Annotated in this window: 48 protein-coding genes and 1 tRNA gene (1 of these 49 running past the window's edge); 31 read left to right on the top strand and 18 right to left on the bottom strand. The window is 41.7% G+C overall.

Annotated elements, in window-relative coordinates; translation table 11 throughout:
• Window positions 1-250 carry the 3' end of a cysteine synthase CysM gene (gene cysM, locus AS141_RS19720; protein WP_057939558.1) on the top strand. Its footprint begins 626 nt before the window's first position, so the window shows 250 of its 876 coding nt (coding positions 627-876); its start codon lies off the left edge, out of view; it ends in the stop codon at window positions 248-250.
• A gap of 250 nt (window positions 251-500) precedes the next feature.
• Window positions 501-1,037, top strand: coding sequence for a pyridoxamine 5'-phosphate oxidase family protein (locus AS141_RS19715; RefSeq protein WP_057939426.1), 537 nt, complete (start codon window positions 501-503; stop codon window positions 1,035-1,037).
• 65 nt (window positions 1,038-1,102) lie between these two features.
• Here the strand turns inward: AS141_RS19715 and AS141_RS19710 are convergent, their stop codons facing one another.
• From AS141_RS19710 to AS141_RS19655, 12 genes are all read right to left on the bottom strand, one after another.
• A complete protein-coding gene (locus AS141_RS19710) occupies window positions 1,103-2,206 on the bottom strand; it encodes an acyltransferase family protein (RefSeq protein ID WP_057939425.1) in 1,104 nt (367 codons plus the stop codon).
• Entirely contained in the window at window positions 2,203-2,910 is a 708-nt protein-coding gene (locus AS141_RS19705; RefSeq protein ID WP_057939424.1) for a class I SAM-dependent methyltransferase, read from the bottom strand. Before AS141_RS19705 ends, AS141_RS19710 begins: the two co-directional genes overlap by 4 nt.
• Window positions 2,911-2,945: 35 nt before the next feature.
• Window positions 2,946-3,437, bottom strand: a complete 492-nt coding sequence (locus AS141_RS19700; RefSeq protein WP_317043057.1) for a VOC family protein — start codon at window positions 3,435-3,437, stop codon at window positions 2,946-2,948.
• Between the two features lie 10 nt (window positions 3,438-3,447).
• Entirely contained in the window at window positions 3,448-3,906 is a 459-nt protein-coding gene (locus AS141_RS19695; RefSeq protein ID WP_057939423.1) for a DinB family protein, read from the bottom strand.
• A 28-nt stretch (window positions 3,907-3,934) separates the two neighbouring features.
• Window positions 3,935-4,237, bottom strand: coding sequence for a chaperone modulator CbpM (locus AS141_RS19690; RefSeq protein WP_057939422.1), 303 nt, complete (start codon window positions 4,235-4,237; stop codon window positions 3,935-3,937).
• Between the two features lies 1 nt (window position 4,238).
• A complete protein-coding gene (locus AS141_RS19685) occupies window positions 4,239-5,150 on the bottom strand; it encodes a DnaJ C-terminal domain-containing protein (protein WP_057939421.1) in 912 nt (303 codons plus the stop codon).
• A gap of 109 nt (window positions 5,151-5,259) precedes the next feature.
• Window positions 5,260-7,143 carry a DUF4153 domain-containing protein gene (locus AS141_RS19680; protein WP_057939420.1) on the bottom strand — a complete coding sequence of 628 codons (1,884 nt, stop codon included), beginning with the start codon at window positions 7,141-7,143 and terminating at the stop codon, window positions 5,260-5,262.
• A 64-nt stretch (window positions 7,144-7,207) separates the two neighbouring features.
• On the bottom strand, window positions 7,208-9,502 hold the full coding sequence (gene tamL / locus AS141_RS19675; protein ID WP_057939419.1) for a translocation and assembly module lipoprotein TamL: 2,295 nt from the start codon (window positions 9,500-9,502) through the stop codon (window positions 7,208-7,210).
• Window positions 9,492-14,444 (bottom strand): translocation/assembly module TamB domain-containing protein, encoded by a 4,953-nt coding sequence (locus AS141_RS19670; RefSeq protein WP_232424970.1) that lies wholly within the window; start codon window positions 14,442-14,444, stop codon window positions 9,492-9,494. The genes tamL and AS141_RS19670 overlap by 11 nt, the downstream gene beginning before the upstream one ends.
• Window positions 14,445-14,699: 255 nt before the next feature.
• Window positions 14,700-16,013, bottom strand: coding sequence for a purple acid phosphatase family protein (locus tag AS141_RS19665; protein WP_232424969.1), 1,314 nt, complete (start codon window positions 16,011-16,013; stop codon window positions 14,700-14,702).
• 159 nt (window positions 16,014-16,172) lie between these two features.
• Window positions 16,173-16,607 carry a VOC family protein gene (locus tag AS141_RS19660; protein ID WP_057939416.1) on the bottom strand — a complete coding sequence of 145 codons (435 nt, stop codon included), beginning with the start codon at window positions 16,605-16,607 and terminating at the stop codon, window positions 16,173-16,175.
• Between the two features lie 113 nt (window positions 16,608-16,720).
• Entirely contained in the window at window positions 16,721-17,236 is a 516-nt protein-coding gene (locus tag AS141_RS19655) for a hypothetical protein (RefSeq protein ID WP_057939415.1), read from the bottom strand.
• Between the two features lie 221 nt (window positions 17,237-17,457).
• Between AS141_RS19655 and AS141_RS19650 the strand changes: the two genes are divergently transcribed.
• The 9 genes from AS141_RS19650 (at window position 17,458) to AS141_RS19610 (ending at window position 28,749) form a co-directional block, all read left to right on the top strand.
• Entirely contained in the window at window positions 17,458-19,836 is a 2,379-nt protein-coding gene (locus tag AS141_RS19650) for a TonB-dependent receptor (RefSeq protein ID WP_057939414.1), read from the top strand.
• Complete coding sequence (locus AS141_RS19645; protein ID WP_057939413.1) at window positions 19,836-21,002, top strand: PepSY-associated TM helix domain-containing protein; 1,167 nt, start codon at window positions 19,836-19,838, stop codon at window positions 21,000-21,002. The genes AS141_RS19650 and AS141_RS19645 overlap by 1 nt, the downstream gene beginning before the upstream one ends.
• 377 nt (window positions 21,003-21,379) lie before the next feature.
• Window positions 21,380-23,752 carry a TonB-dependent receptor gene (locus tag AS141_RS19640; RefSeq protein WP_057939412.1) on the top strand — a complete coding sequence of 791 codons (2,373 nt, stop codon included), beginning with the start codon at window positions 21,380-21,382 and terminating at the stop codon, window positions 23,750-23,752.
• Between the two features lie 16 nt (window positions 23,753-23,768).
• A complete protein-coding gene (locus tag AS141_RS19635; RefSeq protein ID WP_057939411.1) occupies window positions 23,769-25,004 on the top strand; it encodes a DUF4374 domain-containing protein in 1,236 nt (411 codons plus the stop codon).
• 106 nt (window positions 25,005-25,110) lie between these two features.
• Window positions 25,111-25,440, top strand: a complete 330-nt coding sequence (locus AS141_RS19630; RefSeq protein WP_057939410.1) for a DUF6686 family protein — start codon at window positions 25,111-25,113, stop codon at window positions 25,438-25,440.
• A 143-nt stretch (window positions 25,441-25,583) separates the two neighbouring features.
• A complete protein-coding gene (locus AS141_RS19625; RefSeq protein ID WP_057939409.1) occupies window positions 25,584-26,276 on the top strand; it encodes a hypothetical protein in 693 nt (230 codons plus the stop codon).
• A 194-nt stretch (window positions 26,277-26,470) separates the two neighbouring features.
• A complete protein-coding gene (locus AS141_RS19620) occupies window positions 26,471-26,797 on the top strand; it encodes a hypothetical protein (protein ID WP_057939408.1) in 327 nt (108 codons plus the stop codon).
• A 2-nt stretch (window positions 26,798-26,799) separates the two neighbouring features.
• Window positions 26,800-27,096: a hypothetical protein gene (locus AS141_RS19615; protein WP_057939407.1), complete on the top strand. Its 297-nt coding sequence runs from the start codon at window positions 26,800-26,802 to the stop codon at window positions 27,094-27,096.
• A gap of 9 nt (window positions 27,097-27,105) precedes the next feature.
• Window positions 27,106-28,749, top strand: coding sequence for a PepSY-associated TM helix domain-containing protein (locus AS141_RS19610; RefSeq protein ID WP_082632370.1), 1,644 nt, complete (start codon window positions 27,106-27,108; stop codon window positions 28,747-28,749).
• 44 nt (window positions 28,750-28,793) lie between these two features.
• Here the strand turns inward: AS141_RS19610 and AS141_RS19605 are convergent, their stop codons facing one another.
• Window positions 28,794-30,296 carry a potassium/proton antiporter gene (locus tag AS141_RS19605; RefSeq protein ID WP_317043056.1) on the bottom strand — a complete coding sequence of 501 codons (1,503 nt, stop codon included), beginning with the start codon at window positions 30,294-30,296 and terminating at the stop codon, window positions 28,794-28,796.
• 51 nt (window positions 30,297-30,347) lie between these two features.
• On the opposite strand from AS141_RS19605, the gene AS141_RS19600 reads away from it, so the two are divergent.
• The 3 genes from AS141_RS19600 (at window position 30,348) to AS141_RS19590 (ending at window position 31,955) form a co-directional block, all read left to right on the top strand.
• On the top strand, window positions 30,348-30,725 hold the full coding sequence (locus AS141_RS19600) for a hypothetical protein (protein ID WP_057939405.1): 378 nt from the start codon (window positions 30,348-30,350) through the stop codon (window positions 30,723-30,725).
• Window positions 30,726-30,816: 91 nt separating this feature from the next.
• A complete protein-coding gene (locus AS141_RS19595) occupies window positions 30,817-31,305 on the top strand; it encodes a hypothetical protein (RefSeq protein WP_057939404.1) in 489 nt (162 codons plus the stop codon).
• A 110-nt stretch (window positions 31,306-31,415) separates the two neighbouring features.
• Window positions 31,416-31,955, top strand: coding sequence for a hypothetical protein (locus tag AS141_RS19590; RefSeq protein WP_057939403.1), 540 nt, complete (start codon window positions 31,416-31,418; stop codon window positions 31,953-31,955).
• A gap of 41 nt (window positions 31,956-31,996) precedes the next feature.
• Here AS141_RS19590 and AS141_RS19585 read toward each other — a convergent pair whose 3' ends face one another.
• Window positions 31,997-32,560 (bottom strand): Crp/Fnr family transcriptional regulator, encoded by a 564-nt coding sequence (locus tag AS141_RS19585; RefSeq protein WP_057939402.1) that lies wholly within the window; start codon window positions 32,558-32,560, stop codon window positions 31,997-31,999.
• 178 nt (window positions 32,561-32,738) lie between these two features.
• Between AS141_RS19585 and AS141_RS19580 the strand changes: the two genes are divergently transcribed.
• Complete coding sequence (locus AS141_RS19580; protein ID WP_057939401.1) at window positions 32,739-33,290, top strand: porin family protein; 552 nt, start codon at window positions 32,739-32,741, stop codon at window positions 33,288-33,290.
• A gap of 49 nt (window positions 33,291-33,339) precedes the next feature.
• On the opposite strand, the gene ruvC is transcribed toward AS141_RS19580, so the two are convergent.
• Window positions 33,340-33,915 carry a crossover junction endodeoxyribonuclease RuvC gene (ruvC, locus tag AS141_RS19575; RefSeq protein ID WP_057939400.1) on the bottom strand — a complete coding sequence of 192 codons (576 nt, stop codon included), beginning with the start codon at window positions 33,913-33,915 and terminating at the stop codon, window positions 33,340-33,342.
• A 21-nt stretch (window positions 33,916-33,936) separates the two neighbouring features.
• On the opposite strand from ruvC, the gene AS141_RS19570 reads away from it, so the two are divergent.
• From AS141_RS19570 to AS141_RS19535, 8 genes are all read left to right on the top strand, one after another.
• A complete protein-coding gene (locus AS141_RS19570) occupies window positions 33,937-35,067 on the top strand; it encodes a glycosyltransferase (RefSeq protein WP_057939399.1) in 1,131 nt (376 codons plus the stop codon).
• 3 nt (window positions 35,068-35,070) lie between these two features.
• Window positions 35,071-35,322, top strand: coding sequence for a hypothetical protein (locus tag AS141_RS19565; RefSeq protein WP_057939398.1), 252 nt, complete (start codon window positions 35,071-35,073; stop codon window positions 35,320-35,322).
• A gap of 2 nt (window positions 35,323-35,324) precedes the next feature.
• Window positions 35,325-36,536 (top strand): PP2C family protein-serine/threonine phosphatase, encoded by a 1,212-nt coding sequence (locus tag AS141_RS19560; RefSeq protein ID WP_057939397.1) that lies wholly within the window; start codon window positions 35,325-35,327, stop codon window positions 36,534-36,536.
• A gap of 1 nt (window position 36,537) precedes the next feature.
• Window positions 36,538-37,164, top strand: coding sequence for a polysaccharide deacetylase family protein (locus tag AS141_RS19555; RefSeq protein ID WP_057939396.1), 627 nt, complete (start codon window positions 36,538-36,540; stop codon window positions 37,162-37,164).
• Entirely contained in the window at window positions 37,143-38,270 is a 1,128-nt protein-coding gene (locus AS141_RS19550; RefSeq protein WP_057939395.1) for a glycosyltransferase, read from the top strand. Before AS141_RS19555 ends, AS141_RS19550 begins: the two co-directional genes overlap by 22 nt.
• Entirely contained in the window at window positions 38,267-39,043 is a 777-nt protein-coding gene (locus AS141_RS19545) for a TatD family hydrolase (RefSeq protein WP_057939556.1), read from the top strand. The genes AS141_RS19550 and AS141_RS19545 overlap by 4 nt, the downstream gene beginning before the upstream one ends.
• Complete coding sequence (locus AS141_RS19540; RefSeq protein ID WP_057939394.1) at window positions 39,040-40,107, top strand: asparaginase; 1,068 nt, start codon at window positions 39,040-39,042, stop codon at window positions 40,105-40,107. Before AS141_RS19545 ends, AS141_RS19540 begins: the two co-directional genes overlap by 4 nt.
• Before the next feature lie 99 nt (window positions 40,108-40,206).
• Window positions 40,207-40,293: transfer RNA gene (locus AS141_RS19535), tRNA-Ser, on the top strand.
• A 469-nt stretch (window positions 40,294-40,762) separates the two neighbouring features.
• Here the strand turns inward: AS141_RS19535 and lpxA are convergent.
• From lpxA to AS141_RS19520, 3 genes are all read right to left on the bottom strand, one after another.
• The gene (gene lpxA / locus AS141_RS19530) at window positions 40,763-41,542 is read right to left on the bottom strand and encodes an acyl-ACP--UDP-N-acetylglucosamine O-acyltransferase (RefSeq protein ID WP_057939393.1); all 780 of its coding nucleotides are present in this window, start codon (window positions 41,540-41,542) and stop codon (window positions 40,763-40,765) included.
• A 69-nt stretch (window positions 41,543-41,611) separates the two neighbouring features.
• Entirely contained in the window at window positions 41,612-42,175 is a 564-nt protein-coding gene (locus AS141_RS19525) for a Crp/Fnr family transcriptional regulator (RefSeq protein ID WP_057939392.1), read from the bottom strand.
• A gap of 184 nt (window positions 42,176-42,359) precedes the next feature.
• Complete coding sequence (locus AS141_RS19520) at window positions 42,360-46,442, bottom strand: hybrid sensor histidine kinase/response regulator transcription factor (RefSeq protein WP_057939391.1); 4,083 nt, start codon at window positions 46,440-46,442, stop codon at window positions 42,360-42,362.
• A gap of 200 nt (window positions 46,443-46,642) precedes the next feature.
• Here AS141_RS19520 and AS141_RS19515 point away from each other — a divergent pair, with 200 nt between their 5' ends.
• The 8 genes from AS141_RS19515 to AS141_RS19480 all read left to right on the top strand — a co-directional run bounded on the left by AS141_RS19515 (window position 46,643) and on the right by AS141_RS19480 (window position 57,382).
• Window positions 46,643-49,741 carry a SusC/RagA family TonB-linked outer membrane protein gene (locus AS141_RS19515; protein ID WP_082632369.1) on the top strand — a complete coding sequence of 1,033 codons (3,099 nt, stop codon included), beginning with the start codon at window positions 46,643-46,645 and terminating at the stop codon, window positions 49,739-49,741.
• 11 nt (window positions 49,742-49,752) lie between these two features.
• Complete coding sequence (locus tag AS141_RS19510) at window positions 49,753-51,450, top strand: RagB/SusD family nutrient uptake outer membrane protein (RefSeq protein ID WP_057939389.1); 1,698 nt, start codon at window positions 49,753-49,755, stop codon at window positions 51,448-51,450.
• Between the two features lie 51 nt (window positions 51,451-51,501).
• Complete coding sequence (locus AS141_RS19505; RefSeq protein ID WP_232424968.1) at window positions 51,502-53,085, top strand: glycoside hydrolase; 1,584 nt, start codon at window positions 51,502-51,504, stop codon at window positions 53,083-53,085.
• Window positions 53,086-53,722: 637 nt separating this feature from the next.
• Window positions 53,723-54,529: a MotA/TolQ/ExbB proton channel family protein gene (locus tag AS141_RS19500; protein ID WP_057939388.1), complete on the top strand. Its 807-nt coding sequence runs from the start codon at window positions 53,723-53,725 to the stop codon at window positions 54,527-54,529.
• A 54-nt stretch (window positions 54,530-54,583) separates the two neighbouring features.
• On the top strand, window positions 54,584-54,913 hold the full coding sequence (locus AS141_RS19495; RefSeq protein ID WP_057939387.1) for a hypothetical protein: 330 nt from the start codon (window positions 54,584-54,586) through the stop codon (window positions 54,911-54,913).
• A 1-nt stretch (window position 54,914) separates the two neighbouring features.
• Window positions 54,915-55,547: an ExbD/TolR family protein gene (locus AS141_RS19490; protein ID WP_057939386.1), complete on the top strand. Its 633-nt coding sequence runs from the start codon at window positions 54,915-54,917 to the stop codon at window positions 55,545-55,547.
• A 1-nt stretch (window position 55,548) separates the two neighbouring features.
• Complete coding sequence (locus tag AS141_RS19485) at window positions 55,549-56,013, top strand: ExbD/TolR family protein (protein ID WP_057939385.1); 465 nt, start codon at window positions 55,549-55,551, stop codon at window positions 56,011-56,013.
• A 61-nt stretch (window positions 56,014-56,074) separates the two neighbouring features.
• Window positions 56,075-57,382 (top strand): MFS transporter, encoded by a 1,308-nt coding sequence (locus tag AS141_RS19480; protein ID WP_057939384.1) that lies wholly within the window; start codon window positions 56,075-56,077, stop codon window positions 57,380-57,382.
• The last annotated feature ends 289 nt before the right edge of the window (window positions 57,383-57,671 follow it).

The raw sequence follows: 57,671 nt of genomic DNA, 5'->3' as shown, positions 1-57,671 counted from the left end.
ATGGTCGCCTGAGTTTCTGCCCAAAATATTTGATCCAAGTAGAGTCGATCAGGTTATTGATGTCAGCGAAGTACAAGCCACTGAAATGACTCGCAGAATGGCCAGGGAAGAAGGCATACTCGCAGGTATGAGTAGTGGCGGAGCATTGCATGCTGCCATTGAACTTTCTAAAACCCTTAAAGAAGGCCTAATTGTCTGTATTACCTGTGATAGGGGTGATAGATATCTGAGTTCTGATCTATTTGGTTGATAAAAAAGGAACGATAAATTTTTCGTCCAAATCAGACTTCCCCTGGAATCTATTTCCCCAGTTCAGGCATACTTGCTGTACTTTTTGAGAGTTAACGTAAGCTTCGACTAGCGTATAAAAACCCGCGATAGTTCTACTAACGCTGTTTAATGGCTGTTTTTCCACTTGATTGTTTTTCGGCAACCTGTTTGCATAATTTCAGATGAACCCGGTTGAGGGTTAAATTTTGAAATTTAAAGCCAACTATATTATGGACTCAATTAATGAAAACCAAGAAGAACATAACAGGGAGAACCTGATAGGGTCAGCAGCTGTAGAGAAAATAAGAGAGCTGATAGATAAATCAGGATCATGTTTTTTTGTCACTTCTACCAGCTTTAATAATTCCCATAAATCCCGTCCTATGTCTGTTCAAAAAACGGATGATGCAGGCAATATCTGGTTTTTAAGTGCAAAGGATAGCATGAAAAACATGGAGATTGCTGCAGATACGGATGTCACGTTATATTTTCAGGGATCCTCTTACTCAGACTTTCTGGAGCTAAATGGTCATGCAGTGATCTCTGAGGACCGGGCAAAAATTGAAGAACTTTGGGATCCAATGGTAAAGGCTTGGTTTACCGAGGGTATAAATGACCCTAGAATCTCCGTGATTCAATTTATCCCCGACAGCGGGTACTATTGGGATAACAAACATGGAAATGCAGTAGCCGGGATCAAGGTTTTGATCAGCGCCATTTCAGGAAAAACAATGGATGATTCCATTGAAGGAACTTTAAATGTGTAGTTGGGGCGCTTTAAAGTTCTGAGGTGATCCTTAATTGGATCACCTTTTTTTATATTTTTCAGGAATCAAATCCTGAAAAATATCTTCTTTTTATATAGGAAATAACACAGGTACCACATTGCTCCCCAGGTCAATAGCGAAGTAATTATCGGTATAAAATGTTCATCGAAACCCAGGGGAGTGAGTACACCCGAACTGAAAATTCCCACAAAATCAAAGAGCCAGCGATGAGCCAAAATTTCAGCGAAAAGATAAACAAAGATGGAGTTCATGCCGACTACAATAATGGGAAAAACCCAAGCCTGGCTTTTCTTCACATCCACCAGCCAGTAGAAAAATGCCAAAGTTAAGATCGCCCAACCTCCCGAAGCAAAGCTGAAAGCGGTAGTCGCTATGCGCTTAATAATGGGAGTGACTCCTGAAAAGTCCAGACCATAACCGATAGCCAAACCTATAATGCCGGCAATAAGTAGGATCTTGATTTTTACAGCAGCTGTTTTTGAAGAAAGCAGCAAATTGCCACACATTGCTCCCCAGATGGTATGTGCTGCTGTTGGGATGCAATTGATTGCTACCCAGCCGCCATCGTTGATTTTTCCCATTAAGAGCATATCGGTATAGTTTCCGAAGTTGCTGCCATGCTCGTAGGGCACTTCGGGATTATATAGGCGATACATTACTTCTGTCAGAATCAATAAACCCGCTGAAACTCCCAATTGCACTTTCCAAGACTGTCTGATTAATAGAAAAGTGACAAGAATGGTAAAGGAAAGTTGGGTCAATACATTCCAAAGCTCGAAAACCAGCTTCCCAGCATAGACACAATGCAGACCTGTGCCGAAAAGGAAAAGTAGTAAACATCTCTTCAGAATATGCTGCCTCACCTGCTTCCGGTCCCCTGAGTTTGCCATTCTTTTATTCAGGGAAAATGGCATCGCCACTCCCACAATAAACATGAAAAAAGGCTGGATCAAATCCCAAAATCTCAATCCATTCCAAGGGTGGTGAGTGAATTGCATGAAAAACGCATGCACTAAACTTCCTTCGGGACTAGCTTCCAAAAGTGATTCATAGATCAATGCCGCCTCAGCAATCAAGAGGCACATTGTAAGTCCCCTGTAAACGTCAAGGGACACCAGGCGATTTTGGATTGGGCTTATGGTTCTCATTTTATTCCACCAAAAGCCCCGAAGCACATATTTTTGTGGAGGATTTCCACCTTGCTGAAACCGACCTTTTTCATCAGGTCCAGTTGATAATTCATCGACCTTGGAGAATCTTCCTTTTCTACATATGCCAGTACTTTTTGGCGGTATTCCTTGCCTCCAATGTGCTCAAGATAATCCCCATACCGCTCCCAAGTATACTCATTCAGCAGAGCCGTATCTTGGGTGATCAGATCAGAAATCATCAGACATCCCCCTGGTTTGAGTAGCTTAAAAAGTTTAGCGAATGTACTTTCCCAGTCTATATCGTCCCGTAAATGGTGTAAGACTGCGCCAGCTAAAATAATGTCAAAGGAAGCTTCTGGAAGTAAAACATCACGGATGTCACTTTGGAAAATAGAAACATTTCCGCTTGTTGCTACAGACACCCGTTCCATTGCTTTTTCCAACATTTTACCGCTTAGATCTAACAGCACGCAATCCAAATCAGGGACTTTGCTAAGCATCATCAAGGAATAATTTCCAGCCCCACAGCCTACATCCAAAATCGATTTGGCTTCAGGGACTATCCTCTTGGCAGCTTCGGTGATAAGCTCTAGCGTGATTTTGGCATCGATGGTAGCTACTTGCCCAGTGTCAAGATTAGAGAATCTTTCCACGTCATTATCAAATCTTTCGCGGATTTCAGCTGTGCTGGATTTGTTCATTGGAAATAGGGTTAGAATATGTTTTTCTTTTTAAATCATCTATGCTGGTCAAATAAGATCATATTTTCATCGGGATCCTTGAGCATAAAGCTGGCAGGACCTGAGCCACTTTCGTCAGTTGGATTGATGATTTCTATATTTCGGGATTTCAGCTTTTGTTGAATTTTTCGGATATCATCGAACCCCGGAACTTCCTGTGCATTTTCATCCCAACCGGGGTTGAAGGTTAAAATATTTCCCTCAAACATCCCTTGAAATAACCCAATCAATGAGTTGTTATTTTTCATGATGAGGTAGTTGTTTTCCATGGCTCCACCAAAAACTTCAAAGCCTAGCGCTTCATAGAATGCCTTTGACGCTGCTAGGTCTTTCACGCTTAGACTGAGCGAAAATGCTCCCAGCTTCATGCTATCATTTGTTGTAAATTCTGGCTTTTGAATCTCTGAATGGGCAAAAAAAGAATGTACAAATAAGCCAAGACTAAATGAAATTGAAATGGTTAGGGCGAGAGAGGAAATCCTGTTCATAGTGAAAGAATTATTTGATAAATTTCAGCAAGCTTATCATCGTACCCAAATGCATTGCCTCATGGTAATTGTTAAATGTTATCGCATCAGCTGCATTGGCAAGATTGAATCCTTTGGAGGTAGTGTATGGCGTGTAATCATTAAGTTTACCTGAATTATAATCAGATTTGGTTTGTTCAATTGGCTTAATCAAAAGTTCCTTGAAAAGCGCTACAGTCCCCTCGGGTTCCGGGATTCCAGGTTTTGTACCAGGCTTGTATTTTTGAAAAAGGTCGTCAGAAATAGTTAATGGGACGTTTGCAAGTCCGTAGACAAGGCGCTGCTGTACTACGATGACGTGGCCGATATTCCAGAGGAGATTGTTGTTGAATCCCTCCGGTACTTTATTCAACTGCTCCAGAGAATTGTGAATGAGGAATTTAAGGTAAATGTTTCGGTTGTTTTCCCAGATATGGAACTCGTTATTCATGGTTTATGGTTTCGTGAAACTTGGGTTGTTATTGATTTTCCAGTTCGTATTGCCTCAGTCGGCTTTTGGTTTCTGCCAGTTCATTCTGAAGAGAATCAACTTTGCGAAGGAGATTAAAAATCACATCTATCCCTTCCGGATTGACTTCAAGATCCTGATGAATACGGATCATTTTTTCAAGATCGGCTACTTTCTCTTCAGGAATACACCTGTTTTCCTCATAGGTATGGATTTCGATGAGACCTAAATTGGACAAGGCATCCACAAAGGATACTTCGATCTCAAAATGGGTGCAAATGGTCTCGATTACTATCAATTCTTGCTGTGCCATCTTATCGTAGTTTTTGTAGTTCTTCAAACAACTTCTTTTCTTCTGTGCTCAGGTTAGTCGGGTTTTTAACGAAGTAGGTAAGGATGAGATCTCCAAATTCCCCTTCTTTTTTATAGATAGGGAATCCCTTGCCCTTCAGACGGACTTTCGTTCCATTCTGTGTTTCAGGAGCCACTTTGAGCTTTACTTTACTGTCAAAAGTATCCGCCACAAGCTCACCTCCCAGCATTGCTGTGTAAAGATCCACCTCCACATTTGCATAGAGATTGTCTCCTTCGCGCTGGAATTTAGTGTTGTTTTGAATAGTGAATTTGATGTAAAGGTCGCCATTTGGTCCGCCATTGATTCCTGGAGCACCTTTCCCTTTGATCTTGATTGTCTGCCCATCGGCAATCCCCGCAGAAATGGTCAGGCGGATATTTTCACCATTGACTGTAAGTATTTGCTTGTGGGTTTTATAAGCGTCGTAAATACTCAGGGCTAGCTCTGCATTATAATCTTGGCCTTTGAATTTGACTGTACGTCCCCCTTGGCGAAAGCCTCCTGCGCCAGTGCCAAACATGGATTCAAAGAAGTCCGAGTAGTCTTGACCTTCAAATCCTGCTTTCCCCCCAAATCCTGCTCCTCCATATCCTTGACTTCTGCGCTGCCCGGCACCTTGGGCCCCTGCCTGTTCAAACTGATCGGCATGCTTCCAGTCCTGGCCGTATTTATCGTATTTTTTGCGCTTTTCAGGATCACTCAGTACTTCATTCGCTTCGTTTACTTCTTTGAATTTCCGCTCAGCTTCCTTGTCGTCTGGATTTACATCAGGATGATATTTACGTGCCAGCTTACGGTATGCTTTTTTGATGTCAGCTTCACTGGCGCTTTTGTCTATGCCCAAGATGCTGTAGTAGTCTATAAATGCCATAGTTTTACTTGGAATTTATTTTGGATTGGAAAAATAGAATCAGGAATTCTTATGGGAACTTCCAATGATCAAGATAATGAGAATGAAGTTAGGAAGGAAAATCACCTGATTATTCTTCCTGAATTTCTCTGACTAACAAGAAACAGTCTAGGTTTTGAAGTTCTGGTTTATCCTCTGGGTTTGCTATCGTTATTGAGCTTATTTGTATTTTGATTTCAATGTTTTTCTCTTTTCTGGAAATGATTAATTCCTCTGAAGGAACATATTGAAATCCACTAGTATAGGTGTTTAGTAGGTCTTTTAGGTATGTTGAAATATCAATATTCATCGAGCCATCAGTCCATTTAAGGATCAGATTTGCTTTATTATCCTTGTCCAGTTCCAAATGATATTTTAGATCTGAAAAAGGCGCATTCTGTATATTATATGAGTTTAACGTAACACTTCGAATGTAGTCGAATCCGGATATTGTCATTTGGAAATCACCATCTCCCAACAACGTCAGCTCTTGGTGCTCGCCAGAAACACTTAACCTGTCATAATAGGGAACATACTTCAAGCCCATCGATTCCACAAGAAGTTTGCTGGGATTGGTATAATTAATTGCCAGGCTGTCCCTCGATTGTTTGAGGAGACTTTCTAAATCCTGCTCAAACCAAGGGTAAATATTTTTCAAACCATGATATTCTTCCAGGTATTCAACAATTGAATTTACTTCATAGAGTTCCTCGTTGGAGATTGGTTTTGTCCGCAACTCTCCGATAGGTTTGAGACTGCCCATATCTCCGATGACCCATTTGGCTTCATTTTGGATTTTGTTATCAACAAGGATGTTGTTCTCATCTAAAATTTCAGCCAGGCGATTTCTCTGCACCATCTCACTCCAACTAAACATTCCCCATGGACCAAAAGAAGAGAGGATCATAAAAATTGCCAGAGAAATGGGGATGGTCTTTATGTTCTTTTTACCCATGGAATAGTAGATAGAAATAAACGCAAGCCAAATTCCCATCAAAGTGATAATGTAGCGGTTCACCGTCAACCCGTAGTCTTGCAGCCGGATCCCAATTGCAAAGAAAAGAAGGACGATAAGGGGGATGAGAAAAATATAATATCCTTTATAAAATTTCTTGATCCAACCACTTTCTTTCCATTGCTGATAAGGATATAGAAGCAGATTGGTAAATATTCCCAAGACTGCAATGGCTATAATCATATAGCTTACAATACCTTTTGGCCAGTCTCCTGAGATGATGATTTTGGCTCCGTAGCAGTATAGAATGCAGAGGTAGATCAAGAGCAGTGGTATCAGGATGAATTGAGTGAACACTTTTAGCCCTTTTGGGTATTGTTCAAGTGAAAGTGTATTTTCAAATGTCTCTGGAATACCTGCCAGAAAGAACCAGGTATTGAAAACCCCGAAAGTAACGGCAAAGATCTGGGCGTAGGTCTCACCTTGAATGTTGACTTCGAAAAGTGCATTTATAGCCAATAATGCAAGACTTATTCCAGTGAAAATCACCACAGAATAGTAAATACCATGAACTAGCCTAATGAACAGATTCTTATTATAATTCCAGAAGCTATCCTGGTTTTCACTTCCAATGTAGGGGAGAAAGGCAACCATCAAGTGAATCGCCAGATTGAAAATGGAGTAGCGAATGTAAGGAACTCTGGTATTGGTAAATGTTTCCTCAGAAGGAAAACTAAAATAGATTAAGCCTAGAAAAAGTAATCCAACTATCCGGGCAAGTTGTCTTTGCCAAACCTTAAATCCTTTTCTTTCTGCGAAGACATCGATGCAAAAGTAAAGTGGAATGCCCAGCGCAAAAGTCAAAAGGAGGTTTACCGCCCTCAAGTCTTCTACAGGTTCCATTTCGATAATCCAGCAACCCAATCCAGCGGCTAAAAAGCCAAACAGTAAGCTTAAAGGGAAGCGCATTGCGGCGCCTGTCCCATCTTTGCGAAGCTGATCTATAGAAGGAAGTCTCATGATTTCTGTTAGTTAAAAATGACAATTGCCTAAGATAACTTACAAATCTGGTACTTGGAGTTAACTAGAATGGATAGCCAATCGCAAAATTGAAGATCAGATTTTCCCTTCTCCAGGTTTTGCTTCCTATATCAAATGTGTTGCCCCATCGCTCACCTTCTTCGAGATAAGGGACCCGTACAGGTGTAGCCAGATCAAAGCGGATGACAAAAAACTGAATATCCACCCGCAAACCTATTCCGGTTCCGACGGCAAGTTCGTTCCACCAGGTTTTGGTAAATTTTCCTCCAGGCAGAGCTTCATTGTCGTTCATCAACCAGATATTTCCGGCATCCATAAATAGCGCCCCTTTCAGCAGCGATACAATCGGAAAGCGATATTCGATATTTGCTTCCAGCCGGATGTCTCCTGACTGATCAAAGTAAGAGTTCACATCAAAATTTTCAGGTCTATAAGTGCCGGGGCCTATTGATCGGATCCTAAATGCCCGTACGCTGTTTGGTCCTCCGGAAAAGTACTGTTTTACATATGGCAGCGAAGAGGAATTGCCAAAAGGAACCCCCATTCCACCGAAGAGACGAGTAGCAATTGTCTGGTTCTTATCAATATTCCAATGATATCTAAGATCCAGATCGACTTTGCCATATTGCGCATATTCGAGTCCCAGAAACTTGCCGTCATCTTTGCCAAAGGCTCTATCAACCAGGCTTAGGGTGTTTCCTGCAAAGTCCAAACCCACACCCAGGAAATAGCCATGTGTTCTGAATCTGTCATTCAGTTTATTATAGTTGAAGGTATAGTTGATTCCCGCAATGAAATTTTGCTCGAAACTTCGCTTCAAAAATGGATTATCATCTAGAATCTGATCAAATTCCGGAGAAGTTTTGCTAAGATTCACCACGCTGAGGCTAATGGGGTTAATCTCATGGTAGGCGAATCTATTGGCATTCCAGAAGTAGCCATAGTTGGCTGATACGGAGTTTAGATTATATAGACCACCTCTACTCAGGTATTCCACTCCTAGGCCCATTTTGGTTTTGGGTACCGAGTAGCTGAACTTCTCCTTGATGGGAACGAAGAAAATCACCCTTGGAAAAATCAGATCAGCCTTTAACCCAAGTTCCAGAGACCGCAAGCCTTTCCTGTCCTCACCTCCTGCGATCTGAAACTCATACCCCATACTGCCGGTCAGGTTTAATGTTTCACCGCCTTTGAAAAGATTTCGGTTTCTATAGATGAGGTTAAGCGCCGGGCCGGCAAAGTTATTCGATTTGGAGACGGCCAAGAGTTCAGCGCGGACAGAGCGTTTAGTCATCGGTGATAAGTAGAAACTTGCTTTCAGATGCCCCAGAGAATCATTGGAGGATAATTCCTCATACCGCAGGTTTACGAATTTGTAATTTCCAATGGTGCTCAGTCTGTTACTCGACAATCTGGAAAGGGTAGGGTTGTAGCGTTGCTCGTCCTCAATGAGAATGTATTCATTGAGCAGTTTAGGTTTGAAGACCAAGTTTCCTTGAATGAAGTTCTTATTGTCATAAAAGGAGGTATCCAACTTTTCTGCATCCTCATCAATGGAGTAATTTGGAAATACATTGATCGTATCGATTTTGTAAGGAATGATACTATTTGTAGGTACATTTTTCTTCAATCTTAAATAGAGTTTGAATAAGCGAAGGCTGTCAGAAATATTAGTATCCGCTTCGAATATCAGGAAGTCAGAATTGAAATTATAGTATCCCTTTTCCTTCAGCGTGGAATCGATTCGGGTTCTTTCGGCATTCAAGGTGTTCAGGTCAAATCTGCTTCCTGAATCCAGTGCTGTTTCCTGCATCATCGCGATGATTTCCTTGTCAATTTCCATACTGTCGCGCTCCACTTCCACTTCTGTTAAGGTGTAAGGAGTAGAGATCAAGGCAGTGTAGTCTACTTCGGCAAACTTCCCTTTTCGGAGCACTTCTGAATCTGTAGTGCTGTAGAAAAATCCACGGTTTTCCAGTCTGTTCAGAATAAGATCTTCTGTCCTTGAGGGATCCACCTGACTGAAGTAAACAGGTTCTTCACCTATTTTTTTATTTAAAAATCGGTTGATGAACCCGGGATTTTCCTGAGTGCCCTTATAATGAGCCCAAAGTCCCACGTACATGCCTAGGAACTTGCTGTTGGGTTCGGGTCTAAGTAAGCTTTCCAGTTCCTCTTCAACTTTATCTAACCCCCTGATTTCACTTTCAGTGTTTACATTCAGCTCAGCTCCTTTATATAGGAATTCTCCTTCTGGGATATGCTTTTTTACATTGCAACTGTAGACTGTTGCAAGAATAAGTAGGATTAAGGCCGATATGAAATGTCTAATCTTCATTTTCTTTCGCTTCTTTTGCCTCTTTTTTTTCTTTCCTTCTTTCAGCTCTTTTCACCTTGTTGCCTTTCTCTTCCAAATCGTCAATTGGATTGGTCTTATCTTTATCTTCAGGGGCTGGAGCCCTCCAAAGTTCTGGGAATTCATTGAACTCACGGTTGAAAATCAAACCGCCGCCAGTCACGATGAGCTGTCCATCGATGATACTTTCAAACTGGTTTTTGCGGAATGCGCGGATTCTCCATCTGCCGTCTTCTGTTAGCATGTATTCGAAACTGATATTTGCCAATACAGAATTTGCCTGATCTGAATTCTGAGAACTTCCTTCCAGATCCACCTGGCTGCCGACCTGCACGATCAGTCGGTCATCAAAAAGTGTCTGCTGGGCACTGATATTCAAATCGGTTCTATTTTGCGCACTTCCCGATTGGTAATCCTGATAGCTGTCTACATCAAATCCTACCTGAAAACCACTATCCCCGAAGAGTTTGCTGGAGAGCGCATTCATTTGGTCAGAAAGTACCTGACTTACGCTGTTTCTTGCAATCGCCTCCGCACCACCATTTGATCCGTCACTACCCGAAGAGGGAAAGAATCTGTTCAGTACCAATAGTGAGAAGACCTGCTTGTTTAGCTCATCCTCCTGCTCATTGATCTGGAGAACTCTGGAATATACATTTCCGCCAAAGGCTCCACGTTGATTTTCCGGCATGTCGAGCGTAAAGGAGATTTCTGGTCTGAGGAGTTCGCCTTTGACATTCAGATAAACTAAGAAGGGAAGCTGCTGCTGATATTGGGTCTGAGTCTGATTGGCACTACCGGTGAGTTGTGCAGACATCAGCTCTGAAGCTCCTGTTTCCACTTTATAGATAGCCTGGATGTCCATGGAAGCGTCCATTGGATCGCCGTTCCAGGTAATCCGGCTACCTGGATTGATGTCAAATTTTCTGCTCACCAGATTATAAAGTGACATTTCATAATGTCCACCTGTGATTTCATAGTTACCACTTAAGGTGATCCTTCCATTTGGATTGATGTCCATTTGGAGATCGGAATCTCCGGATATCTGTAGATTATCTCCTGTAGCCGGATCTATGACGATAGTAAAAAGTGCATCGGGATCGGTCTTCAACAGAGCGCGGATATCGAAGCCAGAGAATGCATTGGTAGTTTCCTCAGTCTGTCTGGTAAGGAGATCGTCAGGATTTTCTTTGTTGACAAACAAAACCACTCCCTCACGCTCCACTAGATCAAGTTGTGATTCTGGAATAATCACTGTTAAATCTGTATTGTTTTTCACCCCGAGCTCCGCTCTGACAATAGGAAGAACTAAATCGCCCCGGATAGTTACATCAGCATCCAGACTAGCTTTTCCATACACCAGATCGTTCTCTTTATCAGTAGAATTCACTGCCATGAAATTGTCAGCGTTAAGTTTCAGATCAAAAGAGGGATTTGTATAACTTTCAGTAAATATCGTCCCGTCGATCGCAAACGTATTGCTTTCGGTATCCCTGATGGTAAACTGATCAAAGTAAACGCCATCGTTATCCACTCGGATAGTTTCATCGGAGAGAATGTATTTTGTGCTGAGTTGGGCAGGGACAAATCCCGCCTCATGGAATTGAAACTCTCCCTTGTATTGTGGTTCGGTGGTAGTGCCATTGGCAGTGATAGTACCGGATAAATAACCATCGCCATCGAGAATCTGATCCTGCGAAAGCCCGGCAATTTTCTGCATTTCTATCCTGTTAAGATCCATTTTCAGGTCAAAGTTTCCTCCGGCTTCATCTGCGGTGAATTCTCCGTTCAGATCGAAATCCACTCCATCGTCTTTCAGGCTCAGTGCCAAAATATAATTTCCAAGACTCTTTGCAGTTGCATCCAGATTCATATTTCCCAGCGGGACATCCAGCACATTCAGGCTGTCAATCTGAAGCTCACCCATCAGCCCGGTAGCACCAAAAGGATTCTCTACCACAAGTCTTCCTTCCATTTTTCCTCCGGCGATGATTTCATCAGGGTTTAGCAAGCTGGTAATCGTTGAGAGTCTGAAACCCTGGAAGATTAATGCAATATTTTCGTCGGCAAAGCCTTCGACATTATTTACCAAGGAGAGTTCCTGATTAGCCTTGGTGAATTTGAAGTCCTTAAACCCTAGGCTTTCCCCTGAATATTTCACGAGGTTTTGCTCTGGGACAGTCCATTGCTCACCTTTTAGAATCAAATCAATGGAGGAAACGTGATAGCTCAGCGTATCACCATCAAGCCCGATATCTGATGATATGTGGTAAGTGCGCTCCTCTTCTTCGTAGGAGTGAAAATCAAAGTACAATCTGGAATCTGCCAGTTGACCTGTGATGAAGGTCTTGTCCATGCTCAGTGGCCCCGAAGTCAAATCCTGAAAACCAACATAGAGACGAAGTACGTTTTCATTTGAGCGTATTCTAAGTCCCAGACTATCCACTTCTGTCCCGGCATAATTGACATAAGGGAATTCTAAGGTAGCAGTAAGGGAATCGATATTCTGGAAATAATCAGCTTTGATACTTGCCGAGTCAAACTCTTGCAAGCCTTGCAAAAGCACGTCGGTTAGTAATGGATCATCTGAGATCTTCAGATCTATATTCATTACAATGTTCCCTTCTCCAATTTGTTCTGTGGAATCCAACTCGTCGAGGTAGTGTTGGAAATGCGCGGTTAAAGCAGCGGTAAGGTCAGTTGGATTGGTATTGGTGTGCATATACCCATTGACCAACTTACTCGCGATTTCCACACTCGTAGAATCCTTCCTTACGCTGGCATCAGCGGATACTGTGCCCAAAGGATAATTCCGTTCATCGTAGAGAATCGTACCTTCATGAAGTAGTGCCTTCAGATCAAATTCCTCTGGATTGCCTTCAAAATCTGCATCTAATTTCAGCTGGGCTCTGGAGCTGTTTGCCGCAAGGCCAAGGGCGTAGAAATCCGCCCCTTTCAGGTCAAGGTTTAGATTGATAATTGAATTGGTCGAATCCAGGTCCAGTTTGGTCAGCAACAAGAAATCCAGAAACTCTGAGTTCAGTTCGGCTTCAAGATCTCCAGCGCCGTTAACTAATTTTCCTTCCAGTTTCAATCCGGAATAATCTGAACTATACAATCGAAGCCGCTCAAAAGACGAAGTTAATTCTGCATTCAGGTTGTTCAGGCTTGAGCCAGAACCTTTCGCCTGAATTGTAAATGTCAAGGTATCAAATTCTGGTTGCTTGAGAAGTTTTCCTACCTGAAGCTGATCTACTTTCAGGTCTGCATCAAATGCTATTTGACCATCATTTTGATAGGCCCCATCCAGCAGGATATTCCCCATATCCGTCTTTAGCTCGAGGTCAGCGAGAAGATCATCCATCATACCACTGGCGCTGGCCTGCAGGTCTATTTGCTCCGGAAATTTTACCCCATAATCTTCTTCCTTCACGAATTTCAAAAGCGTTTTCCTATTGGTCAGGAGGGTGATTTCGGGAAAATCAAAGGAAAGGTGGTCTACATCCATTGGGTTTTGGACAGATCCATTTGCGCTGAAATCACTCTCACCCCAGTGAAGGTTCAGGTCGGGAATGTTCATAGCTTTCAAATCTCCATGGACAATCAAATCCAACAAAATAGGATCTTTGGCCAGTTCTCTGATCAGCGTATCCTGGGTTAATGTAGGGTCAAAGAAGAAGCTGTCCCGGACATCCAGGGTAGATTCATTTACCTCCAGATCAAACCTCAGACTTTCGTAATCCTCTATGAGCGCCTGAATGGAAGCGTATTCCAGTTTGATTGTAGCGTCCAGGTTACTTCTGTTGGTGGCAAGTAAAAGGTTGTTCAACGCGGCTGATTCATTATCTGCTTCCAAGTCAAACTGAAATTCTTTCAAGACAAAGCCACTGCCTTCCTGGAAATGAAATTCTTGCAAGTTGGCCCCAACTGTTTCGTCTTTCAGAAATAAATCTTCAGCATCAAATGTCAGGTTGGAAATAGTAATTACTTCAGGATTAAACCTGCCTTTTTGCACCGTCACATCTGCCGATTTATATTCTATGTCCGAGGAGTCTATGGTGATTTTTTCAGCTTCCACAATCCAGTCTGGCCATGAAAATGGAGCTGATTCGGCGGTTTCCGCAGGATCATATTGTGTAGGCATGGAGAAATCATGGAAAAGAATTGAGGATTTTTCCAAAGCGATAGTAGTAAGCTCTATGCTCTGGGATCGCAAATCTGCCTTTGGTAGCGCTACTGATAAATTCCCTATCTGAACCTGGGCTTTCTGGCTGTCCGGTTCACTTAGGTAATCTGCACTGACATTGGTGAGTGTCAATTCATCCACGTTCACGATCGGCAAAGGAGTTTCTTCAGCAGATTCTTCCGAAGGGGGAAATGGCTTTGACTGGTGATACTTGATACGCGTGTTTTGCAGCGCAACATTTCTGATGTCAAATTCATATTCCTCCAAATTCAAGCCGGGGATGGTGAGATCCAATTCTCCCAGCAAAATAGCGGCATCAATGCCCATAACTTCGTCGAAGTATTCGATATCAAAATTCCGGAGAGAAATAGGAGAAAGTTTGATTTTTAAAGGATCCGATGCAGTAGTGTCTGCAGCGACTTGGGCAGTATCCGCAGGTTGGGTAACGAAAGCCTCAATCAAAAAATCGAAATTGAACTTCTCAGTCTCCGCACTTCTACTTACCCGGGCTACCAGACCTTCCCAGTCCAGTTTGGTTACATTGATATTTCCGTTGGTGATTAACGGTGCAAAGGCTACTCCTGCTTCAAGGTTTTTGGAGTAAACCAGCGTGTCTCCTTTGGTATCCTCCAGATACAGATCTTCTAGGTAAATGTTACCCGAAAATGTAACAAAAAGGCGCTTGATTGATACCTCAGTGTCCGTTTTCTTAGAGAGGTAGTTGGTTGCTTTGTCCACAACAATCCCCTGACCCCACGGGCTTCGGATAAATAGAATCAGGACACCTACGATTACCAGAATTATGGTAAGCGTGATACCCAGAATCTTTAAAAATTTTTTAAAAAAGCGTTTAATGGACTTGAGCGTTTAACTAATTGGAGTAATTATAGTTGGTTCTAAACTAAATTATCGACAATAAATAAGCCAGCTTAACTGAATTATTCCATTACTTTTTATAGCTCTACTGAATTGGAATTATAGATTTCGCTACAATCAATTTTGCTTTTTGTAAGTCTTCATGTATTCCGCCATTTCTTCCGGTGTCATTTTCTTCTCAGATCCTGGAGTAAGTTCTATGGCTTCTTGTATTGCCTTGTTTGCTTTATCAATGAATTCTTTCTGTTTGCCTTCAGATTTGATCAGGTCAAAGGCATCGTATAAATCTCCGGTAGCAGTGTAGGCCCCGTAGCTGAGTCTGTCACCTTCAATGGAAATCAACTGATATAATTGCGTATTGGATGCCGCCCGGTCCATCCATTTATCAAAGGTCAGGTTGTACATTTTGGGGCCACTCACGGAGACTACATACACGGGACCTTGCGCAGCAGGATCCTGATTTGCTACTCCCGAAGGAAGGTTTCTTCCTCTTCCATAGGAATGATCGTGTCCTTGAAGCACGAGATCAACTTTGTATTTGTCAAAAATAGGCTTGAAAGCCTCTCTGAACTCTTTGTTATCACGGCCTGTTCCAGAGGAATAAATCGGGTGGTGAAACGTAATGACAGTCCACTTTTGTGTGTTTTCGGCCAGTACTTTTTCCAACCAAACTCTTTGGATTTCCATGGATTTTTCATCCAAAACAATTTCCTGGGAATTCAGTGAAATCATCCTCAAATCTGAATAATCCAGGTAATAAACAGTTTCTTCAAATTCCTCAGGCCCGTTTTTTGGAAGTGTGAATTGCTTTTTCCAGTGGTAATCCAATACTAAAGTGCCATCTTCTTTTCTATCGTATTCATGGTTGCCCGGAGTACTCACGCTCGGAATCATGGAATTGATGAAGCCACCTGAGTGATTCCATTCGCCCCATTCGGAGTCCGATTGTGTGCTATTGATCAAGTCTCCGGCATGAAGCATAAATGCCGCCTTGGGCAGGTTGGAATAGGCCTGGCGAATAATTCTGGACCACTGGGATTTGAGGTTATTTTGAGCATCGCCAAAGTAAATGAACGAAAATGGAGCCCCTTTTTCCGGAGCTGTGATGAATTGAAACCATTCACTCCAAGTCCCTTCATTTCCTACCCGATAAGCGTATGTGGTGGCAGGTTTTAATCCCCGAAAAGTCACCGAATGATAGTTTGCCTGTACACTGTCCACTTCCAGAAATTGGGTAGTTGCGTCAAAAGTCTCCACACTATCCAGGTAAATCGGCGTATTCGGAGCTAGGATGAACTGGGCTTTTGAGCCCTTTACTTCTGAGGAAGTTCTCCAGGTGACTGACTGGGTGGTCATAGGATCATCAGACCAGGTCAAAATAATCCGATCAGGGAATTCTGATGGATGAAAATCCTGTGCTGATAGATTCATGGTCAGGCTAAAAATAAAAAAAACGGCGATTGATATTTTATTTATATAAATCATGGGATGGGAATTGTATTTGAAATAGCAAAGAAGAAGCTAAAAGATGGGTAAAGTAAGTTTATGGTGTTAAGGAATTCTTAAATCACCCATCTATAGAATCAGAATTTACTCTTCACCTTCTTTCAGTGTATAATTGATCATCCAGCCATTGCCATATTTGTCAATAAAACTGCCGAAATACGCTCCCCAAAATGCTTTCTCATAAGGCATCTCTACTGTACCTCCTTCTGATAATCCCTGAAAATATTCCCTGCCTTTTTCTATGCTATCAGGCATCAGGGAAATGTAATTGTGATTTCCGACGATCAGCTTATGTCCCATACTGGGCATGATGTCGCTTGCCATGATTTTCACTTGATCAGAAAGCATCAAAGTCACATGCATGACGCGCTTCTTTTCGTCTTCACTCAGCTGATCCATGCCCGGGATTTCACTGAAATAATTAAAACCTCCCTCAAATTCTCCTCCCAGAGTTTTTTGGTAGAAGTGCATGGCTTCCTCAGCCTGTCCGTTAAAGTTTAAATAAGAATGGATGTTCATAACAAAATGGGTTTGTGATTTGACTAAATTTTTTATTGCAATTTTAAATCTATAATTGATAGTTGGCCTGCTTTAAAACTGAAATACGACAACATATGTCCGGGCGAAACTATTCAGCATGGGATTGGCAGTTTTAGGTAAGAAATCTGGATGGCGGTAAACGGAAGCCCAAGACCAGCCAACCAAACCAAATGTACATTTCGGGATCGTACGGTTCTGGGTTTGATGTCAAATCTACTTTTCCCTTCATCTATCAGCAGCCTGAAAAAATCTCTGTATTGCCAGAGAATGATCAAATCGAGAACTAGGAGAAAGTCTAAAACAAAGGGCATCCTGCTCCAATGAAGTGAAAGGATTAACATCAGAATATTGCCAATCAGGGGAAGCATCATGGTGCTGCCAAGGAGCTTGTAACGTACAGTGACCAGCAGGTATACAAGTGTGATTTGTGCGATGAACTTTACATAAAATCCCATACCATAAGGTTCTAGTTCTGGAACTAACCAAACTGGATCTATCCATCCAAAAAATTGATGCGCATAAAAAGGCTTTGCCATTCGGTCTGCCCAAAAGGTGAATCCCAAAAAAAGCGGGATGGCTTGAATGGAAAAGTTGAAAAGCTTATTCATGGGCATGGAAAACACCTAGCTAAAATATTCAATTCTTCTTTAAATCTGCACAGGGAGTACTCCAAATTAAAGGAATTTACTTTTTATAAATATTTGGAAACTAGGTGTTTGGTGGAGTGGTGTGAAATTCACGACCTGTTTTATTAGATTAATTCTAAATAATCCTTGTTTAGAATTGGTCTAAGTAATAGGTTTGCAGAATAGTTGAAAATCAAACCAAGATGAATCATAGAATTCTACTCCTTACCAGCCTGTTTTTCCTTTGTGTTTTTAGCACATTTGCCCAGTCTGCCAGCATCAAAGGGTATGTGACTACTTCGGATGATCAGCCGATGGAATTTGTAAATGTCGGTATCAAAGGCCTTGCAAAAGGCAATGCCACTGACAGAAACGGTTTTTTTGAAATCAAGAATATAGCGCCGGGTAGCTACACTTTATATGCTTCTTTTGTGGGGATTGAAAAACAAGAGAAAAATATACAGCTGGGTGCCGGAGAATCTCTTTCGGTAAACTTTGTGTTGGCTGAGAGCTCTACTGATCTGTCAGAAGTAATTGTTACAGACCAGTCTTCCAACAGATTTTACGCCGATAGCAATTTCACAATTGCCAAGCTTCCGCTTACAGACCTTCAAAATCCTCAGGTTTACAACTCGGTTTCTTCCAAATTATTAAAAGAGCAGGTGGTGACCAATATGAATGATGCATTGAAAAATGCAACCGGTGTCACCCGGTTGTGGGAATCTACAGGCCGTGGAGGAGATGGTGCAGAATACTACGCCATGCGTGGTTTTGCTGTGCAGCCTACTATGGTTAACGGAATGCCAAGTTTGAATAACGGTGGTCTGGATCCTGCAAACGTGGAAACTGTCGATGTGATCAAGGGGCCATCAGGGACACTTTACGGAAGTTCTGTGATTTCTTATGGTGGTTTGATCAATATCACTACCAAACGCCCAACTGACACTTTCAAAGGTGAAGTTGGATTCATCACTGGAAGCTATGGGCTGAATAGAATCACTGGTGATGTAAATGTACCTCTGAATGAAAATGCATCCATGCGGGTGAATACAGCTTATCAGTCCAATAATACTTTTCAGGATGCTGGTGGAAGAAACTCATTTTTTATCGCACCATCATTCAAATTCGAAGCTAGCGAAAGACTTACATTCCTGATCAATACTGAGTTTTTGAACTCAAATTCTGTGAATGCTCCGATGATTTTCTTAAACAGAAATAATCCGCTGACGTTTTCTTCTATCGATCTTTTCGAGAAGAATTATGAAAAATCTTTTACTGGAAACGAGTTAAGCATCAATAACGCTTCTTTTGCCCTGCAGGCTCAGGCTTTTTACAAGCTTTCTAATAGCTGGACTTCTCAGACGGTAGTTTCCAGAAGTTCTACCAAAACCGACGGGTATTACCATTATCTATTTGACGGCAGTGACGGAGATTCATTCAACAGGTATATCTCTGATCGAAACGGGCAGACGTTGACTACAGATATACAGCAGAACTTCATCGGTGATTTCACCATAGGTTCCATGAGAAATAAGATGATCGTCGGATTGGATTATTACGACGCGGATATTTTGAATAGCAGCACAGGATGGGTTGGGAATGGCGTTGTGACGCTTTCTGATGGAGCAGATACAGGAGTGTTGACGCAAGCTGGCGTAGATGATTTGCTGAAGGATTCTTTCGAGGGAAATACTACCGGAAACACCCGCATCATGAGTGCTTATGTATCTGATGTGATTGAATTGCTACCACAGCTTTCTGCGATGGCGAGTGTGAGAATAGACAATTTCAAAAACGAAGCATGGGGAACGGATTCTGAAGAAAACACACAAACTGCTGTTTCTCCCAAATTCGGGATCGTGTATCAGCCGGTGAAAGACAAGGTTTCTATTTTTGGGAACTATATGAATGGCTTTGTAAACATCGCACCGGCCACCGTGAGCGATGCTGACGGTACAAATACCAGACTGAAAACTTTTGATCCTGAAAAAGCCAATCAATTGGAATTCGGTGTGAAAACAAACCTTTACAAGGATAAAATCTCGGCCACAGCCAGCTACTACAACATCACTGTTTCTAATAGAGTGATGACTGATCCAAGTAATATTAACAACTCCATCCAAGGTGGTGAAGTAGTAAGTAAAGGATTTGAATTCAGTGTGATCGCCACGCCGGTTGTGGGATTGAATTTGGTGGCAGGATTTAGTAAAAATGACGCTGAAGTAACTGAAGATTATCCAGAGAGCGGCTACCTTGGACTTCGTCCCGAAGAAGCAGGTCCTGAGAACCTGTTCAATTTCTGGGCGAGCTATAATTTCTCAGCTGGTGCACTGAAAGGATTTGGTGTTGGTTTTGGCGGAAATACTGCCAGTGAATATTTGACCATGAACAGAGCAAATATCGGTAGCTTTGCGCTACCTGCATATCAGGTTTTCAATGCTTCACTTTCCTACACTGGCTCCAAATATTACCTGGCCTTGAAAGTAAACAATCTGACAGATCAGAAATATTACTCAGGATGGTCTACGGTGACTCCACAAAATCTGCGAAACGCCTCCATCAGCCTTAATTATAGATTTTGATGAATCTAAAAAAGATAATAAATAAACTTCACCTCTGGCTCGGACTTTCGTCCGGGCTCGTGGTGTTTATTGTGGCTGTGACAGGTTGTATCTATGCCTTTCAGTCAGAAATCAAGGATTTGACTTATCCGTTCCTATTTGTGGAACCACAGGAATCTGCGGTTTTGCCGCCAAGTGAAATCAGTGAAATCGCACAGGAAGCCTACCCTGCAGGACACCTTCATGCTGTGCTTTACCCTACGAAAGAAAAATCTGCGCAGGCTATTTTTTTTAGCTACGGAGAAGGTAACGACCATTATCAAATAGCCTATATTAACCCTTATTCAGGCGAAGTTCTGGAGTTGAGAGATGAATATGCGGATTTTTTCCGATTCATTCTTGATGGGCATTTTTACCTCTGGCTTCCTCCTGAAATAGGCCAGCCAGTGGTCGCAAGTTTTACATTGGTTTTCCTTTTCATGGTGATCTCCGGTTTGATTCTCTGGTGGCCCAAGAAAAAGAAGAATCTCAAGCAGAGTCTGAAGATTAAATGGTCCGCAAGATGGAGGAGGAAGAACTATGACTTGCACCAGGTATTGGGTTTTTACGTGATGATATTTGCATTGGTATTTGCAGTTACAGGCCTGGTCTGGGGCTTTTTGTGGTTTAGAGATGGAGTGTATTTTGTAGCCTCGGGAGGTGAAAAATTTGTAGAATATTATAATCCTGTGTCCGATTCCACCAAGACTTATCAGGGAGAAATACCGGCTTTGGATGCTGTATGGGTGAAAATGAATGCAGCATATCCAGATGCTGAATATATAGAAGTTCATCCTCCAGAATTTGAAGGAGCTGCAATTGCTGCAAATGCAAACCCTGACGCATCGACCTATTGGAAAACTGACTATAGATATTTTGACCAGAACACGCTGGAGGAGCTGCCTGTGGAACATTTTTATAACCGGTTTGAAGAGGCTACCCTGGCTCAGAAAATCATGCGGATGAACTACGACCTGCATGTGGGTGCCATAGCAGGCTTGCCAGGTAAAATTCTTGCTTTTTTCCTGAGTGCGATTATCGCCTCACTTCCCATAACTGGTTTTTTGATTTGGTGGGGAAGAAGAAATAAAGCGAAGAAAGAGCCTGCGGTTCAGGTGAAAGAGAAAATGGTATTGACTGAAGTGTAAGCTTCTTTGAGTCTAAAAGATTGAATGTGGAAAGGTTGCCAGATTTTACAGCCTTTCTACATTTATTTGAAGCGTTGCCTACTAGGTGAAACTCAAGGTTGAGATTGCTTGTGTCTCCGGTCTTCGTTCCTTTAGATCAATGTGAATAGTGCTGTTCGCATCATTGCCCCTAATTGTTTTACTTTTTCTTCAAAAAAACCTCAAAAAAACTGTTCAATTCTTTGTCAGACTGGGTGCCATGCCTTAGATTTGTTTTAATTTAAAATCAATCTAAATAAAGATAAATAAGGTTTACAATACTTTAAAAAGATGAAGCCACACGGCGGCAACCGTATGGCTTCGGGTACTAAACTTTCTAATTCTCCAATTAAAAAGCGATGCAATATAACAAAATATTGTCCATTGTATTTTTGTGCAGTTTTTTCGCCTTCCGGGCATTTGCGCAGCAAAATACCAACCTCAATGGCCTTGTAGCCGATCAAAGCGGTAAGTCAGTTCCGGGGGTTTTGATTAAAATCTCTCCAGTTTCTAAAGGATTAGTCACGGATGCTGATGGGAAATTCTCCATTAACCTTCCTTCGAATAGAAACTACACGCTAGATTTTTCATTTATGGGTTTTGAGGATCTTTCCAAGAATATATCTCTTGGGACAGAGACTCATACCATGAGCATTACCTTGGCAGATGATACCAATGACCTGGAAGAATTTACTGTTTTGGGAAAATCGGAATTGAAGGAAATCAGGGAACGGGCTTTTAATGTTGAAGTTGTAGATGCGCGCAAACTCCATCATACCAATCTTGATTTGGGTCATGCGCTGGATCGGGTGTCTGGTGTTCGGGTGCGGGAAAGTGGTGGAGTTGGATCGAGGATGAACTTTTCCCTTAATGGATTTTCAGGTAAACAGGTGAAATTCTTCATCGATGGGATTCCGATGGATGATTTTGGCACCTCCTTTCAGCTGAACAATATCCCCATCAATCTAGCTGAGCGAATCGAAGTGTATAAAGGTGTAGTACCTATAGGGCTTGGTGCAGATGCACTTGGGGGTGCGGTAAATATTGTCACCAAAAATGTCCAGAAAAACTATGTGGATGTATCCTATTCCTACGGATCATTTAACACGCATCGTACTGTAATCAACACAGCATATGTGGGAAAAAGTGGCTTTACTGTACAGCTAAATGCCTTCCAGAACTATTCGGATAATAACTATTGGATTGATGTGGACGTGGCTGATATCGAAACTGGCAAGTATTATCCTGATCAGCGTGTGCGCAGGTTCCATGATACTTATCATAATGAAACCGTCATTGCCCAGCTTGGCGTACAAGGCAAACCCTATGCTGACAAGCTTTTGATTGGCCTCACAGCGGGGAAAAATTATTCTGAAGTACAAACTGGAGCAAGATTGGTGACTGTCTTTGGGGATTGGCACCGCAAGGGGACCATCCTCATGCCGACTTTTAAATATCAAAAAAGAAACCTCTTTGTATCTGGACTGGATGTGAATGTAAATGCGAATTACAATTTCGGGTCCGAGCAGAATATTGATACTGTAAATCGTCGGTATAACTGGTTTCAACAATATAAAGAATACGATGTCCCTGGTGGCGAAAGATCTTATACCCTATATAAATTCAATAATAACAATGCTGTATTTACAGCCAATGCGCATTACAACTTTGGAAGGGTCCATACCATCGCTGTCAGCAATGTGTTCAATAGTTTCAACAGGATAGGGAGCGACGCATTAAATCCTGATAATGATCGATATGAAGAGCCTCGCAGAAGCCAGAAAAACATTACTGGTCTGAGTTATCAATTGAATTGGGAAGAGGAAGCCAGTATTTCTGCCTTCACCAAGATTTATAACCAAACCAACTATTTTACCATGTCTTATAATCCTTCAGGAGAGTATGGTGATGTGGCTTACCGCAACGAGCGGGAGAATTTCACCTACCCGGGTTTCGGTATTACAGGATCTTATTTTGTCACAGGAAACATACAGGTGAAAGCCTCATTTGAAAGAAGCTATCGTCTACCGGAGCCGGAAGAACTTTTCGGGGATATGGTGAACCTTCAAGGAAATCTGGATCTCCAACCGGAAACAAGTTACAACTATAATGCTGGAGTGAGTATTTACAAACAGCTCAACAGCGACCATAGACTCGATGTGTCTGCCAATGGCTTCTATAGAGATGCGAAGGACTTTATCCGTCCCCGGCTGAATAACAACCAGACCATGCAAGTGATGGACAATCTCTACAGCGTCACCAACATAGGAGTGGAAGGGGAAGTTCGATGGACCTATAGAGATCTTCTTTCAGCAGGCGCAAATATCACCTACCAAAATCTACGCAATAACACTGAATTTGAAGAGGGGCAAACAATCCCAAGCATTGTGTACAGAGATCGGGTTCCAAATATGCCATATCTATTTGGGAATGGGGATTTCAGCGTAATGCTGAAAGATCTGTTAGGCAAAGGCAATGACCTCAACTTTGGATACAATCTCCTTTATGTTCATGCTTTTTACCTCTACTGGCCAAGTCTGGGAAGTGAGAAGTTTGACGTGCCGGAGCAACTATCCCATGATGTGAATGTGACCTATACCACAGGGGATAAGGGAAGACTACAGCTTATCGCTGAGTGCCGAAATATCCTTGACAGTAAACTCTACGACAATTTCAGTCTTCAGAAGCCCGGACGGAGCTTCTCTGGAAAAATCAGATACTTTATTTATTAATTCTTATTCAATACTTATGCAAACCAACTTTAAATTTCTCTACGCTTTTGTAGCAGTCCTAGCCATTGGGTTTTCCAGCTGTGACTCTGATGATCCACAACCTGGGCCAGTGACCCCGGCAGGAGAAAGCAGATTTATCATCGCCTCTACGCCACTCGCCTCTGATGGAGTGGCTGATTACCTATTAACTGCAGAAAGCCTGACCGAAGGGACTGTGAGTACCCTTGGAAATGGAGTGGAGCAGGATGGGACTTATCGCTACTATGTAACCCATAAAAACAAGTTTTTCAGCATGCTTTACGGTCAGGGAAATCCCGGTGCGGTGACTACCTATGAATTGAATACTGAGGGTGCTTTAGAAAAGTTATCCGACTTCCAATCGGAAACTGTACAGGCTTTCGGTGCAATGAATGACGATATCGTGATGGCGAAAATTTCAAGAAATTCTGCTGACCCGGTATCCTCTTGGTATAGATTGGATGCAGATCAACTACAGATTGTTGCCGATGGCAAGTGGGACCAGAAGGAAATAGCCGGCAATGGAGAGCAGGCGTTTTTCACCTGGGTCACCCAGGTGGGAGATAAGCTTTTTGCTCCATATTTCAGCATGAAGGCCTGTTGCAATGACAGCTTTGGAACCAGCTACCCGGACAGCGCTTGGATCGCGGTCTTTGATTACCCAAGCATGGAACTGAATAAGGTGATCAAAGATGATAGAACCAGCTTCATTGGAAGATATTTCCTTTCAGGGCTTGAAGTAGATGAGCAAGGTGATACTTATGCTTTTTCTTCTTCGGTTGCTACTTCAAACGGAGCAATGACTTCTACACTTCCTTCCGCTTTTACCCGAATCAAAAAGGGTGAATTAGAATTTGACCAGTCTTACTATTTCAATGTGGAGGAGCTTGCTGACGACTATTATATCACTGCAAAGACCTACGCAGGCAATGGTAAATTCATCCTGACTATGAATAAGGAGAAAGGTGCTTATACTACAGGAAACCGCTTTGGTGTGGCTGATGTGTATAACAAGACATTCACTTGGGTGACTGGCGCTCCCTCAGAATCCGAAATCGTGAGTGTGACGATCAATAATTATTCAGAAAGAAATGGACTTGCCTACATCGGTATCACTACCGAAACTGGAAGCTGGGTGTATGAATTCAATGCCAATACAGCTACTGCCAAAGAAGGTTTGAAAGTCGATGGAGGTAGAATAACTGCAATCAGTAAGCTGGAAGTAGCCGAGTAGTTGTCTTAAAAAACTAAGTCCTGGGAATTTAGCTGCATTTGAAAACTAAACCGACAAACGCTCTTATCCCAGGCACCAATTTCTTTTCCTCTAAAACCATCCGTTTATGTCAGCATGTAGAACAGAAATTATCTATCAAAGTGAAGATTTTATTTTCACTAAATGCAGTGACTGTGATCGCTTAGGATTGATGTACAGACAGGTAATGATCAGCTTTGATGAGCCGAATTTCGATGCATTTCGAAGATATCTGGAGCGGATGGAATTTGAATTTGAAAAGTATCCCTTCTTTGATGGGGTGGATCGTGTGGTGATCGAGACCTATCATCCTGATGTTCAGTTTACCTTGCTGGAGGAAGAATTTTATCGGCTAAAAGCCCACGTGGTCGAAGCAAATACGCAGTTACAGTTACTGGAATTAATCAGGAAGATGTAAGGCATTGCAACCAAAGACATCTGCCTGTAGAAAGGGGAGACGTAAGGATTGATGATCCCAGCTTCTGGAGAAGTAGGGAAACAATTAACTAGTAGTGAAAACTTTGTGAAACTTAATGCCTTTGTGGCTAAAAAAACAGAAACATGAACACGCAAAACTTAAAATTCCTTTATCTGACGATTATGTTCTTCATGATTGTCGCCGGAGTGCAGGCACATGCCCTCTGGATCCATACATCTTCTAAAGCCAAAAAAGGGGAGGAGCATCCTTACCGAATCTATTATGCTGATTATCATGAAAATGCCATCGAGCCTGTTGCGAACTGGTATTCGGATGTTAAGGAGTTTGAACTGTGGCTGATTAGCCCTTCCGGCAAGAAAACTAAATTGGAACCAACCGCCACGGATGAATACTTCCGGGGAGCATTTGTGCCTGAAGAAGATGGAGAATATAGACTGGAAATAAGCCATACTGCAGATCCTGGTGAAAGTAAAACTGCTTATCAGTTTAATGCTTATGCACAGATTTGGGTGGGAAAAGGTAAATCAAAGGCCAATGTAGAGAATGATTTGGCCTTGATCAAAGGCCAAAAATCATCAGAATACGAAGTACTATTTAAAGGAAATCCCTTGCCGGACGGTGAATTACTAGTGCTCGGGCCTGATGCGAAGACACAGGAATTAAAGACAGGGAAAAATGGTAAAACCGGAATTGATCTATCAGAAACGGGGATATACTTTGCTGAGGCAACCCATACGGAGAAACTTCCCGAAAATGATCCTTCGGGACTGAAAGCGATTTGGAGATGTGCCACTCAAGCTATTGAAGTTAACTGATTAAAGGGATATGATTGGGTCATTTTTAAATCTGTTTTTTGAACTGTGAGCTTTTCTTTTTTAACTCCTATTGTTTCTGCATCAGGAGAATCTTCCTTGCTAGATTCCCCTGGTGCCTTTCGTTTCCCTTCCTGTTTCCTGATTTGTAAGTTAAATGTTGCTCAGCAACACAAATCTATTAACCAGATAAATGTATGATTACACTTAGTATAATAAGCTGTTTTTTGGGTTTTGAGTTTTTCTATCAAACCTCCAAAAAAGCAATCCTAAGCAGACCGGATAAGATGGCAGCTTGGTTTAATTCGAACGAAAAAACAGCTCAAAGTTTAGGCGTTATTCTTCTGCTCAGTTCTATGGCTCTGACCATTTTTCATCTGGGAATTGGAGCAGGAGTTTTTGCTTTTGCATGTATCTTAATGATGGTGGGGAGTCTTGTCGTCCTGATTTCACCTATTTGGAAGCTAAATGGCTTCTGGTTGGTGGCAGGATTTGGATTGATGTTTTTAATTGAAATGCTTTAATCATGCCTGCTAACAAAAAGTATTTAACCCCCACCTTCCTACACAGATTCATCCGAATTACTGCAGGGCTGATCGGTGGCTACGCTGTCACCGTTTCATTTTTTTTGGCACTCTCCTTTTGGCTGGATAAAGTATCCGTATTGTTTACGCTGGTTTTCGGTGGCTTTTTGGTTTGGGTAGGATTGATGATCGTCGCATTTATAGCCAAAAGCGGCTGGAAAATATGGGCTATTTATGTTTTTCTTACCCTATGTTTTTCAACAATTATATATCTCAATCAGCATTCAGCAGGAATTTAATCGGTAACTATGAGTAACAGGATCTACAATATTTTATTTCACACGCATACAATTTCCGGAATTGTCATCAGCGTGGCGTTGTATGTAATTTTCTTTGCGGGATCATTCTCTTTTTTTAGAGATGAGATAGTGAGCTGGGAACGAAATGAACCGCTTTCTGAAGGCTGGATGCTGCAAGAAATGGATTTTGATCGGGTGCTCGATACGCTGGATGAAAGAAAAGGGATATCCAAGAGGGATATTTCCTTCAACCAACATTATGATGAGCAGCGTACAGGAGTGAGTATTTCTGCTCCTAAAGATGCCAAAATCAAAGAAGGCGAAGGAGGAAGAGGTCGTGGAGGAAGGGGAGATTTTTTTTACATGAATACAAATGATCTCAATACATATGATTACCAAAAATCATATTCCTTCGGGGAGTTTCTATACCGTCTTCATTTCTTTGCCCAGCTGAATTTCTTTGGGAGGTCAGGTTATCTACTTGCTGGGATTATTGCATTTTTCTTTCTTTTCGCAGTGGTCACGGGAGTGGTTGTCCACTGGAAAAAAATCATCAGCAATTTTTACGTCTTTCGACCGAATAATAGTATCAAAAATCTGTGGACAGATGCCCATACAGCATTGGGGATTATTGGTTTACCATATCAATTTATGTTCGCCCTCACAGGTGTATATATTATTGTGGGGCTTTCTATTATGTCTCCGTCGATCATTTCGTACATATATGAGGGAAATCAGGAAAAGGCGTACGATGATTTTGGGTTTAATTCCCCGAAATTTGAATTTGCGGGGAAGCCGCTGGAAAGAGACTTTTCGGTAAATGAGCTCCTTGATCAGACAAAGCAAAAGTGGCCTGAATTCCATGTCCATAATGCAAGCATTTTTAATTATGGAGATGAGAACATGCATGTACAATTTACAGGTAAATCAGATTTCAATAAGAAATTTGCCAGCGCAGGCACCCTCATCTATCGCGTGTCAGATGGCGCTATTGTGACTGAGGAAAGCCCTTTTCATAAGGTGTCTTATCTCGATGGTGCACGAGCGGTGATTTTGCGCTTACACTTTGGGGATTTTGGAGGTAAAGGACTGAAATTGGTTTATTTCGCACTTGGCTTGTTGACTTGTTTTGTGATTATCTCGGGAGTTATGATCTGGCTTGTAGCTAGGGACAAGAAGCATGTTTCACCTGCAAAAAGAAAGTTCAATGCCTGGCTTGTATGGTTCTACCTAGCAGGATGTTTGAGTATGTTCCCCGTGACAGCATTTACATTTGTAATGATTAAAGTTGGTTTGCAAGATCCTGATGCAGATCGAATGGGCTTTATTTTCCAGACTTTTTTCTGGTCGTGGCTTGCGCTCACTCTCCTTTTTACTTTTATCAGAAGCAATACCATTACAACTAAATTTACGCTTATTATTGGCGGAATTATCGGGCTTGGAGTGCCTTTGGCAAACGGGTTTATCTCAGGTAATTGGCTGTGGGATACGATGAGAACCGGCCAAACCGATATATTCTTGATCGATGCGCTTTGGTTAGTGGTGTCGGTATCTGCGATAGTAATAGGTTTAAAAATGAAAATATCTGGCACCACTTCCGAACCTGCAAAACAGGCAGAGTTAAGAAGGAAAGCTACCGTAGCAGTGGGTTGATTTTTTGCGTTGGCGGGGTGATGATTCTGACTCCGCCAACTATTTTAGAGGTAGAGCAATTGCTTTATCTGATCCTCTTCTTTGTCATTTTCTGTCATGATCATCAGTTCGTCTCCATCTTCCAAGGTAGTCTGCCCATTTGGAGTGATGAATTTGCCGTTTCGTTTCACCAGCACAATAAGCGAAGTATGAGGAAAGCCAAGTTCAAGGATTTTCTTTCCCTGCACAGGACTGTTTTCCGGGAGTTGAATTTCCAGTATAGCATTTTTGAAATCATCTGAAAGTTCAATGTCCAGCATTGATCGTTTTTTCAAAGAAGCAGGAAGTGAGAGATGTAGAAGCTTAGCTGCCAACGGTAAGGTGGTAGCTTGGATTGCAACGGATGCCAGCACAATAAAAAACACGATATGGAATATCACCGAGGACATTTCAATATTTTTTATCAATGGCAGCGTGGCAAACACTATGGGAACTGCACCTCGTAGACCAACCCAGGAGATAAACGTTTTTTCGCGAAGCTTGAATTTGAAAAATGAGAGAGAAATAAACACTCCAAGCGGTCTGGCAATAAATATTAAAAAGAGAGCAGCCAGGATTGCTACTCCAGAAACCGGCAACAGTTGCTTTGGGAACACAAGCAACCCCAGGGTGATGAACATGACTACCTGCATAAGCCAGGCAATGCCATCAAAAAATTTCGTGAGACTTTTTTTATGGGCCATTCTTCCATTCCCCACTGTGATTGCACTGATATAAACTGCCAGAAAACCGTTTCCTTTCAGCAGATCCACCACTGTGTAAGTAATGAGAACCAATGCCAAAAGCATCACAGGATAAAGGCCTTCAAAATCCAGTTTGACTTTGTTGATCAGCAGTACGGTGAGCCTTCCAAATAGCCATCCCAGAAGACCACCTACCGCCATTTGGATTAAAAATAATGGGATGATTTCCCAGATTGATCCTGTTTCCAGAGTAATCAGCCCTAAGATTGAAACGGTAAGGAAATAGGCCATAGGGTCATTGCTTCCGCTTTCCAACTCTAGGAGAGGACGAAGATTCCCTTTCAGTCCTATGCTTTTTGCCCGTAGAACAGAAAAAACCGCTGCGGCATCTGTGGAGGATACGATCGATCCTAGGAGTAAACTTTCCAGAAAAGTGAGCTCTGTGATCAAATAAACAAAACCACCGAGCGAAAAACTCGTAATCAATACGCCCAGTGTGGAAAGCGATATGCCCGGCTTGAGAACGGGTTTGATGCTTGGCCACTTGGTGTCGAGACCACCGGAGTAGAGAATGTAGGTCAGGGCGATGATGCCCAGGAATTGGGCAATGGCAGGATTGTCAAACCGAATTCCACCGAGTCCATCTGATCCCGCCAGCATTCCGACACCCAGGAATATCAAAAGCATTGGGATGCCTGTTTTGCCGGCAGTCTTGCTGGCGAGAACTCCTGCCAATAATAAAAGTGAACTGATTAAAAGTATATTTTCGGCGGTGACAGTCATAGATATATGATGGGAATAGACCAAAATTAACAAAAGATTCATTTACTTTTGCGTCAGATTCAACCTCAGGAGTGCCAACTTCCATAAAGTAGAATGAAAAAACTTAATTCCCTTATATACCTTTTTTACCATCTCCTGCTGTGGGTTATTTTACCTACTACAGGATTGGGTGCCCAGGTATTGGCAAGTGAAGTAGGTGATGGCAGCCATTACAGGATATCGAAGGGGAATGCCAATTTTTCTGAATTCCAACAATGCGTCATTCCAGACTGGAATAGGGGCAATTCCCATGAATCCCGGCAAAATCTGCTTTCGGAAACAGGACATTGGCCTGTTCTTTTTTCATCTGTGTATAAGCCGACAGTTAGATTTACTAGCTTAGAAACGTTAAACCCATTTTTTTCAAATACTCCTGTTTTGGGAGCTTTGACCGTTACTAAAATCATCTTTCCTTTTCATTATTTCTGGTAAAACGGACCGCAATTCAACTTGACATTGCTATATCCTTCTGACTTATTTAAGTCGGACAGGACTGATATTCCATTTTATCAATCAATAACTAATGAGTGAACTAACCTTAATTATCTTATCGGTCACTTTGACCGGAATGGTGTGCCTACCGTTAATTTTCAATCATTTCAAACAAAAGACTAAAGGCAATCTGCTGAAGGAAAGACTCAAAGCTGAGGCACAAGTAGAGCACCTGAAAGCTGGTGATTTTGAAACTTGGCGTGAAGTATACTGCTTGGGTCTGGATCAACAAAACAATCAACTGCTTTTTCTGAGTTTACTGGAAAATGAAAACCTAGTTCAGAAAATAGACCTTGAGACAGTCCGACTCTGCAGACCTACCAGACAATTTCGGGAAACGAAAGAAGGTAAGGAGAAGCGACAGATCATCAGTAAGATTACCTTGATGCTGGATCATTTTGACGAGCAAAAATCACCAGTTCAACTTGAGTTCTATGATGAGAACAAAAGTGATTATATGATCAACGAGTGGGAGCTGGCGCAAGCTTGGTCTGAGAGGATAAATAAACTGAGAAATTAATAGGAAAGGGAAGCTGATCGGCTTCCCTTTTTCTTTTCAATACAGTTTTCAATGCTGTTAATTCTCTTTTCATAAAATTTCCTATTTTGGCTGCCTAAACCCTTTTTTATATGGCACAAGCAAGCGAACTGGCTCCTGGGAGTAAATTGATCCATCCAAAATTCGGGGTCGGAATGATCCTTTCTGTAGATGAAACGTATTACAAAATCTATTTTTACACCACCGAAGAGGTCAAAACACTCGCAAGAGATTACGAGGGCTTCACAGTGGAGGAGGCAAAAATGCCTGACTTTCCTATACTTACCTTAAAAGATGTAGAAAAGGCCATCAAGGAGGCATTATTTCAAACCACTGAAAGAGCTCCTATCGTGCCTTTGGGAGGAAAATGGATGGGGGGCACTGTAGTGTTTGAGCCAAATGATGTCTCGCTTCAATCTAAAGAAATCCCGATGGCTACATTCTTTCATAAGATCGTGATGGTAAGGGAGAAGCTTCGCGTATTAGAGCAAAATATCAATAACCATCCGAAATTGGATGACGAAGATCGCATCAATATGCAACAATACATTACCCGATGTTATGGTTCTCTGACTACTTTCAATGTGCTTTTTGCATACAAGGAAGATCAATTTAAGGGAAGTGGCAATTGATTTCGGATGTCAGATTTATGATTTTGGATTATTGACGGGGGTCAGATTCTCGCTCTGATACGACTAAGGGTCTCTATAGTCATATCTAGAAATGAAGCAATTTGACCTACAGAGGCCTTGTGGATTACCTTTGGCCGATAGTGCATCAGTTCGAGGTATCTTTCCCTAGCGGTTTTGAATTTATTGAAAATCTGATGCTCTTCAAGCACGATGTAATATTGCTCTAATATCATCCTGTAAGCCCTTTCCAGTTCGGGATAGGCTATGAAACACGATTGAAGCGCATCATAGGAGATTTTAAATACTTTACTTTTCTCCATCGTCTCGATATTTTCATAGGATGGTTTTCTGGTGATAAAGGAGTGCATAGCGGTCACAAATTCCTCATCCAATGTAAAAGAAACCGTGATGTCTCTGTTTTCCCGAATGTAGTAGCTCCTTGCGGAGCCCACTGCTACAAAATATAAATAGTTGCTTACTTGGCCTTCTCTTTCTAGTAAGAAGCCCTTTTCGACTTCAAATTCTTCCAGGTGATTGGCAAAAGCCCACTTGGCTTCATCACTTGTGGTAGGAAATTTGCTGAGTAGGCTTAAGAAATTTTCCATTTATTCGTTACTAAAAAGTTACAGTGGTTAGATAAAATTCATGGGCATGCTTTAATTTGTGCAGTTAATTTAAAAAGATGCACAGTAACTTCAGCTCTTAATACTCTGAAATATCTCCGCTTTAGCCTTAAAAACCTTTTAATTCTACAAATTTATTTTCCTAAACAAATTAATATCTATGAAAAAACTTTTGGTAATAGTATTCGCGCTAGGCTTCTTCGGTACAGCTCAGGCTCAATTTGGGGCTCGTGCAGGGTTTAGCAGTGCTAATTTCTCGGACTTTGACACTGATCCTCTTGCCGGATTCCATATTGGAGCCTATTATAAGAAAGACTTGGGATTTATATCTGTTGAGCCTGGAATTCAATATTCTCAAAAGGGGTTTAAGAATCTTATGAATGGATCTCCGTCCACAGAAAAAGAACTTTTGGGTTATGTGGACGTACCTGTCTTAGTCCGTGTTAATTTCCTTCCATTCCTTAATGTTTTTGCGGGTCCCCAAGGTTCTGTACTGGTGTCTAGGAAGCGTGAGTTTTCAGATGGTAGCACCGAATCTACCACAGAGCCTATCAAAGGATATGATATAGCAGGCGTTGTCGGGGTCGGTGCTAATTTACCACTTGGGTTGAACGCACAGGTAAGTTACGATATAGGATTCCAAAGTGCGAACTATTATAATCAGGATGTCAAGAACAATGTCCTGAAAATCTCATTGGGATATGATTTCTAAGTGATTTCTGCTCTCTAAAATTCATTAAAACCCGGTTTGCGCCGGGTTTTTATTTTTTCAGTCGATCAGGATTCTCCTCTATAAAGGATTTCCAGCCAGCATTTCTACCTTTTGTCTGAATTCTTCCTTCGTGAAAATGATGGCAAAGGGCCACAGCCAAAGCATCTGTGGCGTCCAGCATTTTTGGAAGTTCTGTAATGGAGAATAGCGTCTGAAGCATCGCGGCGACCTGTTCTTTAGAGGCGTTTCCATTGCCTGTCACAGATTGCTTTACTTTTTTAGGAGAATACTCTGTAATGGGGATCTCTCTAGCTAGTGCTGCTGCCATCGCTACCCCTTGCGCACGTCCCAGCTTGAGCATGGATTGGACATTTACTCCAAAAAATGGTGCTTCCAAAGCTACACTATCGGGCATAAATTCCTCTAAAATCCCGGTAATCCGTTCAAAAATTTTTTTAAGTTTCAGTTCATGTGTTTCATATTTTTTGAGATGAATCACGCCGTATTGTAAGAGTTTGTATTTTTTGCCTTCCGTCAAAATCACTCCGTAACCCATTACATTGGTCCCGGGATCTATCCCTAATATGATTTTTTCCTTTGTCGCTTTTTCTTGTTCTTTGCTCACTCCTGCAAGTTAGCCCAAAACATGCTAAGTTTTTACCTGATCTGGTCTCTGAGTTACTTCACATTGCTGTGGTGGATGAGTAGATTTTGGTCTGGCAGAAATGATTTTCCGCTAACTCACTCATTTTCTCCGCTAGTGACGCTCGTTATTCCTCTGCGGAACGAAGAAGAAAATATCCCTGATTTGATACTCAGTCTGAAGAAGCTTCAGTATCCTAATCTTGAGATTCTTTTGGTAGATGATTATTCTGATGACGGCTCGTTTCAGTCTCTGATGAAGGGTGTTGAAGGAATGGCCAATGTCAAGCTCCTTTATAGTCTGAATCCAGGGAAGAAAAGTGCCTTGGAATATGCAGTGAAACTGGCCACGGGAGAAATCATTTTATGCTCCGATGCAGATTGTAGGTTTCCGGAATTTTGGGTGGAAAAGATGATTTTGCCTTTTCAGAATGACAGCACTCAGCTAGTGGCCGGGCCAGTTCTGGTGGAGGGGAAAGGTAAGTTTATGGAGCTGTTCCAAGTTTTGGACTGGGCAAGTATTTTGCTTATGACCAGTTATTCGTTTGCCAACAAGTTTCCTTTGATGTGCAGCGGGGCTAACCTTGCCTATAGAAAGGAGGCTTTCCAGAGCGTAAAAGGATACCAGGGAAATCGGGAGTTTGCTTCGGGGGACGATGAGTTTCTTTTAAAAAAAATCCACAAGATATATGGGGAAGATGCCTGTTGTTATTTCTGCTCGCCGGATACGTTGGTCTATACAAAACCCGCTGCTAGCTGGAAGTCAATGATCAACCAGCGTATTCGCTGGGCGAGTAAGTGGAAGGCCCATTTTTCTGTTTCGCATGCGATATCCGCTGTCGGAGCATTTTTTGTTCAGTTAGGATGGATTGGAAGTTTTTCATTGCTCTTTCTTGGGCAAAAAGGAGTTCTGACTTTTGGGGTAGTTTGGTTGATAAAGATAGTTGCCGAAAGAATTTCATTGGGTAAAGTTTTAAAGACGTTTGGAATCGAACTAAGTAATCTATCCAGAATTCAAACCTCCTTTGTACATTCATTCTATGTCTTGTGCGTGGGAATCGGTGGTTTGCGCGGAAAATTTATTTGGAAAGGCAGGGGTAACTGGAGAAGTGTTAATTTAGAATCTGAAATTTGAATCATGAGCGACGCAGAATTTGAGTTGCTGGACGAGCTCTACTTCGTCCAGGCTTACAGCTATCTAGTAGAAGCATTGGGTTGGGAAGAGAAATTGTTGTTAGCTACTTTGCAATCCCTTTTCTCTCAAGGGTATATTAAATGTTTGGATAATCCGGATACCGAAAGATTTGGGGCGGTTGACATCATGAAAGAAGGTAGGGACTTATATTTTTTGGCAACAAAAAATGGCCTTATGGCACATAACACACTTTAGAATTGACCACAGAAATACATAAATTCCAACGAAAGGAACTGCAGCTGAAATCTCTGCTGGAAATCACTCAGGCGATTAATGAAAATCAGTCTGAAGCGGTTTTGTTGAATATTTTCAAATTTACCTGCCTTGTACATCTTAATATCAAAGCGCTGATACTCTATGTGGCGAAAGAAGGGGCTTTTGAGAATAAAATCTCACATGGTGTAAAGGGGAATGTGCCGATGTTGATTTCCTCCGATCAGGTAGTGGATGAAAAGAGCACTGGGGAATTGAGATTAGAATTGGAACAAGAATATTCTTTTGAAGAGCTCGAAACCTACCTTCCTGTCTATCACAAGGATAAGATGCTTGCAATTCTTTTTTTAAGACGGAAAGATCAGAGTTTGGAATTAGACCTGAATTTTACCCAGGCCCTGACCAATATTCTGGTGGTAGCATTGGAAAATAAGCGGTTTGCAAGAAAACAACTCCAGCAGGAAATTCTGAATAGGGAAGTTGCGATTGCGTCCCAGGTGCAACAAATGCTTTTTCCTGCGGAACTTCCCATAGAAAAGGAACTCAAGGCAAAAGTAACTTACCTGCCACATAGCATGGTAGGCGGTGATTATTATGATCTCATCCGCAAATCCAAAGAAGAGGTGTACTTCTGTATTGCAGACGTGTCGGGTAAAGGAATAGCTGCAGCTTTACTGATGTCAAACTTCCAGGCAGCTTTGCGTACACTTTTACGAAGCGATGCGAATTTGGAAATGGTAGTGAAGCAACTGAACTACACCTTATATGAAAATACACATGGTGAGCGGTTTATTACATTCTTCCTGGGCCACTTCAACTTCAAAACAAGAACACTTAGTTATGTGAATGCCGGTCATAATCCACCGCTGCTCTGTCGTGAAGAAACGGGTCTATGTGACAACCTGAATGCGGGGACAACCATTTTGGGTGCATTTGATGAGCTTCCATTTCTGGAAATAGGTAAGCGGGAAAATCTCAGAAATTTTTCACTGCATCTCTATACTGATGGGCTGACAGAAGCGATGAATCCATTCGAAGAGGAATATGGAGAGGAGCGTTTGGAAAAATTTGTGAATAAAAACCACAAGCTGGATCCGGAAGATTTTCATCGGAAATTTTTGAAGAAGATTAAGGGGTTTTCGATGGATGTTCCACTTCGGGATGATCTGACTCTATTGAGTTTAAAGTTCCAATAAAATGATTCTGCACACAGTTCCTGTTCTCTTTCAGTGGCTTTTCAAGACAAGACTTTGGAAAAAAAGTGCAGGAGAAGATACTCTTTATCTGACATTCGACGATGGCCCAGTACCGGGAGTCACTGATTATGTCTTACAGGAATTGGCAAAAAGAAATCAGAAAGCCACTTTTTTTGTAGTAGGGGACAATGTACAGAAATACCCGACACTTGCCCAAGAAGTAATCAGTGAAGGTCACAAAATAGGCAACCACACGTTTAACCATTTGAACGGATGGAAAACTAAAAATCCTGCCTATCTGAGTAATATTGAGTTGTGTGACCGTGTTCTTTGGGATGTTTTAGGAATCAAGACTGAATTATTTAGACCCCCATACGGATTGATCAAATCAAGTCAGGCTGAGCAGGTTTCAAAGTTTCATACAATAGTAATGTGGAGTATGTTGTCCGGCGATTATGATCAAAGTTTGAAATCAGAAGTGGTCTTGAGAAATTCAATCCGCTATACCAAAGCTGGTTCAATAGCGGTCTTTCACGATCAGTTAAAGACGACTAAAGTCCTGCAAAAGATTTTACCTCCATACCTTGATTATATTCAGGAAAACGGATGGAAAACGGATGTGTTATGATGTTTGGGATTTACGTCGGAGTAGTGGGACTGGTTATATTCCAATTTGTGTTTATTCTGCTTCAGCTAAAGTTTTTCTGGAAAGATCATCGCAAGCGGCTATTCTCAGAACTTCCCTCTGTTTCTGTACTTGTGGCAGCCAGAAATGAAGAGGTAGATCTTCCTGATTTATTAAGATCATTTGAGCGAGTGGATTATCCTGAAGATCGAATCCAGTTCCTTTTTGCTGATGATCAGAGTACCGACCAAACGGCTGAGATTCTTAAGGTTTGGTGCGCTAAGAGTCCGAATCGCATTTTTTTGACTATTGATTCTTCGCAATTCAGGCAGTATAATAAAAATGGGAAGGCCAACGCATTGGCGATTTTAGGTGAGAAAGCCACAGGTGACTATTACTTTTTTACAGATGCGGACTGCGAAGTATCCCCGAATTGGATACGTGAAGGGATCGGTGCATTTGTAGGGAGCATAGGGTTGGTAATAGGGATCACACAGGTCAAAGCAACGAACCTGCTGGAGAAATTTCAAGAGATTGATTGGTGGTTGACTTTAGGATTTGTCAAAGTGGCTACGGATCTCGGGCTTCATACTACTGGACTAGGGAATAATATGGTGATTAGTAAGGTTGCATATGTGCAATCGGAAGGCTTTAAGCAGTTGCCGGACTGTCTGACTGAAGATCTTGAAATCTCTCGAGCCATTCAGCGGGAAGGATTTTCCATAGCTCATCAGGCGAGCCCGGACATGCTTGCCCGGACAAAACCGGAAACAAGTTTCTCAGCTCTTTTAAACCAGCGCAAGCGATGGATGAGTGGAGTGATGACCCTGCCTTTTTATTGGAAGTTGATACTAGGGTTTCAGGTTGCATATTTTTTGGGACTTATTGGGCTTTTGATTGTATCTCCGGCTTTCGGGTTGGTTTTGGGAATAATCAAAATACTTTTACAGGCAATATTTCTTATGGGATTTGCCAACAAAGTAAGGGTGAAGATCAGCTGGTTATCTCTGCTGGTTTTTGATTTTTATAATTTCAATACTACCGTGCTTACTATTCTTTACTATTTTTGGCCTTCCAATACGAAATGGAAATCCAGAATATACCCATGAATTACATAGAGACGCACGCACATATTTATTCTTCCAAGTTTGATTCCGATCGGGATCAAGTCATTCAAGATATCCGGGATGCTGGCATAGAGCGGGTTTACATGCCCAATGTGGACGTGGAGACAATAGATGCGATGCTTGCTTGTGAAGAGATGTACCGGGATTTATGCATCCCGATGATGGGCTTGCATCCCTGCGATGTGAAAGATGACTTTCGAGATCAGTTAGCGGTTATTGAAAATTGGTTGAATAAACGCCAATTTGCAGCAGTAGGAGAAATCGGACTGGATTTATATTGGGATAAGACTTTTTTTGAACAACAAAAAGAAGCCTTAAAAACTCAGATCAACTGGGCAAAACAGAGAGATTTGCCGATTGTACTGCATTGCCGTGATTCTATGGATGAAACCATCGCAATAGTTAAGGAAGAGCACAATGGTAAATTGAAAGGAGTTTTTCACTGCTTTACAGGGAACGTAGATCAGGCAAAACGAATTATTGACATGGGCTTTCTGCTTGGGATCGGAGGAGTGGCGACATTCAAAAATGGGGGCTTGGATGAAGTTATCCCTGCTATCAGCATTGAGCATTTGGTGTTGGAGACGGATGCTCCATACCTCGCTCCGGTACCTTTTAGGGGAAAAAGGAACTCTCCGGCATATTTGCCGATTATTGCTGAGAAAATCGGGGACTACCTCCGGATTTCGAAGGAGGAAGTAGCTCTGAGAACAAAACAAAATGCCCTTAACCTATTCGTTGAGATTGGAACATGAACTATAAAATAGTACGATTAAATACAGCACTTCGCACCAGCAAGACTTCATCGGTGCTTATTATATATACTGGAGGCACCTTAGGGATGGCCTACGACGATAGCGGTGCGCTTGTGCCGTTTAACTTCGGACAGATTCTCGAAAAGATCCCTATTCTCTATACCATGGATATAGCTATTACGGTAATATCATTTCCTGAGCCCATTGACTCCTCCAATGTGTCCATGAGCCACTGGAAGGATATGGCCTATATTATCTATGAGAATTATGATAGCTACGATGGGTTTGTCGTGCTTCATGGTACTGATACTATGGCGTATTCAGCTTCTATGCTTAGCTATATGCTTCAGGGATTGAACAAACCTGTGATCTTCACAGGTGCCCAGCTTCCTATTTCTGCAATGAGGTCAGATGCTAGGGAAAACCTGATGACATCTTTGGAGATTGCTACCGCAAAGATCAATGGAGAGCCGATTGTGCCTGAAGTCTGTATTTTCTTCAATCACCTTCTGCTAAGAGGAAACCGTTCTAAGAAAGTGCAAAGTGTCCATTTTGATGCATTTGAATCGGAGAATTATCCTCCTCTGGCGGAGTCTGGAATTGTGATTGATTATAATACACAAGCAATCCGGCCATTAGAATCACATAAGAAACTGGTGAATAGAAACTCACTTGACAACAATGTGCTTATTCTCAAGCTTTTCCCTGGAATCACACAGAATGTCATAGATTCTATTCTGGGCATTAAAGGACTAAAGGCAATCGTATTGGAAACCTATGGTTCGGGCAATAGTCCGAGTGAAGAGTGGTTTATGAATTCATTGCAAAAAGCCATCAAGAAAGGAATAATCATCTTAAATGTGTCACAATGTAATGGTGGACGCGTAATTCAGGGACGCTATGAGACCAGCAAGGAATTGCTGAATGTGGGAGTGATCAGTGGAACAGATATGACTACCGAAGCAGCAGTGACTAAACTAATGTTTTTACTGGGGCAGGAAGACAGACATTCAGACATTATAGAGAAGCTGAAAGTGCCATTGGCGGGCGAGATGAGTGCTTAATTGCAATTTCATCGGCTATTTTCCGGGATAATTTGGAAACGGCACTAATAATAATTTTCTTTGCACTCCGATTCGCTATAAGGATCGGTAAATCAACCTAGAGAGGTGTCCGAGTGGTTGAAGGAGCACGCCTGGAAAGCGTGTATACCCGTGAGGGTATCGAGGGTTCGAATCCCTTCCTCTCTGCAAGTTGAAAACCTAACTGTCAGAAATAATGATGGTTAGGTTTTTTTTTTTGAATAGGATGTTAATAAATCCTAGTGTAACAGATTTTTTATCTTTTGCTTCAATCCAAAAATCTATCCGCCAGACAATTAATGTCAGGTTAAATCTGTTATATTGATAGTCATTCGCTATTTAAGTAAATTTGAAAAATCAAAAATAATTCCTTGATCCAATTATGGAGACTTTAGATTTTAAACCATTTGAGAATTCAATTAATGTCAAAAAGGAGATAATTGCTTAAGAAGCTCTCTGGAAGAAAAACGGCGCCTCAATTAAAAAAATAGCATCCCAATTTGCGGCAATCTGGATCATCATCCTGAATTTACAATTTATCAATTGATATATATCTTAAACAAACCTTTGGGGAGTGACGTAGAGGTACCCTAAGCCTGTGGTTCATAGTTGCCTACCCAATTGGCAACGGACATTCTTAGCCACTTTTACCTTTAATTATACCTCTGGTGGATTTTTTTATGAAACAAAGAATCTCATCCCGCTCTTTTGTCTGCTTAAAATTGTTTTTAACATGTTCCAAAGCAAGCGTTGTATTCTTCTTTTCCTGAAATATAACCCGATAGATCGCTTTCAGCTCATCAATCTTTTCAGAGTCAAAGCCTCTTCTTTTTAAGCCTACAGTATTAATACCTTCATAACTAAGGGGTTCTCTTGCTGCTATCACATAGGGTGGAATATCTTTAACAATCTTACTGAAGCCACCAATCATACAATGGTCTCCAATTACTGAGAATTGATGTATACCGGTTAGCCCACTTATATTTGCCCAATTACCGACAATTACTTCTCCGGCCATTCCAACACCAACCCCAATAATACAGTGATTCCCAATTGAACAGTCATGCCCGATATGAGCATTTGCCATCAGTAGATTATTGTTGCCAATCGTGGTCTTTAGTTTTGATTTCGTGCCTTTATTTATGGTTACAAATTCTCTAATAATATTACGATCACCAATTTCTAATGTGGTATATTCTCCTTTATATTTTAAATCTTGTGGAACCCCTGATAGTACAGAATTGGGATATATCTGACAATTTCTTCCGATTCTGGCACCATCAAGGATGTTTACATTATTTCCTATCCAAGTGTTGTCCCCAATGACCACATCATCTTCAATGGTCGTAAAATTGCCAATGTGTACATTTTTTCCTATTTGAGCCTTACTCCCAATTATTGCATAGTTTGAAATCATCTTTCCACTGTTTGATTAATTAAGGTTGCAAATATCAGGTAAGTAAGAAGGAGTTTTTTTGATGTAGGATCAATTAATTGAGGCCCTGATACGACTTAAGGTTTCCTGAGTAACGTCCATTAAAGAAGCAATATGCTTTAATTTTGCTTTTAGAATGATTTCAGGAAAATAGGTGAGTAAATAGGTATACTTTTCTGGAGCACTCATCAATTTATAGATATGATGAAACTCGTTGAGCTTTGCAAGGTATAGCCGGAGTTGTTTGATATGGAACTTTGAAAATAATGGATATTCTAACAGCTTTTGCTCATCCGAATAGGACAAAGAATAGATTTTTGTTTCTTCACATGCCTGTAAATACTCGAATGACGGTTTTTGTTCAAAAAAGCTGCTCAAAGATGTTATCCACTGATTACTATGGTAGATCCACTCCGTGATGTCCTGTCCATCTTTTAGGTAAAATCGACGGACTAATCCAGATTGGATAAAACAAACTTTTTTACAAATCTGCCCCTCTTCAATGATGAATTCATTTTTCTTAAGTGTTTCTTTTACAAAGTATTTTTTGATAATCTGCTCTGTCTCAGTATCTAGTTCTTGAAAGCTATTTATAAATCTTATTAGTTCTGTCATTTTTTATGCTTGTTGCATTTGAAAATATAAAGCTACACTGACCAGTTGCCTCAATACGGCAATCCCCTTAATCAAACGCTCATATATTTATTCTATTTATCAACCTTTTATGAAACGGCTACTATGAAGATTGGCTATCCAAGCGGAATTTACTCCCTTTCCCACTGAATTATAAGTCGAATTACTACTGCTCATCATCTACCTCATTCACCTCTGAAGGCAGGAATCCGAATTGTTCCTTAAACAGCTTTCTGAAATATTTGGTACTTGTAAAACCGACTTCATAAGCGGCTTGGGCAACGCCCAGATTCTCTTCTTTTATAAGCGATGCGGCTTTTAGCACTTTGACGGTTCGTATGTATTGGTTGATGTTTTGGCCGGTAAGTGCTTTTAATTTTCTAAAAAGAGAAGTCCTGCTCATTCCCATGGCTTGGGATATTGTATCCACATCGGTTGTCTGCTGGGAGATGCCAGCCAAGATATGTCCTTCCAATTCTTTTAAAAATGATTTTTCCTTGTTGATGGCATTCTTTTCGGAAGGGGTCAGCTCAGCTGTTTGAGTATTTTTACCGAGGTAATAAGTACGCATTCGGATCCTTGCTTCCAGTAGATTTCTTATACGGGATTTTAAAATCGGACTTTTAAATGGCTTTGTAATGTAATCATCAGCTCCTTTTCCAAAACCTGAAGTGATACTATCGGTACCGTCTTTGGCGGAAAGCAAAATCACGGGAATATGTGTGGTGCCGTGATTCTCTTTCAGAACCCCGCACAAATCAATTCCGTTTTTCTTGGGCATCATGACATCTGAAATAATCAGATCAGGTATAAACTGTACAGCTTTCTCAAATCCTTCCTGACCATTCTTGGCAAAGATCAGATCATATTCACCGCAGAGAGAGTTGTTTAGGTATTCAAGAATCTGGGGATTGTCATCTATAATGAGTAGAACTTCCTTGTTTTCATTAAGGTCGAAATTGACAGCAGTTTCCGACTTAATAGGACTCAGCTCGGGCATCCATTCTTTACTGTTGGATTTGCCAGACAAAAATGTCTTTTTAGTATTGGCTTTTTTGGGAATTAAAATTGAAAAAGTACTGCCGTTTCCAGGAGTGCTGAGCACATGTATAGTGCCATGGTGATCTTCTATCAATCGTTTGGTCAATGCCAGACCGATTCCCGCCCCCTGCTCTTTGGCAGTTGCTTCACTCTGATAGTACCAGTTGAAAATACGGCTCTGATCTTCAAAGGGAATTCCTGGGCCATTGTCACTTACGACTAGCTCAAAATCGTCCTCTTTTTCTTCTAACGAAACGCTGATCTGATCTTTCTGCTGGCAATACTTTAGCGCGTTTGACAAAAGGTTATTGAAAATAATATGGAACTTCTGGAGATCCACTTCAGCGGAGAAGTCTGTCTTTGGTAACTGGCTTTTAAGCCTGATTCCTTTATGTTTTGCCAGAGGCTGATATTGCTCTACCCATTGCTTGATAGGTTTGGGGATTGACTGGGACTTTAAATCAAGCTGATTGACATTCAGCTCGGCATTTCTAAACTCCAGAAGTCTGGAAATCATCTCGTGTAGGTATTTTGCGTTCTTTTGGGCCAACTTTATGCCTTTTAGATGCTTGGAGTTCTTGATATCCATAAGTAGGTCATCCAGCGGAGCCATAATTAAGGTCAAAGGAGTTTTTAGCTCATGAGAAAACCCAGTGAAAAACTGAACTCGCTCTTCATTGAGTTCATGTTCCAATACGCGTTGTTTTTTCTCAAAAAGAAGGGAGTTTTTCAATTTCAACCTTTCTGAATAATACCTCATTCCGGTAATAGTCACTACCATGATCAGGATAACATACAGTAGATAAGCGGGCCAGGTTTTCCAGAAAGGGGGTGCAATGAAGATGGCTAGTTCGTTTTCTGAAATTGACATAGGTCCTGAGCTGGCCTTAACTTTCATCGTGTAATTTCCGGGAGGGATATTGCTAAGATTTGCTGTTCCGGTGTGGTTAGTTTCTATCCATTGGCTATGAAACGGCTCAAGTTTGTAAGCATAGTTTACATCTTTCCCCAAAGGGAATTTCAGTGCTACAAAGTCCAGAGAGATCAAGCTCTGCTTATGGGTAAGCTTGAGCTGCTTGAGATAGGGGAGGCTGTGCTCAAGTTGAAAACCTTCGGCACTGGAGTTTACCGATACTTTTTTATTCATTAACCTTAAATCGGTAAAAATAAGTGGGTAGCTGGCTGATTGGTTTTCTAAGGTTTCCGGGTGGAACACGTTGATTCCTTTGTTCCCGCCCAGATATACATCCCCAGAAGCGGTGACCAAAGAAGCTCCAATATTGAATTCACTGAGTTGGATATTATTGATCGAATTCAGATTGCCGACGGTATTTGTTTTGGGGTCGAAATAGCTGATGCCATGGTAGGTTCCCATCCATATTTTACCGTCTTTTCCTTTAGCCAGGCTATTGATGGAATTATTACTCAGCCCATTTTCATCAGTGAATAATGTGAATTTTTTATTCTGGGGATTTAACCTGACTAAACCTTCGTATCTACTTCCCGCCAATACATCTCCATTGTCTAGAATTTCTATAGCGAAAACTACTTCAACCGGAAATCCGGGGGTGGTTTTTTCATTGAAAAGTTCCTGCTCCCCTGTCAGGTAGTTGTACCTGATTATGCCATCGCCAAAGGTTGCCAGCCACAGATTACCCAAGTCGTCCTCCGCGATATCACGGATGTCTATTTTGCCGAGCAGTTTGACATAGTCAAAATCATCTATCGGAGGATGGTAGCGGTACAGTCCACCCCGGTTGGTGCCCACCCAGATCTGCCCATTTTTACCTTCAAAAATGACCCGCACATCGTTCCCGTTTTCTTGGCTTTCCTGAAGATAATGCTTGTAGTGTCCGGTGGAAGCGTTCAATAAATTCAGCCCTCCCTGATATGTCCCTACCCAGAGATTGTTCTGGCTATCCTCTAAAAGGGAAATGATATAATTATTGGAAAGGCTTTGTGGATTGGCGGGATTATGTTCGAAATGTAGGATTGTTTCTGTTTGGGGAAAATAGTGATCAAGTCCACCGCCATCGGTACCTATCCAAATGCTTCCGTTTTTGCCTTCAGCCAATGAGCCTATTCGGTCGTGCGAAATAGTTTGTTTCTTGGATAGGTTTCTGTTGATAAGTTTTACAGGATCCCCAGAGGGATTCACGAAATTCAACCCGGTACTGGTTCCGATCCACATATAGTCGTCATCTGCGAGTTTCAGAGAAGATACGGTTCTGTTGAATACACTCGATCCGTCTTGTTGTGGCAGAAACCACTTGAGTTGTAGGACTTGGTCTTTTAAAAATAGCGTTGAATTCAGAATATTCAATCCGCCGTTTCGGGTACCAATCCAAAGATTTCCCGCAGGGCCTTTTTCAAAGCAAAGTATATTTCCATCGCTTAATCCCCCTTGAGGATATTCAGCCGCTTTGATTCGTAAAGTGTCAGAGCTAGTGGTAATGACACGGATTCCATCATTAGAGCCTACCCAAAGGTTTCCTTGCTCATCTGTGTAGAGAGAATTGACGGTTTCAGGGAATGATGGATTTATGTGGGCCATGTTAAGCACTGCTTTGCTCCTCAAATCGATTTTATCCAGCCCCTTGTCAAAATGTCCCACCCATAGCACTGAATCACCCTGAAGAGCCAAAGACGAAATCCGGGTGGACGAAAGGGTGTTTGTGCGGCCGGGGGAATGAGAGAAAGAGGAAGTAATGCTGTCAGAAGCTATTATATGCACACCACCTTCATAATTGGCAATGATTTTCTGTCCTTTTGGCCCATTGAGAACATAACTGATAGCATTTTGGATAGGGCCATTGATAGTTTCAAAATGGCTGAAAAAGTCAGATTTCGGTTCATATCCACTTAATCCTTTGTTTGTGGCCAACAAAAGTTGCTGGTCTTGTCCGATTTCTAAATGCTCAATGTAGTTAGCAGCGGGCCCAGAGTGAGGGTTAAGATTGCTTTTTCTATAAATATGGAAGGTGTGACCGTCGTAGCGGTTAAGTCCATCGATAGTGGCTATCCAGATGAATCCCAAAGAATCTTGCTCAATATGGTTGATGTAATTATTGGATAGTCCGTTTTCTACGTCCAGTAGGTAGAATGTAAGGTGATTCTGATCCGAAAGTATAGATCTTGGATCAAGTTGTTGGGCATTTCCTATCAAAGAAATGCAGAGCAGCAGAAATGTTATAGCAACGTGTCTCATCAGCCCACAATCACGAAAAATGTACTGAATAAAACCAATAATATCCTAAATGGTGGCCATACGCCCATTTTATGCCCCATAAATTGCTGATTTGTGTCCCATACTTGATTCGGATTTTTTTGAACATTGTTGCGGTGACTAAGCGATTTTTTCACTTAGCCCCTAGACTTATCAATAGTTAACAACAAACCTAAAAAAACATGCTAACACAATTACCAGCCAAGGCATGGCTGTATTGTATATCATTTATGCTAGTAATGATATGCAGTGTGCCCAATGCATTTGGTCAACAAAAAATCTCAGGTCAGGTGCTTGACGAAACTGGGATGGGGCTCCCGGGAGCTTCGGTTTTATTGAAGGGCACTACTACAGGTGCCGTGACAGATTTGGATGGCAATTTCACTTTGTCATTTACTCCTACAGAAAATGCTACTTTGAGTATCTCCTTTATAGGATATGCGACACTGGAACGTGTGATACAAAGTGGGGAAAGTAACATTACGGTACAACTTGCCCCGGATGAACAATCTCTAAATGAGGTAGTAGTAGTGGGTTATGGGGAGCAGAAGAAAGCAACACTCACGGGGTCTGTCTCTCAGGTAGAGGGAAGAGATCTTCAGAATAGTCCTCAGCCGAACATTTCAAATTCGCTTTCCGGAAGATTTTCAGGGCTTATCGCAAATAACAGAGGCGGTGAGCCAGGCTACGATGGATCAAGCATCAGTATCCGGGGCCTTGCTACCACAGGAAACAATGATGTGCTGGTCGTAGTGGACGGTGTGCCAGGTCAAATTGGCGGTTTGGAGCGACTCAATCCAAATGATATTGAAAGCATCTCGGTTTTGAAGGATGCTTCAGCTGCTATCTACGGTTCCAGGGCTGCAAATGGGGTGATTTTGGTGACCACAAAGCGAGGTAAATCCGGGAAGCCTGTGATTTCTTACAGCTTCAATCAAGGATTCTCTTCACCGACAAGATTACCGGAAATGGCTAATGCATCCACTTATGCACAGATCAGAAATGAAATAGCTTATTATAACAACCCTCAGGGAGGGATGAACCAGGTGTATAGCGATGATGAGTTAAGCTTGTTCGGGAATGGATCAGACCCGGTTAATTATCCCAATACAGATTGGGCAGCGGCAGCACTGAACAATACCGCACTGCAAAGCCAGCATGATCTGAGTATTAGAGGTGGATCAGAGAATGTAACTTATTTCTTGTCTTTAGGTAAAACAGGTCAAGACGGATTGTACAGAGATGGTGCGACCCGCTATGATCAATATAGCTTCAGATCCAATGTGGATGCTGACATTACTGAACGATTGACCGTTGGGTTGTCTCTGGCAGGGAGAAAAGAAGACAGGCAATATCCAACGTCTGGTGCAGGAGATATTTTTCGTTCAATCTACCGAGCTTACCCAACCGTACCGGCTGTCTATCCAAATGGTCTTCCTTCATCAGGAATAGAGAATTCCAATCCTGTGATCATGGCTACAGATCAAGGTGGACTGAATCATAATCCACGCTATGTGTTTAATGGCATCCTTAGAGGTAAATACGAGTTTGGATTTTTGGAAGGGCTTTCAGCAGAAGGGTTTTTCTCAGTGGATGAAAGTTCGGATCGATCCAGAAACTTCAGCAAACCTTACACCTTATATAATTATGATCGCACGGGGGACTCATACAATCCAGTCGTAGTAGGTGGAGGTCCGGATCAACAGCCTACACTTTCTGAGTCACACTATTCTCAATCTATGATGGTTTCTAACATCCGACTGAACTTTAAGCATTATTTCGGAGACCACTTTATTGATGCATTTGCCGGATACGAACAGAGTGAAAACAGGTCCCATACGTTGGGGGCCTCAAGGCTTCATTTTCCTACAGCGGAAACCCCCGAATTATCTCAGGGTGGAGCAGCTGCGGCTGATTATGACAACTGGGGAAGTAGCTATAACTACACCAGAAAAAGTTATTTAAGCCGAATCGCCTACAACTATAATGAGAAATATTTGGCGGAGTTGCAGATGAGGGTAGATGGGTCATCTAACTTTCCTGATGGTAGCAGGTATGGATTTTTTCCATCCCTATCTCTGGGCTATAGAATCTCCGAAGAAAGCTGGTTTAGAGATAAGGTAAGCTTCTTTGATGATTTGAAATTCAGAGCATCCTACGGTAAGCTGGGGAATGACAATGTAGGCCAGTTCCAGTATTTTGACAATTACTCCTTCAACAACCGCTACGTGTTAGGTGATGAGGTGAATACAGGTATTGATCTTACCCGGCTTGCCAACCCGAATATTACCTGGGAAGTGGCTACGAAAACCGACATCGGCTTCAATGCAGTTTGGTTGAAGAAATTCACTACTGAATTTATTTATTTCCAACAGGACAGAAGTAAAATATTAACGATAAGAAATGCTTCTATTCCGGGTTCTTCAGGAATCGTAAATCCGTATGATGGAGAATCATTAGTTCCTGCGGAAAATATTGGGGAAGTGAAAAGCCATGGTTTTGAGTCCACAGTAGGGTATCAGTATGAAGGGGATTTCAGCTTTGGCGTATCAGGAAACTTCACTTATGCCAAAAATGAAATTGTTTATATAGATGAGGCACCAGGTGTGTTGGATTATCAGCGCCAGACAGGAAATGCCATGAACACGTATTTGCTTTACAATGCTATTGGGATTTTCAGAAGCCAGGAAGAGCTGGATAATACCCCACATGTTCCCGGTGCACTAGTTGGGGATTTGATTTATGAAGATTTCAACGGTGACGGTGAGATTAATGCGGATGATATGACCAGAACAAAATATGGTAACATTCCGCAGATCACCTTTGGCGTAACCCTGAATGCAGCCTGGAAAAACTGGGATTTTGCGGCCGTGATTTCGGGGCAGTCCCAGGTTAATCAATATGTGTTGCCTGAATCAGGCACTGTCGGCAACTTTTACAGCAGTTGGGCAGACAACAGGTATTCCCCTTCAAACCCAGAAGGTACCTTTCCTCGCGTAAGTGAACGCGCTTCTTCGGCGGTCAGTGGAGGCTTGTTCCGCAATAATTTCTGGTTGAATGATGCCAGTTTTGCCCGGTTGAAAAATGTACAGATTGGTTACAATGTACCTCAGCCGATTTTGGATAAGCTTTCGATAAGCAGCTTGAAGGTTTATGCAAATGCCTTCAACCTATTCACGCTTACCAAGGTGAAAGACTATGATCCTGAAGGATCCAGTGAAAGCGGTCAATTCTATCCGCAGCAGAAAATCATCAATCTTGGTGTAAACATTCAATTCTAAACCCGACCAAAATGACTAATAAAAATATTTTCAAACCCTTTATGGGGCTTGCGCTGATCGGATTTTTGCTGGTTGGTTGTCAAGAAGATTTTCTGGACGTAGTCCCTACAGACCGGGTGTCTGATGCGTCCATACTTTCAGATTCTACCCTCTTTGAGGCATATGTGATCAATAGATACTTAGGAGTCAGATTAACCAATAAAGAGGGAGATGCCTACCAACCAGGTTTTGGACGTGGTTTTGAATACGCCATGTGGAGCTCGCTTACAGATGAGTCTATTTATAATAACGATGATAATACCTGGTTTATCCAGCAAGGCCAGCTTTCTCCACAGAATACAGGGATAGCAGGTGCATTCTGGGGAAGGTCCTATAGAAGTATCAGGGAGTGTAATTATGCCTTAGCAAATATCGGTGAGCTGGAAATGAGCCAGTCTGGCAAGGATTTGCTGATCGCTGAATTGAAGTTTATCCGCGCTTTCCGATACTTTGACCTGATCAAAAACTACGGAGATGTGGTCTTCATGGGAGATAATGTAGCTCAACTGGGAGACGACTTCAGTGATCCTTCTTTCTATGAGCGAATCCCAAAGGAAGAGGCTATAGCTTATGCGAGCCAGCAACTGGATGAAGCAGCGGCAGTTTTGCCGCAGACGAACAGCGGTGCGTGGTTAGAAGGCAGAGCTACGAGAGGTGCTGCTTTGGCATTGAAGTCACGACTGTTGCTCTACGCAGCCAGTCCGTTATACAATGACGGAGGCAGTGACACCCAGAAGTGGCAAGAAGCTGCACAGGCGGCACAGGCAGTGATGGATTTAGGTCAATACAGTCTCTACCAAAGCGGTTATGGTGAGTTGTTTTTGACCCCTCAGAGCAACTCAGAAATCATTTTCGCCAGATATTACAATATCAATGCAAGACATACGGCACTGGAGATAGCAAACGGCCCAAATGGCTACGATGGCTGGGGAGGTAACGTACCGCTTCAAAATCTGATTGATGATTATGAAATGATGGATGGCACGCCGTTCAGCTGGGATAATGAGGAGCAGGCCAGTGCACCTTATGAAAACAGGGATCCTAGATTTTATGAAAGTATTCTTTTCAACGGGGCGCCGTACAGAGATAGAGAAGTAGAGACTTTCCTTCCCAATGGAAGAGATAGCCAGGGTGGCCCTTCTAACTGGAATACAAGCAAGACGGGATATTATTTAAGGAAATTCATCGATGAAGACCTGCCCATACAAAATCCATGGGAAGTAGCTGGTACACAAAATTGGATTTACTTCCGCTATGCAGAAATCCTGTTGAACTATGCGGAGGCCCAAAATGAGGCAGCGGGCCCAGATGCAAGTGTATATGATGCGATCAATGCGATCAGAAGTAGGAGCGGAGTAGAAATGCCTCCATTGCCTACAGGTCTCAGTCAGGATGAGATGAGAGAAAGAATTCATCACGAGCGTAGAATTGAGCTTGCTTTTGAAGAGCATCGATACTATGATGTGAGAAGATGGATGACTGCTGATGAAGTAGAAAACACGCCTGCATATGGCATAGAAATAGTGAAAGCGGAAAATGGTAGCTTGACTTATTCAAGGAAGGTATCTTTGAGTGGAAAGAAGTTTGAAACACAAAATTACTGGTTGCCAATTCCTAGATCTGAAATTTTGGCTTCAAATAATCAGCTGGAACAAAACCCTGGCTATTGATAAGTTAAAAGGGAAGCATTTAAGTTTCCCTTTTTTTAAAACTTTTAGGTGATGATAATTAGAAGAATGGTGAAAATGAAAACCTTTTTCAAGGGGTCTCTTTTTCTATCGTGCGCAGTAGTGTATGCATGCCAAAGTTCCGGTCAGGAGAAGCAGATGGATAAACCCTTTGAGGAGACTATCGGGATAAATCTGGTCCGGGATGAGGCCCATCAGGTGATCGAGCATTTTGGTGCTTCGGACGCTTGGTCAGGCCAGTTTGTGGGACTTTGGCCAGATCAAAAGAGAAATGCTATAGCCGAACTGCTTTTCAGCAATGAGTCAGATGAAAAGGGAAATCCTAAAGGAATAGGATTATCTCTTTGGAGATTTAATGTGGGCGCAGGCAGTGCTGAGCAAGGTGAGAAGAGCAGAATCCGCGATGAGTGGAGGAGAGCGGAATCTTTTTTGTCTTCGGACGGGACCTATGACTGGGGTAAGCAGGCGGGACAGGTTTGGTTTGCAAAAGCGGCACAAGAATTTGGTGTAAAAAAATTGTTGATTTTCTCCAATAGCCCTCCTGTGTCTATGACCAAATCCGGAAAGGCCTTCGCCGATAATGGTCAGTCAAATCTCTCTGAAGAAAACTATGAGGCTTTCGGAGAATACCTTGCGCAGGTCACCAAAGGGCTTGTTGAAAAAGGACTTCAGGTAGACTATATAAGTCCAGTCAACGAACCTCAATGGGACTGGTCTGATGGAGGCCAGGAGGGAACTCCCTTCCGGAACAGTGAAATAACAGGGATTGCCAAGGCAGTCGATCATGCTTTGAGTAGGAATAAGCTGGATACAAAAATAGATGTAGCGGAAGCCGGCAAAATCAATTACCTCTATGAGCAAGCCGATAAAGAAGGTCGAGGGGAACAGGTCATGGGTTTTTTCAACCCAGAATCTGCCGATTTCATCGGAGACTTGGAGCATTTGAGCAACACAATCTCCGCGCACAGTTATTTTACCACCTCGCCGTATGAGTCGGCTGTACAGCAGCGAATAAATCTTAATGCTGCACTTAGGAAAGTAGAAGGATTACGTTATTGGATGAGTGAATACTGTATTCTGGGTGATAATGGCGGAGAAATCAATGGAAGTGGTAGAGATATGGGAATTAACCCTGCACTATATTTGGCTAGAGTAATCCATAATGATCTTACGGTGTCTGGTGCGAGTGCGTGGCATTGGTGGCTCGCTATTTCACCTTATGATTATAAGGATGGCCTGATTTACATAGATAAGGAAAAAGAAGACGGTGATTTTTATGAGAGCAAAATGCTCTGGGCTTTGGGGAATTACAGTAGATTTATCAGGCCTGGTTATCAGCGGATTGGAGTGGAATTAAGTAGCAAAAAGCAACATTCTCCGGAGTTTTTAGTTTCGGCTTATCAATCTGCAGATCAAAAAGAAGTTATTTTGGTACTGGTGAATTCAGGAGTCAAGGATGTGAAAGTGACTATTTCCGATGATGGGGTTTCCACTTCGGTTAAAAGCCTATATATTACCTCTAAGGACAAGAGTCTGGAGTCTGTAAAGACGGATACTATGGGGGGGGATGTCAGTATACCAGCTAGATCTATTGTGACGCTAGTGACTGAGAATTAGAGGGTAGCTTTTCGGGATTATAAAGCCAAGGATTAAAACCTCCTTGGCTTTTGCTTTTATATGCATAATAAGGGGTTAAGTTGTCAACTTACTTATTTTCTGGTAAATAATTACAAAGATCAACTTTAGAATTAAGGATTCTACTTCTGTTGTGGCAAACAAATTTTCATACAGAAAAAACTCTCAAAACATAAAATTAATACTCGCTAAATTTTAATTTTTGTTAATTCTCACGGCGACACAAGTTCAAATTTCAATTAAGTTTTGAGACTTGATTGCATGAATAATGGGTAAAGTGCGGATTTCGGTAATATTCTGCCACTTTCTAATAACCAATAAATCAACACATTCTGATCAATTAATAAAAAGCTGTCCTTTAAGAGACATTTTTATTTTTCTTTCTGCAAAAAAATAAGAACCTTACCGTCGAGTTTTGGAGAAAAGCCTCTTTTTTATAGTAAAAGGAAATACTTCCGTTCGTGTAAAAGCTTGCTTATTCTTAAGATATAAGCCTGATTTTTCGAAAAAATCTAAAAGAGGCCATTGTTTTTTGAAATTAAAAAATGATAACTTTAAAACTCGATTCTAGATTAGAAACCATTTAACCTTTATCAAAAGTCTATTTAAAATCCACATTATGAGAAAGTTAATCGCTTTGTTCATGCTTGCAGGCATCCTATTCGCACCTGTTTTTGCTAACGCACAAGAGGCAGAAGATACTGTAGCACAAGAAGAAACAGCCCCAGTAGCAGTTGAGCCTGCTGCATCTCCCACAATTGTAGATGATGAAATCGTCGAAGAGGAGCTAAGCTTCCACCAAGTAGTAAAGGAGAAATTCATCGAAGGTGATCCCCTTTACATGACTCCTGTATTGATCTGTTTGATCTTGGGTCTAGCGGTTGCTTTAGAAAGAATCATCACCCTGAACCTTTCTACGACAAACACTAAGAAATTGTTGATTAAAGTAGAAGATGCGCTAGAATCAGGTGGAGTAGAAGCAGCTAAGGATGTTACTAAAAACACCAAAGGCCCAGTAGCGTCTATCTTTACACAAGGTTTGATGAGATACTCAGAAGGAATTGAAATGGTAGAGAAGTCTATTATTTCCTATGGTTCGGTAGAAATGGGTAGATTGGAGAAAGGCCTGATTTGGATATCTCTATTTATATCTCTGGCTCCAATGTTGGGTTTCATGGGTACTGTAATCGGTATGATCGGTGCATTTGACTCCATTGAAGCGGCTGGTGATATCTCTCCTTCTCTGGTAGCAGGTGGTATCAAAATCGCCCTTTTGACTACCGTTGCCGGTTTGATCGTTGCGATTATCCTTCAGTTGTTCTACAACTATTGTGTGGCAAAAATTGATTCTTTGGTTAATGACATGGAAGATGCTTCCATTACATTGGTTGATATTTTGGTTAAGCACAAATTGACTGGCAAGTAAGTCGTCGGTTTGTAGGGCCATTATATAAACATTAACCTCAAAGAAAACTACATTATGGATACTTATGACATCTTATTATACGGAAGTTACATCCTAATCGCAATTGGTGCTGTAGTGGCGGTTTTAATGCCATTAATCAAGTCTTTGGATAATCCAAAAAGCTTGCTTAAAACTGCAATAGGAATTGTTGGTATAGTTGTATTGTTCTTTATTGCTTACTCTATTTCGAGCAATGAAGTGCTTCCTAAATTTGAAGCTTCTCCTTTCAATTTAACTCCTGAGGGATCTCAGTTGGTTGGGGGAATGCTTATTACCACTTATATTCTTTCAATCGTTGCTCTCGGAAGTATTGTATTGACAGAAATTACTAAAGCGATAAAGTAATATGGCTAGAAAGAAAAATAGAATGGGTACGGAGGTCAATGCAGGCTCTATGGCAGATATTGCTTTCCTGCTACTGATCTTCTTTCTCGTCACCACCACGATCGCATCGGATAAAGGTATTTTAAATGTCCTTCCTCCGAAGCTGGATCCGAACAACCCACCTCCAGAGATTGATTTGAATGCAAGGAATATCTTTACTATTCTTATCAATGCCAATGATCAGCTATTTGTAGAGGACGAATATGGTGAGATTGATAACTTGGATGAAGACATCAAGGCTTTCATACTCAACTTTGGATCACCTAGTGAAGAAGGTACGGCTTTGTACAATTCTCTTCCCGCCTCATTAAAAGCGTTGTCAGCAAGAGACCCGGAGTCATCTGATGATCCAGGCGATGCTGTTGTGTCTATTAAGACTGACCGGGGTACGAGCTATGAGAAATACCTTGAGGTATTTGATTTGGCTAAGAAAGCATATTTTGATATATATGCTGCCCGCGTTAATCTTAGTACAGACGAGTATAGAGCCTTGACAGGTAAAACGGATGCTGAGCAAAGTCTTATTGACCGAGGAAAAGAGGGATTGCCTATGGCGATATCTATAGCAGAACCTAATAAGATAGGAGGAAACTAATATGGCAAAGTTTGGAAAGAAGACAAAAGCGGAGGTTAGTATACCTACATCCGCTTTACCAGATATTATATTTATGTTGCTCTTTTTCTTCATGGTTACTACTGTGTTGAGAGAGCAGGAGATATTGGTGGAGCAGAAGATTCCCCAAGCCACACAGCTTCAGAAACTTCAGAAGAAATCACTTATTTCTTATCTTTTCATAGGAAAACCTAAGAATAGTGGTTTATATGGTACTGAACCACGAGTTCAGGCAAATGATGCACTTGTGCAAGTTCCGGATATTGTGCAGTGGGTAAACCAAGAAAGAGATTTACTACCCGAGGCTGACCGTCCTGGAATCACGATTTCTATGAAGATTGATAGGGATGTGAAAATGGGACCGATCTCCGATGTTCAGAATGAATTGAGGGAAGCGGATGCAAGAAGAATCCTGTATGCCTCTATCGGAAAAGTTGATCAAGATTAATTCTATCTAATCGATACAGTAAAACTATCCCGAAAAACTCGGGATAGTTTTTTTTTATACTATGCTATCCTCTCTTAAAAATGCCGGGAAAGTTCAGAACGCCTGGGCAATGTACGACTGGGCAAATTCGGTTTACAGCCTGGTCATTACCTCAACTATTTTTCCTGTTTATTTCAACAGCGTCACCAAGGGGCTTAACGCAGATGACAAAGTTGACTTTTTTGGATTTCAGATCGTCAACACAGTTTTATACTCGTACTCCATTTCTTTCTCGTTTCTGATAATAGCGTTGATATCGCCGATACTTTCGGGTATTGCTGATGCTAGTGGAAAAAAACTTCAGTTTATGAAGTTCTTTGCATACCTGGGTTCTTTATCCTGCGTTGCTCTGTTTTTCTTCGAGGGTAATAATCTTGAATGGGGCATTTGCTTTAGTGTATTGGCAAGTGTGGGATATGCTGGAAGTATCGTCTTCTACAACGCCTATCTTCCTGAGATCACTACACCGGATAAGTATGATATTCTAAGTGCAAAGGGGTATGCACTCGGTTACATAGGTAGCGTAATACTTTTGGTGATCAATTTGCTGATGATTCAATTTCCTTCTTGGTTTATGTTGTCTGATGGAGGAATGGCAGCTCGGGTTTCATTTTTGATTACAGGATTATGGTGGGCTGGTTTTTCCCAGATTTCCTTCCGTGTTCTTCCCAAGAACCCTTTTGGTAAGGATATAAAGAAGGAATTTCTAATCAAAGGCTATCTTGAGATCCGGAAAGTGTGGAATGAAGTGAAGCAGATTAAGGTAATGAACCGTTTCTTGGCATCTTTCTTCTTTTATTCAATGGGTGTTCAGACAGTGATGTATTTAGCAGCTACCTTTGGAGACAAAGAGCTTGGCTTACCTGGAGATCAGTTGATCATGACTATTTTGATTATCCAGCTAGTAGCAATAGCGGGGAGTTATTTCTTTGCCTTTATATCGAAGAAGTACGGTAATAAGCAAAGTTTGGTAATTATGGTTTTGGTGTGGGTAGGGATCTGTGGTGGAGCTTATTATGTCTACACGGTTTATGAGTTTTTCGCCTTGGCTTTTGTAGTTGGATTGGTTATGGGGGGGATACAATCCCTATCCAGATCCACATTTTCCAAATTGATTCCGGTACGTACCACTGATCACGCTTCTTATTTCAGTTTTTATGATGTGACAGAGAAACTTGCGATTGTATTAGGAACCTTTTCCTATGGATTCATAGAACAAATCACGGGGAGTATGAGAAACTCTGCGCTTTCTCTTGGCATATTTTTTCTTGTTGGATTAGGTTTCCTACTTTTAGTGACTATCCCGAAAAAGGACTTCCCGGAATCTTAATTTATCAAACTTTGTGAGTGTGATCGCTTATGGTAATCTATGTTTCTAGGTAGTTTGAAGGTCTATTGATTGAGCCACCAATCCAAGTAGGGGAGCTGATTTCTTGCCACTCAGAATTTCTTTTATTATCACTTTGTTTATAGTTCATTTGGCCCAAAGCATTTAGCTATGGGGAAGAAAGTGAATCTGTAATGAATCTGCTCATGGGGAGTGTTTTTTGCTTCCATTGTAGCGTTTTCAGGTTTGGGACGTTACGTCCATAGGATAGGATTTATATCTAAAAAATTAG

Source organism: Algoriphagus resistens, assembly GCF_001442615.1.
GTDB lineage: Bacteria > Bacteroidota > Bacteroidia > Cytophagales > Cyclobacteriaceae > Algoriphagus > Algoriphagus resistens.
The sequence above is the reverse complement of the archived record's forward strand: the minus strand, read 5'-3'. Positions and strand labels throughout refer to the sequence as shown.

Coding starts and splice junctions, on each gene's coding strand:
- AS141_RS19700 (WP_317043057.1), bottom strand. CDS start 3,437: ATGAACAGGATTTCCTCTCTCGCCCTAACCATTTCAATTTCATTTAGT.
- AS141_RS19570 (WP_057939399.1), top strand. CDS start 33,937: ATGCTAAGTTTTTACCTGATCTGGTCTCTGAGTTACTTCACATTGCTG.
- AS141_RS19635 (WP_057939411.1), top strand. CDS start 23,769: ATGCAAACCAACTTTAAATTTCTCTACGCTTTTGTAGCAGTCCTAGCC.
- AS141_RS19500 (WP_057939388.1), top strand. CDS start 53,723: ATGAGAAAGTTAATCGCTTTGTTCATGCTTGCAGGCATCCTATTCGCA.
- AS141_RS19510 (WP_057939389.1), top strand. CDS start 49,753: ATGACTAATAAAAATATTTTCAAACCCTTTATGGGGCTTGCGCTGATC.
- AS141_RS19640 (WP_057939412.1), top strand. CDS start 21,380: ATGCAATATAACAAAATATTGTCCATTGTATTTTTGTGCAGTTTTTTC.
- AS141_RS19685 (WP_057939421.1), bottom strand. CDS start 5,150: ATGGCATTTATAGACTACTACAGCATCTTGGGCATAGACAAAAGCGCC.
- AS141_RS19710 (WP_057939425.1), bottom strand. CDS start 2,206: ATGAGAACCATAAGCCCAATCCAAAATCGCCTGGTGTCCCTTGACGTT.
- AS141_RS19495 (WP_057939387.1), top strand. CDS start 54,584: ATGGATACTTATGACATCTTATTATACGGAAGTTACATCCTAATCGCA.
- AS141_RS19520 (WP_057939391.1), bottom strand. CDS start 46,442: ATGAGACACGTTGCTATAACATTTCTGCTGCTCTGCATTTCTTTGATA.
- AS141_RS19550 (WP_057939395.1), top strand. CDS start 37,143: ATGGAAAACGGATGTGTTATGATGTTTGGGATTTACGTCGGAGTAGTG.
- AS141_RS19480 (WP_057939384.1), top strand. CDS start 56,075: ATGCTATCCTCTCTTAAAAATGCCGGGAAAGTTCAGAACGCCTGGGCA.
- AS141_RS19490 (WP_057939386.1), top strand. CDS start 54,915: ATGGCTAGAAAGAAAAATAGAATGGGTACGGAGGTCAATGCAGGCTCT.
- AS141_RS19620 (WP_057939408.1), top strand. CDS start 26,471: ATGATTACACTTAGTATAATAAGCTGTTTTTTGGGTTTTGAGTTTTTC.
- AS141_RS19605 (WP_317043056.1), bottom strand. CDS start 30,296: ATGAATCTTTTGTTAATTTTGGTCTATTCCCATCATATATCTATGACT.
- AS141_RS19660 (WP_057939416.1), bottom strand. CDS start 16,607: ATGAACATCCATTCTTATTTAAACTTTAACGGACAGGCTGAGGAAGCC.
- AS141_RS19505 (WP_232424968.1), top strand. CDS start 51,502: ATGATAATTAGAAGAATGGTGAAAATGAAAACCTTTTTCAAGGGGTCT.
- AS141_RS19565 (WP_057939398.1), top strand. CDS start 35,071: ATGAGCGACGCAGAATTTGAGTTGCTGGACGAGCTCTACTTCGTCCAG.
- lpxA (WP_057939393.1), bottom strand. CDS start 41,542: ATGATTTCAAACTATGCAATAATTGGGAGTAAGGCTCAAATAGGAAAA.
- AS141_RS19705 (WP_057939424.1), bottom strand. CDS start 2,910: ATGAACAAATCCAGCACAGCTGAAATCCGCGAAAGATTTGATAATGAC.
- AS141_RS19715 (WP_057939426.1), top strand. CDS start 501: ATGGACTCAATTAATGAAAACCAAGAAGAACATAACAGGGAGAACCTG.
- AS141_RS19625 (WP_057939409.1), top strand. CDS start 25,584: ATGAACACGCAAAACTTAAAATTCCTTTATCTGACGATTATGTTCTTC.
- AS141_RS19595 (WP_057939404.1), top strand. CDS start 30,817: ATGAGTGAACTAACCTTAATTATCTTATCGGTCACTTTGACCGGAATG.
- AS141_RS19525 (WP_057939392.1), bottom strand. CDS start 42,175: ATGACAGAACTAATAAGATTTATAAATAGCTTTCAAGAACTAGATACT.
- AS141_RS19515 (WP_082632369.1), top strand. CDS start 46,643: ATGCTAACACAATTACCAGCCAAGGCATGGCTGTATTGTATATCATTT.
- AS141_RS19555 (WP_057939396.1), top strand. CDS start 36,538: ATGATTCTGCACACAGTTCCTGTTCTCTTTCAGTGGCTTTTCAAGACA.
- AS141_RS19655 (WP_057939415.1), bottom strand. CDS start 17,236: ATGAATAAGCTTTTCAACTTTTCCATTCAAGCCATCCCGCTTTTTTTG.
- AS141_RS19585 (WP_057939402.1), bottom strand. CDS start 32,560: ATGGAAAATTTCTTAAGCCTACTCAGCAAATTTCCTACCACAAGTGAT.
- AS141_RS19665 (WP_232424969.1), bottom strand. CDS start 16,013: ATGAATCTATCAGCACAGGATTTTCATCCATCAGAATTCCCTGATCGG.
- AS141_RS19580 (WP_057939401.1), top strand. CDS start 32,739: ATGAAAAAACTTTTGGTAATAGTATTCGCGCTAGGCTTCTTCGGTACA.
- AS141_RS19630 (WP_057939410.1), top strand. CDS start 25,111: ATGTCAGCATGTAGAACAGAAATTATCTATCAAAGTGAAGATTTTATT.
- AS141_RS19615 (WP_057939407.1), top strand. CDS start 26,800: ATGCCTGCTAACAAAAAGTATTTAACCCCCACCTTCCTACACAGATTC.
- AS141_RS19680 (WP_057939420.1), bottom strand. CDS start 7,143: ATGAGACTTCCTTCTATAGATCAGCTTCGCAAAGATGGGACAGGCGCC.
- AS141_RS19590 (WP_057939403.1), top strand. CDS start 31,416: ATGGCACAAGCAAGCGAACTGGCTCCTGGGAGTAAATTGATCCATCCA.
- AS141_RS19645 (WP_057939413.1), top strand. CDS start 19,836: ATGAATCTAAAAAAGATAATAAATAAACTTCACCTCTGGCTCGGACTT.
- AS141_RS19600 (WP_057939405.1), top strand. CDS start 30,348: ATGAAAAAACTTAATTCCCTTATATACCTTTTTTACCATCTCCTGCTG.
- tamL (WP_057939419.1), bottom strand. CDS start 9,502: ATGAAGATTAGACATTTCATATCGGCCTTAATCCTACTTATTCTTGCA.
- AS141_RS19610 (WP_082632370.1), top strand. CDS start 27,106: ATGAGTAACAGGATCTACAATATTTTATTTCACACGCATACAATTTCC.
- AS141_RS19485 (WP_057939385.1), top strand. CDS start 55,549: ATGGCAAAGTTTGGAAAGAAGACAAAAGCGGAGGTTAGTATACCTACA.
- AS141_RS19540 (WP_057939394.1), top strand. CDS start 39,040: ATGAACTATAAAATAGTACGATTAAATACAGCACTTCGCACCAGCAAG.
- AS141_RS19650 (WP_057939414.1), top strand. CDS start 17,458: ATGAATCATAGAATTCTACTCCTTACCAGCCTGTTTTTCCTTTGTGTT.
- AS141_RS19695 (WP_057939423.1), bottom strand. CDS start 3,906: ATGAATAACGAGTTCCATATCTGGGAAAACAACCGAAACATTTACCTT.
- AS141_RS19545 (WP_057939556.1), top strand. CDS start 38,267: ATGAATTACATAGAGACGCACGCACATATTTATTCTTCCAAGTTTGAT.
- AS141_RS19690 (WP_057939422.1), bottom strand. CDS start 4,237: ATGGCACAGCAAGAATTGATAGTAATCGAGACCATTTGCACCCATTTT.